At 66.1% G+C, this 55,404-nt stretch carries 55 protein-coding genes (2 of these 55 cut by a window edge); 26 read left to right on the forward strand and 29 right to left on the reverse strand.

Annotated elements, in window-relative coordinates; translation table 11 throughout:
- Together ACQR03_RS14330 and ACQR03_RS14335 are read left to right on the forward strand one after the other, a co-directional pair.
- Positions 1-6 carry the 3' portion of a heavy metal translocating P-type ATPase gene (locus tag ACQR03_RS14330; protein WP_316191522.1) on the forward strand. Its footprint begins 2,463 nt before the window's first position, so only the last 6 of its 2,469 coding nucleotides appear in the window; its start codon lies off the left edge, out of view; it ends in the stop codon at positions 4-6.
- A gap of 76 nt (positions 7-82) precedes the next feature.
- A complete protein-coding gene (locus ACQR03_RS14335; RefSeq protein ID WP_315825677.1) occupies positions 83-835 on the forward strand; it encodes a sulfate transporter family protein in 753 nt (250 codons plus the stop codon).
- Here the strand turns inward: ACQR03_RS14335 and ACQR03_RS14340 are convergent.
- The 4 genes from ACQR03_RS14340 to nth all read right to left on the reverse strand — a co-directional run bounded on the left by ACQR03_RS14340 (position 773) and on the right by nth (position 4,978).
- Complete coding sequence (locus ACQR03_RS14340) at positions 773-2,392, reverse strand: DHA2 family efflux MFS transporter permease subunit (protein ID WP_434841486.1); 1,620 nt, start codon at positions 2,390-2,392, stop codon at positions 773-775. The two genes, ACQR03_RS14335 and ACQR03_RS14340, sit on opposite strands and share 63 nt — an antisense overlap.
- Positions 2,389-2,895 (reverse strand): isoprenylcysteine carboxyl methyltransferase family protein, encoded by a 507-nt coding sequence (locus ACQR03_RS14345; protein ID WP_315716838.1) that lies wholly within the window; start codon positions 2,893-2,895, stop codon positions 2,389-2,391. The genes ACQR03_RS14340 and ACQR03_RS14345 overlap by 4 nt, the downstream gene beginning before the upstream one ends.
- A complete protein-coding gene (locus ACQR03_RS14350; RefSeq protein WP_315716837.1) occupies positions 2,892-3,944 on the reverse strand; it encodes a type III polyketide synthase in 1,053 nt (350 codons plus the stop codon). The genes ACQR03_RS14345 and ACQR03_RS14350 overlap by 4 nt, the downstream gene beginning before the upstream one ends.
- Before the next feature lie 209 nt (positions 3,945-4,153).
- Positions 4,154-4,978, reverse strand: a complete 825-nt coding sequence (nth, locus tag ACQR03_RS14355) for an endonuclease III (RefSeq protein WP_315825679.1) — start codon at positions 4,976-4,978, stop codon at positions 4,154-4,156.
- 22 nt (positions 4,979-5,000) lie between these two features.
- On the opposite strand from nth, the gene ACQR03_RS14360 reads away from it, so the two are divergent.
- Entirely contained in the window at positions 5,001-5,534 is a 534-nt protein-coding gene (locus ACQR03_RS14360; protein WP_315825680.1) for a DUF2244 domain-containing protein, read from the forward strand.
- Between the two features lie 320 nt (positions 5,535-5,854).
- Positions 5,855-6,754, forward strand: a complete 900-nt coding sequence (locus ACQR03_RS14365) for a bifunctional helix-turn-helix domain-containing protein/methylated-DNA--[protein]-cysteine S-methyltransferase (RefSeq protein WP_315750496.1) — start codon at positions 5,855-5,857, stop codon at positions 6,752-6,754.
- 603 nt (positions 6,755-7,357) lie between these two features.
- On the opposite strand, the gene ACQR03_RS14370 is transcribed toward ACQR03_RS14365, so the two are convergent.
- The 8 genes from ACQR03_RS14370 to dnaK form a co-directional block, all read right to left on the reverse strand.
- Positions 7,358-7,981 carry a 2,3-bisphosphoglycerate-dependent phosphoglycerate mutase gene (locus ACQR03_RS14370; protein WP_315716834.1) on the reverse strand — a complete coding sequence of 208 codons (624 nt, stop codon included), beginning with the start codon at positions 7,979-7,981 and terminating at the stop codon, positions 7,358-7,360.
- A 24-nt stretch (positions 7,982-8,005) separates the two neighbouring features.
- The gene (dapB, locus tag ACQR03_RS14375; protein WP_315716833.1) at positions 8,006-8,824 is read right to left on the reverse strand and encodes a 4-hydroxy-tetrahydrodipicolinate reductase; all 819 of its coding nucleotides are present in this window, start codon (positions 8,822-8,824) and stop codon (positions 8,006-8,008) included.
- Positions 8,825-8,918: 94 nt separating this feature from the next.
- A complete protein-coding gene (locus ACQR03_RS14380; RefSeq protein ID WP_315716832.1) occupies positions 8,919-9,221 on the reverse strand; it encodes a DUF1330 domain-containing protein in 303 nt (100 codons plus the stop codon).
- 33 nt (positions 9,222-9,254) lie between these two features.
- Positions 9,255-9,986, reverse strand: a complete 732-nt coding sequence (pyrF, locus tag ACQR03_RS14385; protein WP_315716831.1) for an orotidine-5'-phosphate decarboxylase — start codon at positions 9,984-9,986, stop codon at positions 9,255-9,257.
- 6 nt (positions 9,987-9,992) lie between these two features.
- Positions 9,993-10,571, reverse strand: coding sequence for an NADPH-dependent FMN reductase (locus tag ACQR03_RS14390; RefSeq protein WP_315716830.1), 579 nt, complete (start codon positions 10,569-10,571; stop codon positions 9,993-9,995).
- Positions 10,572-10,616: 45 nt separating this feature from the next.
- On the reverse strand, positions 10,617-11,219 hold the full coding sequence (locus ACQR03_RS14395) for a class I SAM-dependent methyltransferase (RefSeq protein ID WP_315716829.1): 603 nt from the start codon (positions 11,217-11,219) through the stop codon (positions 10,617-10,619).
- Between the two features lie 236 nt (positions 11,220-11,455).
- The gene (dnaJ, locus tag ACQR03_RS14400; RefSeq protein WP_315716828.1) at positions 11,456-12,586 is read right to left on the reverse strand and encodes a molecular chaperone DnaJ; all 1,131 of its coding nucleotides are present in this window, start codon (positions 12,584-12,586) and stop codon (positions 11,456-11,458) included.
- 145 nt (positions 12,587-12,731) lie between these two features.
- Positions 12,732-14,627, reverse strand: a complete 1,896-nt coding sequence (gene dnaK / locus ACQR03_RS14405) for a molecular chaperone DnaK (protein ID WP_315716827.1) — start codon at positions 14,625-14,627, stop codon at positions 12,732-12,734.
- A gap of 418 nt (positions 14,628-15,045) precedes the next feature.
- On the opposite strand from dnaK, the gene ACQR03_RS14410 reads away from it, so the two are divergent.
- Positions 15,046-16,554, forward strand: coding sequence for a hypothetical protein (locus ACQR03_RS14410; RefSeq protein WP_434841487.1), 1,509 nt, complete (start codon positions 15,046-15,048; stop codon positions 16,552-16,554).
- A 208-nt stretch (positions 16,555-16,762) separates the two neighbouring features.
- Positions 16,763-17,698 (forward strand): hypothetical protein, encoded by a 936-nt coding sequence (locus tag ACQR03_RS14415; protein WP_434841488.1) that lies wholly within the window; start codon positions 16,763-16,765, stop codon positions 17,696-17,698.
- A gap of 156 nt (positions 17,699-17,854) precedes the next feature.
- On the opposite strand, the gene grpE is transcribed toward ACQR03_RS14415, so the two are convergent.
- A complete protein-coding gene (grpE, locus tag ACQR03_RS14420) occupies positions 17,855-18,475 on the reverse strand; it encodes a nucleotide exchange factor GrpE (RefSeq protein ID WP_315716824.1) in 621 nt (206 codons plus the stop codon).
- Positions 18,476-18,607: 132 nt separating this feature from the next.
- The gene (hrcA, locus tag ACQR03_RS14425) at positions 18,608-19,696 is read right to left on the reverse strand and encodes a heat-inducible transcriptional repressor HrcA (protein ID WP_316173482.1); all 1,089 of its coding nucleotides are present in this window, start codon (positions 19,694-19,696) and stop codon (positions 18,608-18,610) included.
- A 164-nt stretch (positions 19,697-19,860) separates the two neighbouring features.
- Between hrcA and rph the strand changes: the two genes are divergently transcribed.
- The 3 genes from rph to hemW are packed head-to-tail and all read left to right on the forward strand — an operon-like array spanning position 19,861 to position 22,359.
- Positions 19,861-20,574, forward strand: a complete 714-nt coding sequence (rph, locus tag ACQR03_RS14430) for a ribonuclease PH (protein WP_315750500.1) — start codon at positions 19,861-19,863, stop codon at positions 20,572-20,574.
- On the forward strand, positions 20,571-21,215 hold the full coding sequence (gene rdgB, locus ACQR03_RS14435; RefSeq protein ID WP_434841489.1) for an RdgB/HAM1 family non-canonical purine NTP pyrophosphatase: 645 nt from the start codon (positions 20,571-20,573) through the stop codon (positions 21,213-21,215). Before rph ends, rdgB begins: the two co-directional genes overlap by 4 nt.
- Positions 21,202-22,359, forward strand: a complete 1,158-nt coding sequence (hemW, locus tag ACQR03_RS14440; protein WP_434841490.1) for a radical SAM family heme chaperone HemW — start codon at positions 21,202-21,204, stop codon at positions 22,357-22,359. The genes rdgB and hemW overlap by 14 nt, the downstream gene beginning before the upstream one ends.
- Before the next feature lie 13 nt (positions 22,360-22,372).
- Here hemW and ACQR03_RS14445 read toward each other — a convergent pair whose 3' ends face one another.
- Positions 22,373-23,581 carry a penicillin-binding protein activator gene (locus tag ACQR03_RS14445; protein WP_316193791.1) on the reverse strand — a complete coding sequence of 403 codons (1,209 nt, stop codon included), beginning with the start codon at positions 23,579-23,581 and terminating at the stop codon, positions 22,373-22,375.
- Between the two features lie 304 nt (positions 23,582-23,885).
- Here ACQR03_RS14445 and rsmI point away from each other — a divergent pair, with 304 nt between their 5' ends.
- The 4 genes from rsmI (at position 23,886) to ACQR03_RS14465 (ending at position 27,151) form a co-directional block, all read left to right on the forward strand.
- Positions 23,886-24,845 carry a 16S rRNA (cytidine(1402)-2'-O)-methyltransferase gene (gene rsmI / locus ACQR03_RS14450; RefSeq protein WP_316201875.1) on the forward strand — a complete coding sequence of 320 codons (960 nt, stop codon included), beginning with the start codon at positions 23,886-23,888 and terminating at the stop codon, positions 24,843-24,845.
- Entirely contained in the window at positions 24,832-25,242 is a 411-nt protein-coding gene (locus tag ACQR03_RS14455; protein ID WP_316201876.1) for a YraN family protein, read from the forward strand. Before rsmI ends, ACQR03_RS14455 begins: the two co-directional genes overlap by 14 nt.
- Positions 25,243-25,275: 33 nt before the next feature.
- Complete coding sequence (gene gshB / locus ACQR03_RS14460; RefSeq protein ID WP_316201877.1) at positions 25,276-26,217, forward strand: glutathione synthase; 942 nt, start codon at positions 25,276-25,278, stop codon at positions 26,215-26,217.
- Positions 26,218-26,332: 115 nt separating this feature from the next.
- Positions 26,333-27,151 carry an exodeoxyribonuclease III gene (locus tag ACQR03_RS14465; RefSeq protein ID WP_315716815.1) on the forward strand — a complete coding sequence of 273 codons (819 nt, stop codon included), beginning with the start codon at positions 26,333-26,335 and terminating at the stop codon, positions 27,149-27,151.
- Between the two features lie 22 nt (positions 27,152-27,173).
- Here ACQR03_RS14465 and ACQR03_RS14470 read toward each other — a convergent pair whose 3' ends face one another.
- Together ACQR03_RS14470 and ACQR03_RS14475 are read right to left on the reverse strand one after the other, a co-directional pair.
- Complete coding sequence (locus ACQR03_RS14470; protein WP_315716814.1) at positions 27,174-27,617, reverse strand: cyclic nucleotide-binding domain-containing protein; 444 nt, start codon at positions 27,615-27,617, stop codon at positions 27,174-27,176.
- A gap of 66 nt (positions 27,618-27,683) precedes the next feature.
- Positions 27,684-28,370, reverse strand: coding sequence for a response regulator transcription factor (locus ACQR03_RS14475; RefSeq protein WP_315716813.1), 687 nt, complete (start codon positions 28,368-28,370; stop codon positions 27,684-27,686).
- Between the two features lie 247 nt (positions 28,371-28,617).
- On the opposite strand from ACQR03_RS14475, the gene ACQR03_RS14480 reads away from it, so the two are divergent.
- Both ACQR03_RS14480 and ACQR03_RS14485 read left to right on the forward strand, forming a co-directional pair.
- Positions 28,618-29,166 carry a L,D-transpeptidase family protein gene (locus tag ACQR03_RS14480; protein WP_316173477.1) on the forward strand — a complete coding sequence of 183 codons (549 nt, stop codon included), beginning with the start codon at positions 28,618-28,620 and terminating at the stop codon, positions 29,164-29,166.
- Between the two features lie 23 nt (positions 29,167-29,189).
- Entirely contained in the window at positions 29,190-29,975 is a 786-nt protein-coding gene (locus ACQR03_RS14485) for a 2-keto-4-pentenoate hydratase (RefSeq protein WP_315750505.1), read from the forward strand.
- 26 nt (positions 29,976-30,001) lie between these two features.
- Here ACQR03_RS14485 and ACQR03_RS14490 read toward each other — a convergent pair whose 3' ends face one another.
- The gene (locus ACQR03_RS14490) at positions 30,002-30,688 is read right to left on the reverse strand and encodes a YggS family pyridoxal phosphate-dependent enzyme (protein WP_315750506.1); all 687 of its coding nucleotides are present in this window, start codon (positions 30,686-30,688) and stop codon (positions 30,002-30,004) included.
- Between the two features lie 109 nt (positions 30,689-30,797).
- Between ACQR03_RS14490 and ACQR03_RS14495 the strand changes: the two genes are divergently transcribed.
- A complete protein-coding gene (locus ACQR03_RS14495; RefSeq protein ID WP_315750507.1) occupies positions 30,798-32,495 on the forward strand; it encodes a sensor domain-containing diguanylate cyclase in 1,698 nt (565 codons plus the stop codon).
- 21 nt (positions 32,496-32,516) lie between these two features.
- Here the strand turns inward: ACQR03_RS14495 and ACQR03_RS14500 are convergent, their stop codons facing one another.
- A complete protein-coding gene (locus tag ACQR03_RS14500) occupies positions 32,517-33,503 on the reverse strand; it encodes a GGDEF domain-containing protein (RefSeq protein ID WP_315750831.1) in 987 nt (328 codons plus the stop codon).
- Between the two features lie 324 nt (positions 33,504-33,827).
- Here ACQR03_RS14500 and leuS point away from each other — a divergent pair, with 324 nt between their 5' ends.
- The 3 genes from leuS to holA are packed head-to-tail and all read left to right on the forward strand — an operon-like array spanning position 33,828 to position 38,037.
- Positions 33,828-36,452, forward strand: coding sequence for a leucine--tRNA ligase (gene leuS, locus ACQR03_RS14505; RefSeq protein WP_315750508.1), 2,625 nt, complete (start codon positions 33,828-33,830; stop codon positions 36,450-36,452).
- Entirely contained in the window at positions 36,439-36,990 is a 552-nt protein-coding gene (gene lptE / locus ACQR03_RS14510) for an LPS assembly lipoprotein LptE (RefSeq protein ID WP_315716807.1), read from the forward strand. The genes leuS and lptE overlap by 14 nt, the downstream gene beginning before the upstream one ends.
- Before the next feature lie 18 nt (positions 36,991-37,008).
- Positions 37,009-38,037, forward strand: coding sequence for a DNA polymerase III subunit delta (holA, locus tag ACQR03_RS14515; RefSeq protein ID WP_315750509.1), 1,029 nt, complete (start codon positions 37,009-37,011; stop codon positions 38,035-38,037).
- A 428-nt stretch (positions 38,038-38,465) separates the two neighbouring features.
- Here holA and ACQR03_RS14520 read toward each other — a convergent pair whose 3' ends face one another.
- The 7 genes from ACQR03_RS14520 to hemJ all read right to left on the reverse strand — a co-directional run bounded on the left by ACQR03_RS14520 (position 38,466) and on the right by hemJ (position 46,629).
- A complete protein-coding gene (locus tag ACQR03_RS14520; protein WP_315716956.1) occupies positions 38,466-39,359 on the reverse strand; it encodes a ParB/RepB/Spo0J family partition protein in 894 nt (297 codons plus the stop codon).
- Positions 39,360-39,513: 154 nt separating this feature from the next.
- Positions 39,514-40,365: a ParA family protein gene (locus ACQR03_RS14525; protein WP_315716805.1), complete on the reverse strand. Its 852-nt coding sequence runs from the start codon at positions 40,363-40,365 to the stop codon at positions 39,514-39,516.
- Between the two features lie 34 nt (positions 40,366-40,399).
- Positions 40,400-41,050, reverse strand: a complete 651-nt coding sequence (rsmG, locus tag ACQR03_RS14530; RefSeq protein WP_434841505.1) for a 16S rRNA (guanine(527)-N(7))-methyltransferase RsmG — start codon at positions 41,048-41,050, stop codon at positions 40,400-40,402.
- A gap of 28 nt (positions 41,051-41,078) precedes the next feature.
- A complete protein-coding gene (gene mnmG / locus ACQR03_RS14535; RefSeq protein ID WP_434841491.1) occupies positions 41,079-42,956 on the reverse strand; it encodes a tRNA uridine-5-carboxymethylaminomethyl(34) synthesis enzyme MnmG in 1,878 nt (625 codons plus the stop codon).
- Between the two features lie 228 nt (positions 42,957-43,184).
- A complete protein-coding gene (gene mnmE / locus ACQR03_RS14540) occupies positions 43,185-44,522 on the reverse strand; it encodes a tRNA uridine-5-carboxymethylaminomethyl(34) synthesis GTPase MnmE (RefSeq protein WP_434841492.1) in 1,338 nt (445 codons plus the stop codon).
- A gap of 179 nt (positions 44,523-44,701) precedes the next feature.
- Positions 44,702-45,967 carry a transcription termination factor Rho gene (rho, locus tag ACQR03_RS14545; protein ID WP_008965552.1) on the reverse strand — a complete coding sequence of 422 codons (1,266 nt, stop codon included), beginning with the start codon at positions 45,965-45,967 and terminating at the stop codon, positions 44,702-44,704.
- Between the two features lie 239 nt (positions 45,968-46,206).
- On the reverse strand, positions 46,207-46,629 hold the full coding sequence (gene hemJ, locus ACQR03_RS14550; RefSeq protein WP_315716802.1) for a protoporphyrinogen oxidase HemJ: 423 nt from the start codon (positions 46,627-46,629) through the stop codon (positions 46,207-46,209).
- Between the two features lie 414 nt (positions 46,630-47,043).
- On the opposite strand from hemJ, the gene ACQR03_RS14555 reads away from it, so the two are divergent.
- Genes ACQR03_RS14555 through dnaQ form a run of 4 tightly spaced genes read left to right on the forward strand, consistent with a single transcriptional unit; the run spans position 47,044 to position 49,882 of the window.
- Positions 47,044-47,883, forward strand: a complete 840-nt coding sequence (locus ACQR03_RS14555; RefSeq protein WP_315716801.1) for a pyruvate, water dikinase regulatory protein — start codon at positions 47,044-47,046, stop codon at positions 47,881-47,883.
- Between the two features lie 11 nt (positions 47,884-47,894).
- On the forward strand, positions 47,895-48,503 hold the full coding sequence (locus ACQR03_RS14560) for a Maf family protein (RefSeq protein ID WP_315750513.1): 609 nt from the start codon (positions 47,895-47,897) through the stop codon (positions 48,501-48,503).
- A 38-nt stretch (positions 48,504-48,541) separates the two neighbouring features.
- Complete coding sequence (gene coaE, locus ACQR03_RS14565) at positions 48,542-49,141, forward strand: dephospho-CoA kinase (protein ID WP_315716799.1); 600 nt, start codon at positions 48,542-48,544, stop codon at positions 49,139-49,141.
- 42 nt (positions 49,142-49,183) lie between these two features.
- Positions 49,184-49,882 (forward strand): DNA polymerase III subunit epsilon, encoded by a 699-nt coding sequence (dnaQ, locus tag ACQR03_RS14570; protein WP_315716798.1) that lies wholly within the window; start codon positions 49,184-49,186, stop codon positions 49,880-49,882.
- Between the two features lie 57 nt (positions 49,883-49,939).
- On the opposite strand, the gene secB is transcribed toward dnaQ, so the two are convergent.
- A complete protein-coding gene (gene secB / locus ACQR03_RS14575; RefSeq protein WP_315716797.1) occupies positions 49,940-50,428 on the reverse strand; it encodes a protein-export chaperone SecB in 489 nt (162 codons plus the stop codon).
- A 384-nt stretch (positions 50,429-50,812) separates the two neighbouring features.
- Here secB and ACQR03_RS14580 point away from each other — a divergent pair, with 384 nt between their 5' ends.
- From ACQR03_RS14580 to ACQR03_RS14590, 3 genes are all read left to right on the forward strand, one after another.
- Positions 50,813-51,511 carry a Tim44/TimA family putative adaptor protein gene (locus ACQR03_RS14580; protein ID WP_315750514.1) on the forward strand — a complete coding sequence of 233 codons (699 nt, stop codon included), beginning with the start codon at positions 50,813-50,815 and terminating at the stop codon, positions 51,509-51,511.
- A gap of 169 nt (positions 51,512-51,680) precedes the next feature.
- Entirely contained in the window at positions 51,681-53,261 is a 1,581-nt protein-coding gene (gene mltA / locus ACQR03_RS14585; protein ID WP_434841493.1) for a murein transglycosylase A, read from the forward strand.
- A gap of 12 nt (positions 53,262-53,273) precedes the next feature.
- Positions 53,274-53,849 carry a Smr/MutS family protein gene (locus ACQR03_RS14590; RefSeq protein ID WP_315716794.1) on the forward strand — a complete coding sequence of 192 codons (576 nt, stop codon included), beginning with the start codon at positions 53,274-53,276 and terminating at the stop codon, positions 53,847-53,849.
- Positions 53,850-53,852: 3 nt separating this feature from the next.
- Here ACQR03_RS14590 and ACQR03_RS14595 read toward each other — a convergent pair whose 3' ends face one another.
- The gene (locus ACQR03_RS14595) at positions 53,853-54,974 is read right to left on the reverse strand and encodes a hypothetical protein (protein WP_316166410.1); all 1,122 of its coding nucleotides are present in this window, start codon (positions 54,972-54,974) and stop codon (positions 53,853-53,855) included.
- A gap of 234 nt (positions 54,975-55,208) precedes the next feature.
- On the reverse strand, positions 55,209-55,404 hold the 3' portion of the coding sequence (gene hslU, locus ACQR03_RS14600; RefSeq protein WP_315716792.1) for an ATP-dependent protease ATPase subunit HslU. The gene runs 1,109 nt beyond the window's last position; the window shows 196 of its 1,305 coding nt (coding positions 1,110-1,305); the start codon falls outside the window, past its right edge; the stop codon is at positions 55,209-55,211.

A 55,404-nucleotide genomic window follows, 5' to 3' on the forward strand; every position in this document is an offset into this window, starting at 1 on the left:
CTTTGATACGATACCGGCGGACTTGCCGAAGCCCGCCGGCATGTCTACCTCTGCCGCGGGCTTTGCAGCGAGGGACCCCGCCATGATCGACGCCGCCATCAAGGCGATTTCGCAGATTCTGTCGCCGCCGATGCGCTCGATCCTGTGGCGCTCGATCGGGCTGGCGCTGGTGCTGGTCACGGTGCTCGCGATCGGGCTGCAGCGGCTCCTGACCTGGCTCGCGACTGCCGGCGAGGGCTGGGCGGAGGCCATGCTCGGGCCGAACTCGCACGGCACGCTGGAGGTGCTGACCTGGATCATCTCGATCGCCGCCGGCTTCGGCGTCGTGTTCGGCGGCATCATGCTGATGCCGGCAATCACCTCGGTGATCGCGAGCCTGTTCGTCGACGACGTCGCCGACCTCGTCGAGCGCGAGCATTATCCGGCCGAGCGCCCCGGCGCCGCCCTGCCATTCGGCGTCGCCATCATCGAGGGCCTCAAGGCCGCCGGCCTCACCATCCTGGTCTATCTGGTCGCCCTGCCCTTCGTGTTCCTCGCCGGCGCCGGCTTCGTGATCTTCTTCCTCGCCACCGCGTGGCTGCTCGGCCGCGAATATTTCGAGCTCGCCGCGATGCGCTTCCGGCCGCCGGCGGAGGCCAAGGCGATGCGGCGCGACAATGCGATCACGGTGTTCACCGCGGGGCTGATCATCGCGGCCTTCGTCACCATCCCGATCGTGAACCTGGCGACGCCGCTGTTCGGCATGGCCTTCATGGTCCACCTGCACAAGCGCCTATCCGGACCGCGGCCCGAGCTGATCGAGCCGTCGCCGGAGCGCCGGCTGCGCAGCCTCTAGCGCCATCATCCGCGGCGACAGGCTCGCCGCCTTGCTGCGGGCGAAGGGGATCAGCAGGAAGCCGAGCAGCGCGACACCGGCGAGCAGTGACCACGCCTCGTTGACGCACAGCGCCAGCGAGGCCTTCTCCACCAGCGGCCGGACATAGGCGATCGCCTGCTCCTCCGAGATGCCGCGCGGCCGGTTGCGCAGCAGCTCCGGCGCGAGCCCGATCGCCTTGGCCGCCGCGGTATCGCCGGCCAGCAGGCGGTCGCGAAACGCCTGGGCATGCATGGCGACGCGGCCATAGATGATGGTGTCGATCAGCGCGATGCCGATGGCGCCGCCGAGATTACGCATCAGGTTGAACAGCCCGCTGGCGTCGGCGACCTCGGCCTGTGGCAGGTCGCCGAGCGCGATCCGCGTCGGCGGCAGCAGGCAGAACATGATGCCGACGCCGCGCACCACCTGCGGCCAGAACATCTCCTGATAGTCGGCGGTCGGCGGCTGGAACGCGCTCGCGGCCAGACCGGAGCCGAACAGCACGAAACCGAACGCCGTCAGGAGACGCGCGTCGACCTTGCCGTCCAGCGCCGTCACCAGCGGAGCGGCGATCAGTTGCGCCACGCCGGTGACCAGCATGATCTTGCCGATCTCGAACGCATCGTGGCCGCGCACGAAGGCGAGGAACACCGGCATCAGATACACCGAGCCGAACAGCCCGATGCCCAGACAGAAGCTCGACAGGCAGCCGAGCGTGAACGACCGCCGCTGAAAGCTGCCGAGCCGCAGGATCGGCTGCGGTGAGGTCAGCAGGCGCTGGACGAGCAAGGTGAGGCACGACGCGCTCAGCACCAGGAACGCGATGCAGTTCGACAACAGCCAGCCGCCCTTCGGCGCCTCCTTCAGCCCGAGCTCGAGGCTGGCCAGGGACACTGCGAGCAGCAGCAGCGCAAATAGGTCGAGCTTGTCGAGCTCCGCGAGGTCCATGCGCTGCTTCGGCAGCAGGCCGGGCGTCGCCAGCACGGCGACGAGGCCGGGCGCGATGTTGATCAGGAACAGCCAGGGCCACGACCAGGTGTTGGTGATGAAGCCGCCGACGACCGGGCCGATGGTCGGCGCGAGCACCGCGACCACGCCGCCGATCGTCGTCGCGACCGCGTGCAGGCGCGGTGGAAACAGCAGGAACACGGCGGAGAACACCACGGGAATCAAGAGACCACCGAAGAAGCCCTGCAGCACGCGGAACGCCAGCAGCGTGTGAAAATCGCCGCTGAACGCGCAACCGAGCGAGGCGGCGGTGAAGATGCCGACGGCGCCGACGAACAGCCAGCGCAACGTGAACACCCGCGTGAGCAACCCGGTCAGCGGAATGGCGATGATCTCGGCGATCAGATACGCCGTCTGGATCCAGCTCATCGCCTCCGGCGTGATGCCGAGCGCCTCCTGGATGGTCGGCAGCGACGTCGCCACCACCTGGATGTCCAGGATCGCCATGAACATGCCGACGCACATCAGGATGAAGCCGAGCCAGGTGGCGAGGCTCGGACGATCCTGCGGCGCGGCCGATGCGCTCATGCGGTCTGGCCGCCGCCGATGCCGGTGAGTGCTTCCGATTCGGCGCGGATGCGGATGAACAGCACCGCCGCATTCAGGCCGGAGAAGATCAGGGCGATCAGCGGCAGATGCAGCGCCAGCGGCAGCAGCGCGATCTCGGCTGCGACCACCAGATAGTTCGGATGCGAGATGTAACGATAGGGACCATCGGTGACGAGGGGCGCCCCCGGCAGGATGATGATGCGCGTCGTCCAGCGCGGACCGAGCGTCGCCAGCACCCACCAGCGCAGCCCCTGCAGCAGCACGAAGCCGCTCAAGAGCCACGGGTCGACCTCCTGGTCGGCGCCGAGCAGCCACAGCGATACCAGCCAGGCCGCATGCATCGAGATCATCAGCGGATAATGATCCGCCCCGACCTCGACCGCGCCCATGGCGCGCAGGCGCTTGGTGTTGTGGCGGGCGAGCACGAGCTCGCCGAGCCGCTGCATGGTGACGAGGGCGAGGACGAAGGCGGCGAAGGTCATGCGGCGTGCCTCAATGAAACGCAGCTTGCGGTGAACCCAGGTCCGAGCGCAGTGAGCACCGAGCGCGGCGGCAAGCCCCGGGCGCGGGCGCGCTCCAGCACGAACAGCACCGTCGGCGCGGACATGTTGCCGTAGTCGGCGATGATCTCGCGCTCATGATCCAGCGTGCCCTGATCCAGCGACAGCGCGCGCTCCAGCGCCGTGATCACCTTGGCGCCGCCGGGATGGCAGACGAAGCGGTCGACGTCGGCAGGCGCGAGCTTCATCCGGTCCAGGATCTCGTTGACCGCGGGGCCCATGTTCTCGGTGACGAAGTCCGGAATGGTGCGCTGGAAGATCACGCCAAAACCTTCGGGATCGACGCTCCAGCCCATGATGTCGAGCGTATCGGGCCACAGCTTCTCGCCGGTCGCCTCGACGCGGATAGCGCCGCCATCGCCGGCGCGCAGGATCGCGGCCGCCGCGCCATCGCCGAACAGGCTCAGCGCGACGATGTTGGCCTTCGTCAACTCATCATGGCGGACAGCCAGTGTGCACAGTTCGAAGGTCACCAGCAGCACGTTGGTGCCGGGCCGGGCCTGCGCTAGGCGCGCGGCGATCGACAGGCCCGAGACCCCACCGGCGCAGCCAAGCCCGAACACCGGCACGCGCGACACGTCCGCGCGAAAACCCAGGCGGCCGGCGACGCGCGCTTCCAGGGTCGGCGTCGCGATCCCCGTCGAGCTCACGGTGACGATGGTGTCGATGTCGGCGGCGTTGAGATCGGCCTGCGCAAGCGCCTTGTTCGCCGCGTCGACGAACAGCGCCTCGGCGCCTTCGAGATAGGCTTCGGTGCGCTCCGGCCAGCCGCGCCGCTCCATGTACCATTCGATCGGCTTGACGCCGTAGCGCTGGCGGATGCCGGTGTTGGCGAACAGGCTCGCCATCGTGTCGAACTGCGGGAAGCGCGGCGCCAGCACCACGCGTGCGGCCTCCATCACTTCGTTCTGGCGAAACTGATGCGGTGGCACCGAGGTCGCGAGCGACACGAGTGCGGCAGTGTTGTCCATGCGGCTGATCCTTCAACGTCCCGGCGCAGAAAGGTCCGAGAACGCGGGAATCGTCACGCGCCACTCACATCGCCCCGGATTACGGGTGTCATCTTATGTCCAATGCGGGCGGCGATGTGGCCCGGCCATGGTGAGACGGCGTCGCGCCGTGACACAATAGTGACTGTCAAACGCGTTCTCAGGCGAAACCGTTCGTCACACACAACGTATCAGGCGGTCTTCTCCGGCCAGCGGCAGAGGTCCTTGATCAGGCACAGCTCGCAGCGCGGCTTGCGCGCCAGGCACGTGTAGCGGCCGTGCAGGATCAGCCAGTGATGGGCATGCAGCATGAACTCGGCCGGGATCGCCTTCTCCAGCCCGAGCTCGACCTCCAGCGGCGTCTTGCCGGGTGCTAAGCCGGTGCGGTTGCCGACGCGGAACACATGGGTGTCGACCGCCATCGTGTGCTCGCCGAACGCCATGTTGAGCACGACGTTCGCGGTCTTGCGGCCGGCACCGGGCAGCGACTCGAGCTCGGCGCGCGTACGCGGCACCTCGCCGCCGAACTCGCTGATCAGCTTTTGCGACAGCGCGATCACGTTCCTGGCCTTGGTGCGGTAGAGGCCGACGGTCTTGATGTAGTCGCGGAGTTTGTCCTCGCCGAGCGCGATCATCTTCTGCGGCGTGTCGGCGACGGCGAACAGCGGCCGCGTCGCCTTGTTGACGCCGGCGTCGGTCGCCTGCGCCGACAGCACCACGGCGACCAGCAGGGTGTAGGGGTTGAGGTGCTCGAGCTCGCCCTTCGGCTCCGGATTGGCCTGTGCGAAGCGGCTGAAGGCCTCGCGGATCTCGGCCGGGGTCCAGGGCCTGGCCGCCTTCGACGCTGTCTTGACCGGCCGGGCAGGGCTCTTCGGCTTGGCCGTCGGAGCCTTCTTGGCGGCCCGTTTCGAGGCGGCCTTGGGGGCTGACTTGGGCCCGGCCTTGGGAGCGGCCTTCTTCAAGGGGCTGCGAACCGGCGCCGGTTTGGCGCGTTGGGGGCGGGTGATTTTGGCCATGATCCGGGTATACTGAGGCCCCATGACGCCAGGCAATGCTTTTGCGTATCAGGAGACCGGCACCGACGCCGCTGATCCCGAGCTGTTCGCGGCCCGGCTGACGCCGCATCGCTCGCTCAACCGCACCGGCTTTCTGGTGCTGATGGTCGTGGTCTGCGCCATCAGCTTCATCGGCGGCATCGCCTCGCTCTTGATGGGCGCCTGGCCGGTGCTCGGCTTCTTCGGCCTGGATGCGCTCGCGATCTACTGGGCCTTCAAGGTCAACTTCCGCCGCGCCAACGCCTATGAGGACATCTCGATCACCCTGACCGAGCTGCGCCTGCGCCGCGTCAGCCACAAGGGCCACGTCATGGAATGGCGCTTCAACCCGCTCTGGGTGCGGCTCGACCAGGAGACCCACGAGGAGTTCGGTATCGAGCGCCTCTACCTGGTGGCGCGCGGCCAGCGCGTCGCCATCGCGAGCTTTTTGGGCCCGGAGGAGAAAGCCAGTTTTGCGAAGGCCCTCACGGCCGGGCTGCAGGCCGCGAAGCGCGGGCCGGTGTACAACCCGCTGTAGCGCCTCCAAGGGCACTGACTGCGGGCAGCTCTACCCAGGCGAAAGCGCCGCTAACACCCTCCGGCGTCGTTCCGGGGCGCGCGCAGCGCGAGCCCGGAACCCATACCCACAGGACCTTGTGTGGGGCACGCGGGTAGTGGGCATCTCGCCTCACACGTCTTCTCGTGGTTATGGATTCCGGGCTCATCGCTGCGCGATGCCCCGGAATGACGGAGCAAGCCGGGAAACTCCTGTTTCAAGCCGAAGCCGATCGCAACGCCCCTAGCCTCCCGATCGGAAATCGGGTGGAGTCCGCGCCCCGGCCGCCCTACATCCGGATCATGATGACCCTCGCCATTCACGATTCCGCCCTGGCCAAGCCGGGCCCGCAACAATCGGCCGCGCTGCGCGACTACGATGCGGTGCGCCGCGCGATCGCTTTCATCTCGGAACACTGGCGGCGGCAGCCGACCATCGAGGACATGGCCGACGCCGCCAGCCTGACGCCGGACGAGCTGCACCATCTGTTCCGGCGCTGGGCCGGGCTGACGCCGAAGGCGTTCATGCAGGCGCTGACGCTCGACCACGCCAAGGGTCTACTGAAGAGCTCGGCCAGCGTGCTCGACGCAGCGCTCGACTCGGGGCTGTCAGGCCCCGGCCGGCTACACGACCTGTTCGTCACCCATGAAGCGATGTCGCCCGGCGAATGGAAGACCGGCGGCGCCGGCACCACCTTGCGCTACGGCTTCCACCCCTGCCCGTTCGGCATCGCGCTGGTGATGGCCACCCCGCGTGGCCTCGCTGGCCTCGCCTTCGCCGACCCCGGCGAGGAGGCTGGCGCGCTCGCCGACATGAAGAGCCGCTGGCCCCGCGCCACCTATATCGAAGACGTCCCCGGCACCGCCGGCCTCGCCCAGCGCATCTTCGACAAGACCCTGTGGCGGCCCGACCAGCCCTTGCGCGTCGTCCTGATCGGCACCGACTTCGAGGTCCGCGTCTGGGAGACCCTGCTCAAGATCCCCATGGGCCGCGCCGTCTGCTACTCGGACATCGCGACCCGGCTGGAGTCGCCGAAAGCCTCGCGCGCGGTGGGCGCGGCGGTCGGCAAGAACCCGATCTCGTTCGTGGTGCCGTGTCATCGCGCGCTCGGCAAGACCGGCGCGCTGACGGGCTATCATTGGGGGCTGACCCGGAAGCAGGCGATGATCGGGTGGGAGGCCGGGCAGGTGGGGATGGGGTAGAGCGGCGAGGCCGCTGCTACTCTCGCTGTCACCGTCCGCGAACGCTGACGATCCAGTAAACACCGACGTCTCGAGTCTCGCGACCGTCACGGCGTACTGGATGCCCCGCCTTCGCGGGGCATGACGACTGAGAAACTACGCAGCTTTTCGTACGACACGAATTCCAGTCAGGCGCCACTCTCTCCGCTGTCATTCCGGGGCGTGCGCAACACGAGCCCGGAATCCATCGCATGGCAGATCGTGGCGGTTGCGCTGCGCGAACGTCGCCAACTTTCGATGATGCCGACGGCAGGCGCCGCGATCTCAGTCTCACCCTCCCCTGGAGGGGGAGGGTCGATCGCGCGCGAAGCGGGCGAGCGGGGTGGGGTGAGCCGCGGAAACCGGTGCGAGTGGAGAGATCACCCCACCCCGGCTCACATGCGCTCCGCGCATCTGAGCCGACCCTCCCCCTCCAGGGGAGGGTGACAGCGGGGCTCACCTCGGCTGCTCTCAATTCTCTGCCCTTGAGAACGGGCAGAGGGAGCGCAGCGTCGATACGGCGGGGGCTGGGCTTCGACTCATGGGGATGCGATCACCCATGAGCAGTGGAATCTTGCGACGGTCCTAGCCCGCCAGGTCCAGCTTCGACTCCACCGTCGAGTCGGCGTTCAGGCGATAGATGATCGGCACGCCAGTCGCCAGCTCGCGCTTCAGGATGCCTTCCGGCGTCAGCTTCTCCAGCACCATGATCAGGGCGCGGAGCGAGTTGCCGTGGGCGGCGACCAATGTGCGCTGGCCGCGGAGGACGCCGGGGAGGATCTCCTGGACGTAGTAGGGCAGCGCGCGGGCGAGCGTGTCCTTGAGGCTCTCGCCGCCGGGCGGCGGGACGTCGTAGGAGCGGCGCCAGATGTGGACCTGCTCCTCGCCCCATCTGGCGCGGGCGTCGTCCTTGTTGAGGCCGGAGAGGTCGCCATAGTCGCGCTCGTTGAGCGCGAGGTTCTTGGCTGTCGGCAGGCCGGTCTGGCCGAGCTCGGTCAGGATCAGGTCGAGCGTGTGCTGGGCGCGCGTCAGCACCGAGGTGAAGGCGACGTCGAAGACCAGTCCCTGCGCCTTCAGCTTGCGCCCGGCCTCCTTGGCCTCGGCCACGCCCTGCTCGGTCAGGTCCGGATCCTTCCAGCCGGTGAACAGGTTCTTCAGATTCCACTCGCTCTGGCCGTGGCGCACCAGCACCAGGAGACGTTCGCTCATCAGTTCGCTTCCATCGACGTTGAACTAGAACAGGTCCTTGAGGCCGAGCACGTCGTCCATCGTGTAGTAGCCCGGCGGCTTGCCATGGGCCCACAGCGCCGCCTTCAGCGCGCCATGGGCGAAGATCATGCGGTCCTCGGCCTGGTGGGACAGCACCAGCCGCTCCGAGGGACCGGCGAAGATGACGCTGTGATCGCCCGCCGCCGTGCCGCCGCGCAGCGAGGCGAAGCCGATGTCGCCGCTGCGGCGCTCGCCGGTGATGCCGTCGCGGCCGCGCGCGGAATGCTCGTCGAGCGCGATGCCGCGGCCTTCCGCGGCCGCGCGGCCGAGCATCAGCGCCGTGCCCGAGGGCGCGTCGACCTTGTGCTTGTGGTGCATCTCGAGGATCTCGATGTCGAAGCCGGCATCGAGCGACTTCGCCACCTGCTTGACCAGCGCCGCCAGCAGGTTGACGCCGAGGCTCATGTTGCCGGACTGCACGACGATGGCGCGCTTGGTGACGCTCCTGATGACGGCGTCGTCCGACGCGGACAGGCCGGTGGTGCCGACGACGTGGACGATGCCGCGCTGGGCGGCGATGGCGACATTGGCGATGGTCGCGGCCGGGACGGTGAAATCGAGGATGCCGTCGGCCTCGGCCGACATGCTCCAGAGGTCGCCCGACAGCTTGATGCCGTTGGCGGGCAGGCCGGCGAGGGCGCCGGAGTCCTTGCCGATCAGCTCCGAGCCGGGGGCTTCGAGCGCGCCCGCCAGCACGGCGCCGTCGGTCTCGGCGATCGCGCGCACCAGGGCGCGGCCCATGCGGCCGCCGGCTCCGGCAACGATCAAGCGCATCTTGGACATGTCAACTCCTCTGCCCCTTCAAGGGCTATAGCCGGGGCTGATAGCGGCGGCAACCGAGCGAGGCCACGTCGACGGTGGCCGGGGCGGGCGGCGATCAGGGCTGCGGGCCGTCATAGCCCTCGATGATCACCAGATCGCCTTGCGAATGCGGCGCGCGCATCGCCACCAGCCGCTGGTATTCAGGGGAATTGTAGCACGCCAGCGCGGTCGCGTAGTCCTTGAACTCGATCACGACGTTGCGCGAGCGCGAGGTGCCTTCCTTGGTCTCGTACTGGCCGCCGCGGACCAGGAATTTGGCGCCGTACTGGTGGAACACGGCGCCGTTCTGCGCGACGTAGTCCTTGTAGCCGTCCATGTTGTGCACGTCGATCCGCGCGATCCAATAGGCCTTGGGCATCCCTGTCGTCTCCTTGCTCTCTGGCGCGCTTGCTCAAGCTCGGTTGGTCTTGCCGACCAGCGCGACGGCGCTGGCGATGTCGGCGACGATGCTCTCGGCGGCCGCCGCCGGATCGGCGGCGCCGGTGACGGGACGGCCGACGACGAGGCGGTCGGCGCCGCCGGCGATCGCCAGCGCCGGGGTCATGATGCGCTTCTGGTCGCCAACGTCCGATCCCGCCGGGCGGATCCCGGGGGTCACGAGCTGCATATCAGGGCCGACCAGCGGGCGGATGAGCTGGGTCTCCTCCGGCGACAGGATCAGGCCGTGGATGCCGATCTCCTTGGCCTGCCTGGCGCGGTGCGCCACGAGTTCCTTGACACCCATGGCGTAGCCGGCGGCGGAGAGGTCAGCATCGTCGTAGGAGGTCATGACGGTGACGGCGAGCAGCTCGAGGCTGGAGCCGGCGGCGCCGGCGAGCGCCGCCTTCATGCTCTGGGAGAAGCCGTGCACGGTGAGGAAGCGCGCGCCGAGCCTGGCGATCTGCCGGGTGGCGCGCTCGACGGTGTTCGGGATGTCGTGCAGCTTGAGGTCCATGAACACGTGCTTGCCCTCGGCCGCGAGCCGTTCGGCGAGACCGAGGCCGCCGGCATAGGTCAGCTCCATGCCGATCTTGTAGAACGTCACGGCGTCGCCGAGCCGTGCGATCATGGCTTCGGCCTCCGCCACGCTCGGCAGATCGAGCGCCACGATCAGGCGGTCGCGGGGAGCAATCTCGGTCGGCATGTCACCTCACATCGTATGTTGCGCTGTTGCGATCAGCTCCCGCACCAGCGCGTCGAGCGCCGTGATGTCGGCGGGCAGTTTGAGCCGGTCCATGTCGTTGTAGGCCTTGTCTGCGAAGGCCAACGCAAGCTGGCTCGGGATCACCGTCGCGTTGCAGGCCGTCAGCATCAGCCGCAAGGCCGAGAGCGCACGCACGCCGCCAAAGCGGTTCTCGGAGGCGGCGGCGATCGCAAACGGCCTGCTGCGGAACACCGCGCCGCGGCTGCCCGGCGGCTCGTCGACGCGCGAGATCCAGGTGATGGCGTTGGTCAGCAGCGGCGGCACCGAGGCGTTGTATTCCGGCGTCACCAGCAGCACGGCATGATGGACGCCGATCATGCGCGTCAGATTCACGGCGTGAAGTGGAATGCCCGATTGCGCCTCTAGGTCGGCGTCGTAGATCGGCAGCGGAAAGTCGGCGAGCGAGATGCGGGTGATGTCGGCGCCGGCCTGCACGAACTGATAGGCGGCGGCCGCGGCGAGCTTCGCGTTGTGCGAGCCGGCCCGCGTCGAACCGGGGATGATGAGCATCTTCAGCGCGGACATCGTGAGGTCGGTCAACGACCCGCCACGAAGGATCGCGGCCGCCGGTCAGGGCTTGCGATACACCCAGACGCGCGCCGGCGGAAGATTCATCCAGATGCGCTCGGAGGCCTGCGTGGTGACGCCGGGCAGCGACTTCGGAATCGGCGGCACGACGGAATAGGTGAACTGCACGAACGGCGCATTCGGCGACATCGCCGCGAAGGCATCGCGGATCAGCTTCATGCGGGTCAGCATCGGCTTGGTCACGAGCGGCAGGCCGGAGACGACGGCCGAGGCCGGGGCGCCCAGCACGTTCCAGAGCGTGTCGCGAAGGCGATAGGCGTCGCCCTGGACCACCTTGGCCTGCGGGTAGCGGTCGCGCAGCAGGGCGCAGAAACCCGGATTGTACTCGACCAGCACCAGCCGCTTCTGATCGACGCCATGTTCGACCAGCGCATTGGTGATCGCGCCGGTGCCCGGTCCGAGCTCGATGACGGGGCCTGTCCCATGCGGATCGACGTACTGCGCCATGGTGCGGGCCAGCAGTCGGCCCGACGGCATGACGGCGCCCATATGCAGCGGCTTTTCGATCCATGAGCGGAGGAAGCGCACTTCGTCGTCCAGACGGAGAGGCTTTTTCGACGCACGCACGGACGTTTGCAGGGGCATCTCAGTACCAGACGGGACCGTCTTCACGGCGATGTCAGAAAAGAGTCACAAAGACGTATAGGGCGCGGGCGGGGCGGTCAAGCCGAACCGTAACGTACGATTAAGGCTGGCGGGTCCGCGCTCTTACAGTTGCATTCGATAATTTTTTGCATGTGCGGAGCAGCAAATTCGCTCGACATCGACATTCCGATGGCATGCAGCGAAAGCATCCGGCCCCGCGGTTCTGCACTCACGGCTCAGCTCGCCGCCTTGCCGAAGAAGTCCTTGACCTTGGTGAAGAAGCCGGCGGCCTCGGGCTGGGTTGCTCCCGAGGACAGCTTCTCGAACTCGGCCAGCAATTCCTGCTGCTTCTTGGTCAGGTTCTGCGGCGTCTCGACAACGATCTGGACATACATGTCGCCGGTCTGGCGCGAGCGCAGCACCGGCATGCCCTTGGCCGCGATCCGGAACCGGCGCCCGGACTGCGCACCGGCGGGAATCTTCACCTTGGTCTTGCCCTTGTCGATCGTGGGCACCTCGAACTCGCCGCCGAGCGCCGCGGTCACCATCGAGATCGGCACCCGGCAGTGCAGGTCGGCGCCGTCGCGCTGGAAGAACTCGTGAGCCGTCAACGACAGGAAGATGTAGAGATCGCCCGGCGGCCCGCCGCGCAGGCCCGCCTCACCCTCGCCGGCGAGACGGATGCGGGTGCCGTCCTCGACGCCCTGGGGAATGTTGACGGACAGCGTGCGGTCACGGGTGACGCGGCCGGAGCCGGAGCATGACGGACAGGGGTCCTCGATCATCTGGCCGCGGCCGTGACAGCCGGGGCAGGTCCGCTCCAGGGTGAAGAAGCCCTGCGCCTGCCGCACGCGGCCGGCGCCGCCGCACATCGCGCATGTCTTCGGCTTGGTGCCGGCCTTGGCGCCGGTGCCGGAGCAGGATTCGCAGGTCACCGAGACCGGAATTTCGATTTGTGCGGTCTTGCCCTGGAACGCCTCTTCCAAGGTGATTTCCATGTTGTAGCGCAGATCGGCGCCGCGCTCGCGTCCGGTGCCGCCACGGCGCTGCCCGGCCATGCCGAACAGGTCTTCGAAGATGTCGGAGAACGAGGAGGCGAAGCCGGCGCCGAAGCCGTGCGCCCCGCCCATGCCGCCCTGCTCGAAGGCGGCGTGGCCATAGCGGTCGTAGGCGGCGCGCTTGTCGGCGTCGCGCAGCACCTCATAGGCCTCGTTGATTTCCTTGAATTTCACTTCGCTGGAGGCATCGCCCGGATTCTTGTCCGGATGCCACTTCATGGCCAGCTTGCGGAAGGCGGCCTTGAGCTTGCTCTCGTCGGCGTCGCGCTCGACTTCCAGGGTCTCGTAGTAGCAGCGCTTGGTGGACATCAATCAAACCCGCCCGAACTTCGCCCAACAGGAACGGCTGGCGCGATCGCCGCGCGCGTTCCGGGTCAATGAAAATGACCCCCATCCAACGAGCCGCTGAAAGCGCTCTTTGGCATGGGGGTCATGGTCACTACCTCTGCCTCAGTTAAGCAGATTTCTTCTTGTCGTCGTCGACCTCGGTGAACTCCGCGTCGACCACGTCATCCTTGGCGGCGTCGCGGGCCGCATCGCTCTCGGCCTGCTGCTTGTACATGGCCTCGCCGAGCTTCATCGACGCCTGGGCCAGCGTATTGGTCTTGGCCTTGATCGCCTCGGCATCGTCGCCCTTCAGCGCTTCCTTGAGATCGCTGACGGCATCCTCGATGGCGCGGCGCTCGGTGTCGGCGACCTTCGAGCCATGCTCGGCCAGAGCCTTCTCGGTCGAGTGCACCAGCGCGTCGGCATGGTTCTTGGCGTCGACCGCCTCGCGGCGCTTCTTGTCCGCCACGGCGTTGGCCTCGGCGTCCTTGACCATCTTGTCGATATCGGCCTCCGACAGACCACCCGAAGCCTGGATGCGGATCTGCTGCTCCTTGCCGGTGGCCTTGTCCTTGGCCGACACGTTGACGATGCCGTTGGCGTCGATGTCGAACGTCACCTCGATCTGCGGCATGCCGCGCGGGGACGGCGGAATGCCCATCAGGTCGAACTGGCCGAGCATCTTGTTGTCGGCCGCCATTTCGCGCTCACCCTGGAAGACCCGGATGGTGACCGCGTTCTGATTGTCCTCGGCGGTCGAGAACACCTGGCTCTTCTTGGTGGGGATCGTGGTGTTGCGGTCGATGATGCGGGTGAACACGCCGCCCAAGGTCTCGATGCCCAGGGACAGCGGGGTCACGTCGAGCAGCAGCACGTCCTTGACGTCGCCCTGCAGCACGCCGGCCTGAATGGCCGCGCCGATCGCCACCACCTCGTCGGGGTTGACGCCCTTGTGCGGCTCCTTGCCGAAGAACTGCTTCACCATCTCCTGGATCTTCGGCATGCGGGTCATGCCGCCGACCAGCACCACTTCGCCGATCTCGCCGGCGGTCAGGCCGGCATCCTTCAGCGCCTTGCGGCACGGCTCGATGGTCTTCTCGACGAGGTCGGCCACCAGCGCCTCGAACTTGGCGCGGGTCAGCTTCATCGTCAGATGCTTCGGACCGGACTGGTCCGCGGTGATGAAGGGCAGGTTGATCTCGGTCTGGGTGGTCGACGACAGCTCGATCTTGGCCTTCTCGGCAGCTTCCTTGAGGCGCTGCAAAGCGAGCTTGTCGTTGCGCAGGTTGATGCCCTGCTCCTTCTGGAATTCGTCGGCGAGGTAGCTGACCAAACGCATGTCGAAGTCTTCACCGCCGAGGAAGGTGTCGCCGTTGGTCGACTTCACCTCGAACACGCCGTCGCCGATCTCCAGGATCGAGACGTCGAAGGTGCCGCCGCCGAGGTCGTACACGGCGATGGTGCCGGCCTTGGTCTTGTCGAGGCCGTAGGCGAGCGCGGCCGCGGTCGGCTCGTTGATGATGCGCAGAACCTCGAGGCCCGCGATCTTGCCGGCGTCCTTGGTGGCCTGACGCTGGGCGTCGTTGAAATAGGCGGGGACGGTGATGACGGCCTGGTCGACCTTCTGGCCGAGATGGGCTTCCGCGGTCTCCTTCATCTTCTGCAGGATGAAGGCGGAGACCTGCGAGGGCGAATAGGTCTTGCCGTCGGCCTCGACCCAGGCGTCGCCGTTGCCGGCCTTGACGATCTTGTAGGGGACGAGCTTCTTGTCCTTCTCGACCATCGGGTCGTCGTAGCGCCGGCCGATGAGGCGCTTGACCGCAAAGAAGGTGCGCTCGGGGTTGGTCACGGCCTGGCGCTTGGCCGGCTGACCGACCAGACGTTCGCCATCGTCACTGAAGGCGACGATCGACGGCGTGGTGCGCATGCCCTCGGCGTTCTCGATGACTTTCGACGATTTGCCGTCCATGACGGCCACGCACGAATTCGTGGTGCCGAGATCGATCCCGATGACCTTTCCCATGGTCTCATATCCTTCTTTTTGCGGCAGGTTGGGTGGGGCCCTGACGGCGCCCCCATCCAAAACCCCCTCAGATCAAATGCTCGCGATATTGCGACGATGAGCGTCATATAGGAGGGGGGGAGTGGCCCGCAAGGACCGGACCAGGGGTTCGACCCCACGAAAATCACGGCCGCCGCCGAAGGTCATCATGGAGACATCAGAGCGGCCCATCGGGCCCGGCGGCGACGCGGAACGGCGGCTCGGACCGGAGGCGACTGTGCGGGTCCAGCTCTCGGCACATCGAACGGCTGGTGCGAAACGCAGGGTGCGATCGCCGGCAAGTGCGACAGACCCGGTACCGCTGATCTGCCCCAATGACCGAAATGCGTTGTTAACCCACGGGCCCTAGCCTGCCGCACTCCTGGGACGGGAATGAGGCATGGTCATCGACACCGATTGGGGCTTTCCGCAACGCGCGCGCGAAGCCGGCCAGGCCACGTTCCCGAGACTGCTGATCTGCGCCATCGTGGTTGCAGCGGCGTGGCTGCGGTACATCCTTCCCCTCAATGTCGACGTCAGCTGGTGGCTCCTCGTCAGCGAGCGCATGCTCGATGGCCAGCGACTCTACGTCGACATCCTCGAGACGAATCCGCCGATGGCGGGATCGGTCTATCTTCTGGCGGTCGCACTGGCGCGTGCGATCCATCTCAGGCCCGAGCTGGCGACGAATATCCTGATCTTCGGGCTGACCGCGGCATCCCTGACGCTGGTGTGGCTGGTGCTACGGACATCGGCCCTGCGCCATCGGCTCGCGGACGGCCGGCTGGCGGCGTGGACGACCGCCCTGCTCCTGATCGCGCCGATGTATGATTTCGGCCAGCGGGAACATCTGGCCCTGATCACGATATTGCCGGCGATCGCGGTGTATATCCTGCGCGCCGAGGGCGAGCGGGTAGCCCCGACGGCCATCCTCATCGCCGGGCTCAGCGCCGGCCTCACGATGAGCTTCAAGCCCTATTTCGCCTTCAGCGTCGGCTTCTGCATTCTCGCCGCCGCCGCGCAGGCGCGCGACTGGCGCGTGCTGTTCGCGCTGGAGAACTGGATCGCCGCGGCCCTGGTGCTGCTCAACGCGGCGTGCATCTACCTGTTCTTTCCCGAATATTTCACGGTCATCTATCCGCTGGTCCGCGACGTCTATCTGCTTCTGAAGGCGCCCGTACCGACCATCCTCGTCACTCTGCCGATGGGCCTGTGGCTCGCCGCGGCAATCGTCGTCCTCCTCCTGCAGCGCCGGCAATACGAGCGCGACGCGGCGTCCTTCACCACGCTGGCCGGATCGCTCGGCTTCCTGGTGTCGTTCGTCGCGCAGCAGAAAGGCTGGGGCTATCACGCCTACCCCATGGTCGCGCTGGCGCTGCTTGCCGCCGGCCTTGCGGTGTCGGCGATCGACGGCAGCCGCGACGCGCGACGCTGGCCGCGTGCCGCCACCGCTCTCGCCGGCGCCGTGCTGTTCGTGCCGACCTGCTTCTGGTTCAATGGCAGCGTCGACGTCCGGCAGATCGAAGCCCAGGTGGCGCGGCTCGGTCCGCACCCGAGCATGCTGGTGCTCAGCGCGGCCGCGGTCATCGGCCACCCCATGGTGCGGACCCTTGATGGCACCTGGATCTCGCGCCAGGAGGCGTTCTGGGTTCGGGAAATCGTTCGCCGCTCGCAACAGGACGGAACCATCGATTCACAGACGGCGCAGAGGCTCGCGCCCTACGTGGAACGCGAACGCGCCGGGATCGTCGCCGACTTCCGGAAACAGCCGCCCGACGTCGTCCTGATCGACAATCAGAACAGCGACTGGGGCGATTGGGCGCGTTCCGACCCCGAACTCAGGGCTCTGCTCGAGCCCTATGTGCTGGTACAGACCGTCGACGGCGTCGAAATCCTGAAACGCAGCTAGCGCTGGACCATCCTGAATCCGGCTTTCGAGGCGAATTATCCGCGAAATGCGCCCCTGCGGGGTCCCGCCAATCGCCGCAGGCGATCAAAACCGCGCGCCCGGCCTGTTGCGGGGGGCGCAAAGCCGCTAAAAGCGTGCCCGCCGAAGACCACGCTGGCGAGGATCCCGACCGCCTCGGCACGAGGCCTCGGTCAACGAGGCAATGTTGATGATGATCGTTCGATTTTTCGCCACGGCCACCCTGCTGATGTCGCTGCTGCACCCCGCATTGGCCGCCGAAGCCATATTTCCGCCCGGCGTCCGCATCGGGCTCGTGCCCCTGGTGGGACTCGCCAAGGCCAAGACGTTCTCCGGCTTCGAAACCGAGGACCAGAGCGTCAAGGTGCTGCTGACCGAACTGCCGGCGGCCGCCTATGGCGAGGTGAAGAATGCGTTTACCGCCAATCCCGCCGGGACCGGCAGCGTCAAGCCGGAGAGCATCGAGACCGCCGCCGGCACCGCCTACTACACGGTGGAGAACGGCCGGGATGGCGCCACGCCGGTGCGGCGCTACTCGATGATCCTGCCCGGCAACGGCTTCTCCGGCTACGTGGCCGTGCAGATCCCGGAGACCGCGAGCCGGATCTATACCGACGATGCCGTGCGCCAGATGTTCGCCTCCGCCGTCGTCCGCAAGGACGTTCCGGTCGACGAGCAGCTCGCGATGATGCCGTTCAAGGTCACCGACCTCTCCGGGTTCAAGACCATCCGCACGCTCGGGCCGGGCGCCCTGATCCTGGCCGATGGCGAAGAGGACAAGGGCTTCGAGGCCGCGCCCTTCGTGGTGATCGGGCTGGTGGCCGGCGTCGCCCCGGAGGCAGGCGACCGCGCGCGCGTCGCGCAGCAGGCGGCCACCACCATTCCGGGCGTCCGCGAAGCGCGCATCACGATGTCCGAGCCGATCCGCATCGACGGCCAGCCGGCCTATGAGACCCGGATCGACGCCACCAGCGGCAAGGACAATACGCCGGTGACGGTGGTGCAGTGGCTGCGCTTCGGCGGGCCGAACACGTTGCGGATCATCGGCAGCGCGCCGCGCGACCAGTGGTCGGCGGCCTTCCCGCGCTTCCGCGCCGTCCGCGACGGCATCCAGCCGAGAGGCTGAGACCAGTCCGGCATCGGACGTCGTGATCACGTCGGCCGCTCGCCGTGAGACGAACTACAAAGTCGCGCCGACAAACAAGAAGCCACGGGCATCGTTGCCCGTGGCTTGTTCGTTCGATCGACAGGACGGCAGCAGGACGCCTGCCTAGGCTCGCCGTCAGGCGGCGCTGTTCGACTGATCGTTGCTCGCCGCCGGCGCCGCCTTCGCGCCACCCTTGGACACGCCGACCAGCGCGGGACGCAGCACGCGCTCGCCGATCATGAAGCCGGCCTGCACGACCTGCACCACGGTACCGGACGGCACCGACGGATCCGGGACCTCGTACATCGCCTGCTGGAAGTTGGGGTCGAACTTCTGTCCCGTCGGATCGAACTTCTTGACGCCGTTCTTCTCCAGCGTGTTGAGCAGCGAGCGCTCGGTGAGCTCCACGCCCTCGATCAGCGACTTCAGGCCCGCATCGGCATTGGCGCGCGTCTCGGCCGGCACGGCATCGAGCGCGCGCTGCAGATTGTCGGCGATATCGAGCACGTCACGGGCGAAGCCGGTGATGCCGTACATGCGCGCATCGGCGACTTCACGGGCCGTCCGCTTGCGCAGGTTCTCCATCTCCGCGAGCGTGCGCAGCATCTTGTCGCGCGCGTCGGCCGCCTCCTTGGCAAGCGCCTCGGCCGAGCCGGCCTCAGGATCATCGGGCATGATGTAGGGCTTGGAGACGACGGGTTCGCTGGCCTGCGCCGGGTTTTCCGGATCATTCTTATGCAGGTCGGGATCGGTCATGGACAGACTCGCAAGTTCGGCTGACGGGTTTGGGGGATATGGGGCGGGATATCGTGCTTTGAGCGTCGAAAATCAAGCGCAGCCTGACCATCGCGCCCGGAGGCGCTGTCCGCGGGTGAACCAAGTCACGCGTCAGCCGCCCAGCAGCCGGCTGACCAGACGCGCGGCATAATCGACCGTCGGAATCACCCGGGCATAGTTGAGCCGGGTCGGACCGATGACGCCGAGCACGCCGACGATGCGCCCCGTGGCGTCGGAATAGGGCGACACGATCGTCGACGAGCCCGACAGCGAGAACAGCTTGTTCTCCGAGCCGATGAAGATGCGGACACCTTCCGCGCTCTCCGCCCGTCCGAGCAGATCGACGACGCCGCGCTTGGTCTCGAGATCGTCGAACAGCCGCCGGACACGCTCGAGATCTTCGAGCGCATGCAGGTCCTCGAGCAGGTTGGCGTGGCCGCGCACGATGAGCTGCCGCTCGTCGCTGTCCCCTCCGGACCAGCTCGCGACTCCGGCGGCGATCACCTTCTGCGTCAACTGATCGAGCTCGGCACGGTCATGCGCCAGCGCGGTCTCGAGCTCGAGCCGCGCTTCCGCCAGCGTCCGTCCTCTGATGCGGGCATTGAGGAAATTGGACGCCTCGGTCAGCGCCGACGACGGCACGCCCGGCGGCAGGGTCAGGACCCGGTTCTCGACCTGTCCGTCCTCACCGACCAGAACGACGAGCGCGCGCTCGGGCTCGAGCCTGACGAACTCGATGTGCTTCAGCCGGGTGTTGGATTTCGCGGTGAGAACCACGGCAGCGGCACGGGTCAGACCCGACAGCCGGGTCAGCGCTTCATCCAGCGCCGCTTCGACCGACTGCGCCCGGCCGACGGCCGCGAGCTGGCTCTGGATCGACTGCCGCTCGGCCTCCGTCATGTCGCCGACCTGCATCAGGGCGTCGACGAAGAAGCGCAGGCCAGCCTCGGTCGGCAGCCGGCCGGCCGAGGTGTGCGGCGCGTAGATCAGACCGAGCTGCTCGAGATCGGCCATGACGTTGCGCACCGAGGCCGGCGACAGCGGAACCGCGATCAGCCGCGAAATGTTGCGCGAGCCGACCGGTTCGCCGGTCGCCAGATAGCTTTCGACGATCTGCCGGAAGATCTCGCGCGAGCGCTCGTTCAGGTGCGCCAGACCGGCCGGCGGTGTCATCAGGTTGATCGGATCGTGGTGGGCCACCAGATGCACTCCTCCCAGCTGCCTATAATGTGTCCATGCGGCGGCTCGGTGGCAAGCCGGTCGGCGCTCGCGGGCGAAGCCATGATAAACCCTTGCCGCTGCCGGTCCCGGCTCCTACAAGGCCGGTCAAAGTCGGTCTTTCGCGCGCTTTCACGGAGAGAATCATGCGGCCGAGCCGCCGTGCACCGGATGAACTGCGGGCCGTGAGCCTGGAACGCGGCGTCGTCAAATACGCCGAGGGCTCCTGCCTGGTGAAGTTCGGCGACACCCATGTCCTGGTCACCGCCACGCTGGAGGACCGGCTGCCGCCCTGGCTCAAGGGCCAGGGTCGCGGCTGGATCACCGCCGAATACGGCATGCTGCCGCGCGCCACGCTGGAACGGACCCGGCGCGAGGCCTCCGCCGGCAAGCAGACCGGCCGCACCGTCGAGATCCAGCGTCTGATCGGCCGTTCGCTGCGCACCGCGATCGACCTGGAAGCGCTCGGCGAGCGCCAGATCACGGTCGATTGCGACGTGCTGCAGGCCGATGGCGGCACGCGCACGGCGTCGATCACCGGCGCCTGGGTGGCGCTGGCCGACTGCATCAAGTGGATGAAATCGCGCAACATGATCAAGACCGAGGTGCTGCGCGCCAACGTCGCCGCAATCTCCTGCGGCATCTACAACGGCACGCCAGTGCTGGATCTCGACTACGCCGAGGACTCCGAGGCCGAGACCGACGCCAATTTCGTCATGACCGGCGACGGCCGCATCATCGAGGTGCAGGGCACGGCGGAGAAGACGCCGTTCACCGAGACCGAATTCCTGGCGCTGATGGCGCTCGCCCGCAAGGGCGTCGCGCGGCTGGTCGACCTGCAGAAGATGGCGGTCGCGTGAGCAGCCCGCACCGCAAGCTCACCGGTCGCATCATCATTGCGACCCACAATCCCGGCAAGCTTGCCGAGATGCGCGAGCTGCTCGCCCCCCATGGCGTCGAGGCGGTATCGGCCGGCGATCTCGGCCTGGGCGAGCCGGACGAGACCGGCGAGACCTTCCAGGCCAACGCCCGCATCAAGGCGGTCGCCGCGGCCAGAGCCGCGCAGCTTCCTGCCTTTGCCGACGATTCCGGCATCGTGGTTCATGCGCTCGATGGGGCGCCGGGGATCTATTCGGCGCGCTGGGCCGGACCGGACAAGGATTTCGCCGGCGCGATGACGCGCATCGAGCGCCTGCTGCAGGAGCGGGGCGCGACTGGTGCCGACAAGCGCAGCGCCCATTTCGTCTCGGCGCTGTGCGTGGCATGGCCGGACGGTCACGTCGAGGAGGTGGAGGCGCGGGTCGACGGCACCCTGGTCTGGCCGCCGCGTGGCACGGCGGGCTTCGGCTACGACCCGATGTTCCTGCCAGAGGGCCACGACCGGACCTTCGGCGAGATGACCAGCATCGAGAAACATGGTCTGCCGCCGCTCGGGCTCGGCCTGTCGCACCGGGCGCGCGCCTTCGTGAAACTCGCGGAGATCTGTCTTGAGCAGCGCTGACAGCGAAGCGTTCGGCGTCTATGTGCACTGGCCGTTCTGCCTGTCGAAATGTCCGTATTGCGACTTCAACAGCCACGTCCGGCATGCCGCCATCGATCAGGACCGCTTCGCCCGCGCCTTTGCGCAGGAGATCGCGACCACGGCCGCCCGCATTGGGCCGCGCACCGTCACGTCGATCTTTCTCGGCGGCGGCACCCCGTCACTGATGCAGCCGCAGACGGTCGGCGCCATTCTCGACGCGATCGGCCGGCACTGGCACGTCGCTGGCGATGTCGAGGTGTCGCTCGAAGCGAACCCGACCAGCGTCGAGGCGACCCGCTTTGCCGGCTATCGCGCCGCCGGCGTCAACCGGGTCTCGCTCGGCGTCCAGGCGATGGACGATGCGTCGCTCAAGATGCTCGGCCGCCTGCACACCGCTGAAGAGGCGATGAAGGCGGTGGCGATCGCGCGCCATGCATTCGAGCGCTATTCGTTCGATCTGATCTACGCGCGGCCCGACCAGACGCCGCAGATGTGGACCGAAGAGCTGACGCGGGCGATCGGCGAGGCGGCTGAGCATTTGTCGCTGTATCAACTGACCATCGAGGAAGGCACGCCGTTCTTCGGCCTGCACGCCGCAGGCAAGCTGAAGACGCCGGACGAAGGCCTGGCGCGCACCTTGTACGACGTCACGCAGGAGATCTGTGTCCGTCACGGACTGCCGGCCTATGAGATTTCCAATCACGCCCGGCCCGGCGCGGAGTGCCGGCACAACCTCGTCTACTGGCGCGGCCAGGAATATGCCGGCATCGGCCCCGGCGCCCATGGCCGCCTCGACATCGGCGGCATCAGGCACGCGACCGCGACCGACAAGCGGCCGGAAGCCTGGCTGATGCGGGTCGAATCCAACGGTCATGGTGTCATGACCGACGACGAGCTCAACCGCGAGGAGCGCGCCGACGAATTCCTGCTGATGGGGCTGCGACTGGCCGAGGGCATCGACCCGCAGCGCTACGCAAGGATCTCCGGCCGCACGCTCGATCCGCGCCGCATCGCGCTGCTGCGCGAGGAGGGCGCGATCGCGGTCGATCCGGACGGACGGCTGCGGGTGACCCAGGACGGCTTTCCGGTGCTCGACGCGGTCGTCGCCGACCTCGCCGCCTGAGAAGTGCTGCGACTCAGGTCGCGCTGAAGCTCTTCGGCGCGCCGGCGACCGCCTGCCCGCCACCCGAACCGACGCGCATCACCGCAAGCCCGCGCTCATTGGTGCCGTCGCTGCGGAACCGGAACAGCCCGTCGATGCCGGCGAAGCCGGATGCATTGGTCAGGACATCGGGCGCGAAACGCTGGTTGCCCTGGGTGCGCGCCAGCGCGGCCACGAGCGCCACCGCATCATAAGCGAGGGTCGCCGTACGCACGGGATCGCCGCCGAATCGCGTCCGGTAGCGGCCGGCGAAGGCGCGGAAACCGGAGGGATCCGGCGCGGCATAGAGGCCGCCCTGCAGGCTGGCGCTGGCATAGACGCGCGGATTGTCCCACAGCCCTGTGCCGAGCAACTGAATGTTGCGCAGATTGGCGCCGGCAGCGGTCAGCGCATCGGCCGTCGCCGCGACCGATTCGCCGTCATCGGCCAGCAGCAGTGCATCGGCGCCGCCGAGCGCCTGCGCCACCGTGCGCGCAGGCCCGGTGCGGTCGCCGGAATATTTCTCGAATGCCACGATGCGTCCGCCGCGGCGGCTGACCGCGGTCTTGAACGCCCCCTCGACGACGGTGCCGTAGGCATTGTCGGGCAGCAGCGCCGCGAACGAGCGTTTGCCGACGCTGGCGGAATATTCGACGATGCGGCTGGCATCGGACTCCGGCAGGAAGCTGAGCAGATAGACGCCGCGCCCCGCCACACTCGAATCGGTCGAGAAGGCGATGACCGAGATGTTGCGCGCGCGCGCCACCTGGGCCGTCGCCGGCACCGAGCCCGCGAACAGGGGGCCGAGGATGATCTCGGCACCTTCGTCGCAGGCCTGTTGCGCGCCCTGCTGCGCCCCTTGCGGGCTGCCGGCGTCGTCCTTGATCAGGAGCTGGATGTTGGGGTTCTGAAACTCGGCCAGCGCCATCTCGGCGGCGTTCTTCATCGATTGCGCGGCGACGCCGGCATTGCCCGATGCCGACAGCGGCAGAATCAGCCCAACCTTGACCTGGCCGTTGCCGGCGACCGCCGGCTGCTGCGGAGGTCCCGCCGGCGCGGTCGGCTGCTCGAACGGATTGAAGCCCTGCTGGACGTTGGAGCACGCCGACAGCAGCGGCGCGCCGACGATCAGGCCCAGCGCCGTTCGCCGGGCGACCCCATGGGGTCCCGGACCGAGAGAGTTGGGATGACGCGGGCCCACCATGGCATCTCTTCGTTCGGCCGAGTCCGGCCAGAAGTTCCCCAAACGCACGTCCCGCAGGTCGTGCAGATTCACTCATATTGTCGACGAATAGTTAAGCAAAACAAAAGGCTGTCAGCGCCACACAGCCGATCAATTCGACGTTTTGCACGGCCTATCCCCTGCTCGTACACACCCTCATCGAGGTGCAGCTTCGAACTTGAAGCTGCGATGAACGGCACCCCCCCCCATGCCGATCGGCACTTCAAAATCGCTGCGCGGCTGTTCCCCTGTGGCAATCCCGCGGCAGGCCCTTTAAATTACCTCGATGGGCGCGAAGGCAATCCCCAAGACGTCGCCGGACGACGGCAAATCTTCCACCACGTCGACCTATCTGGTGGCGGGGCAGATCGTTGCAGCGCCCAAGGCGCGGCCTGGATTGCATCTGGTGGCGACCCCGATCGGCAATCTCGGCGACATCACGCTGCGCGCGCTGGAAACCCTGGCCGGCGCCGACCTCATCTTGTGCGAGGACACGCGAATCACGCGACGCCTGACCGAGCGCTACGGCCTCAGCGCGGAACTCGCAGCCTATCATGAGCACAATGCCGAAGCCGTCAGACCCAGGATCCTGCAGCGCCTCGCCGAAGGCGCGGCCATCGCGCTGGTGTCGGACGCCGGCACGCCGCTGATCTCCGATCCCGGCTACAAGCTGGTGCGCGAGGCGTGTGAGGCCGGGCATGCCGTCACCGCGCTGCCGGGACCTTCCGCCGTGCTCGCGGCGCTGAGCGTGGCCGCGCTGCCGACCGACCGCTTCTTCTTCGAGGGGTTCCTGCCGGCCAGGCAGCAGGCGCGGCGTACGCGGCTGTCCGAGCTCGCGCGCATCGACGCGACGCTGGTGCTGTTCGAAGCCGGCAGCCGGGTGCAGGAGACGCTGGCCGACCTCGCCGATGCCATGGCGGGACGCCAGGCCGCGATCTGCCGCGAGCTCACCAAGCTGCACGAGGAGGTGCTGCGCGGCGCCATCGGCGATCTCGCTGCGGAGGCCGGCGATCTCGAAACGCGCGGCGAATTCGTGCTGGTGATCGGTCCGCCGCCGCGCGGCGCCGGGGTGCTGACGCCGGATGCGCTCGACGCCGTGTTGAAGGATCTGCTGCAGCGATCGAGCGTCAAGGATGCCGTGATGCATGCCGTCGAGCTGTCCGGCCGGCCGCGCCGCGAAGTCTATGCGCGCGCGCTCGAGCTGGTGAAGGACGCGCGGTCAGGGTCGGCCGATGGCGAAGACTGAGCGCGTCTCCCCTGACAAGCCGGCGAAGCCGGCGGCACCCGAACGCGTCGCCGCCTTCCGCACCGGATTATCGGCGGAAGCCCGCGCCGCAGCGCTGCTGATCGCCAAGGGCTATCGCATCCTCGCCAAACGCTTCCGCACGCCCCAAGGCGAGATCGACATCATCGCGCGCAGGCGCGGCCTGGTTGCCTTCGTCGAGGTCAAGGCGCGTGCCTCGCTCGACGATGCCGCCTATGCGGTGACGCCGCGCCAGCAGCAGCGCATCATCGATGCCGCGCAGGCCTGGTTGATGGCGCATCCCGACCATGCCGAATTGGAGCTGCGCTTCGACGCGATTCTGGTTGCGCCGCGCAGCCTGCCGCGCCATCTGGTAGCGGCGTTCGACGCCAGCACCTGACATGAACTGATTGCAGAGAGCAGGGACCTGCCCATGAAACTGAACGTCGCCGTCCAGATGGACCCCATCGCGCGCATCAACATCCGCGGCGACTCGACCTTCGCGATGATGCTCGAAGCGCAGCGGCGCGGCCATGGCCTGTGTTACTATACGCCCGACAAGCTGTCGCTGCGCGGCGGCGAGCTCTATGCGCCGGTGCAGGCGCTGACGGTGCGCGACCAGGTCGGCGACCATTTCACGCTCGGCGAACCGAAACCGACCGCGCTGACATCCTTTGATGTCGTGCTGCTGCGGCAGGATCCGCCGTTCGATCTCGCCTACATCACCTCGACGCATTTCCTCGAGCGCATCCATCCGAAGACGCTGGTGGTCAATGATCCCGCAAGCGTCCGCAACGCGCCGGAAAAGCTGTTCGTGATGAACTTCCCGCAACTGATGCCGCCGACCTTGATCTCGCGCGATCTCGACGAGATCAACGCCTTCCGCGATCAGCACGGCGCTGTCGTGATGAAGCCGCTGCATGGCCATGGTGGCGCGGCGGTGTTTCGGGTGATGCCGCAGGATATGAATTTCGGCTCGCTGTTCGACATGTTCTCGGTCACGTTCAAGGAGCCCTGGGTGATCCAGCGCTTCCTCCCCGAGGTGAAGCACGGCGACAAGCGCATCATCCTGGTCGACGGCGAGTTCGCCGGCGCCGTCAACCGCGTGCCGGCAGCAGACGATCTGCGCTCCAACATGGTGCGCGGCGGCGCCGCGCAGGCCACCGATCTCAGCGCACGCGAGCGCGAGATCTGCGACACGCTCGGTCCGGAATTGCGCGCGCGCGGCCTGCTGCTGGTCGGTATCGATGTGATCGACGGCAACCTCACCGAGATCAACGTGACGTCGCCGACCGGCATCCGCGCGATCTCCCGGCTCGGCGGACCCGACATCGCCGCCCGCGTATGGGACGTCATCGAGAGCAAACGGCGCTGATCAGTCGCCGTCCCACATGGCTGGGGATAACGCCAACCAACGCGGTCAGTCCGATGCGTCGGAGGCGAGGCGGAATCGCTGACATCGCCGCAATTCATGATATGACGCGGGTCTCATGCGTCTCGTCCTGACCACCTGGAACATCAACTCGGTGCGCCTGCGCATCGACCTCGTCGCCAAGCTCATCAAGCAGGTCAGGCCCGATGTGCTGTGCCTGCAGGAGACCAAGTGCATCGACGACGCCTTTCCGCTGAAGCGCTTCAAGCGGCTCGGCTATGAGCACGTCGCGCTGAACGGGCAGAAGGGCTATCACGGCGTCGCCGTGATCTCGAAATGGCCGTTCGAGGAGACCAACGTCCGCACCTTCTGCGACAAGGTGGATTCGCGCCACATCACGGTGGCGTTCGGCGAAAAGGCGCAGCTCGCACAGCCGCTGGTGCTGCACAATTTCTATGTGCCCGCAGGCGGCGACATTCCCGACCCCGCGCTCAATCCGAAATTCGAGCACAAGCTGCAATTCCTCGACGAAATGAAGGCGTGCGAGCCGCTGCATCCACGCGGCGACGACCGGCATATCCTGGTCGGCGATCTCAACGTCGCGCCGCATGAGCACGATGTCTGGTCGCACAAGCAGCTCCTGAAGGTGGTGTCGCACACGCCGATCGAATGTGAGAAGCTGTTGGCGGCGCAGACCCATGGCGAATGGGTCGACGTCGCCCGCGAGCGCATCCCGATGTCGGAGAAGGTCTACACCTGGTGGAGCTACCGCGCGGCCGATTGGACCGTCGGCGACCGCGGTCGAAGGCTCGACCACATCTGGGTGTCACGCGCATTGAAGGACCGGGTCAGCGACTTCAGGATTCTGCGCGACGCCCGCAGCTGGGAGCGGCCGTCGGATCACGTGCCAGTCACGGTGACGCTGGACGTGTCGTAGCAGACCCGCGCGGTCACGAAGATCACGACGTCAGCTTGGCTCCGGCCGCCATGATGTCGTTGGCGATTCGGCTGGCGCGGTGGGCGAACTCGTCGCGCAGCCGGCGCGCCGCCTTGGCGTCGCTTTCCAGCACACGCTGAAACAGGCTGCGCGAGATCCGCACCACGGTCGAATATTCCAGGGCCGTCGCGGTCGCCGGGCGCCGCATCTCGACCAGCAGCGCCAGCTCGCCGATCAGCATGGTCGGCGTGGCGACGATCTCGGCACCGACCTCGTCGCTGATGCGCAATGACCCGCGCTGGACGACATAGCCGCAATCGGCGGTGTCACCCTCGCGGAACAGGGTCTCGCCACTCTGGATGTTACGCTGCTCGGAGCCAATGGCGATCATGCGCAGCGAGTCGCTTCCCAGCAGGCGCAATGTTGGGACGCGCTCCAATAGCGCAATATCGTCTTCGATCGACATCAAGGGCCCGGGGAAGGCTGAATGGAACCAATATCATAAATGGCGAAAACGCCATCCCCGAACCTATCACGGTACCAACTTGTAGCCACCGGCCTCCGTCACCAGAATCTCCGGATTCGCGGCATCTTTCTCGATCTTCTGCCGCAGACGGTAAATGTGCGTTTCCAGCGTGTGGGTGGTGACGCCGGAATTGTAGCCCCAGACCTCCTGCAGCAGGGTCTCGCGCGACACCGGCTGCTGGCCGGCGCGGTACAGGAAGCGCAGGATCGCCGTTTCCTTCTCCGTCAGGCGGACCTTGCGGGCGTTGGCGCCGGTCAGCATCTTCGAGCCCGGCCGGAAGCTGTAGGGGCCGACCGAGAACACCGCGTCCTCGCTGGCCTCGTGCTGGCGAAGCTGGGCCCGGATGCGGGCCAGCAGCACGGCGAAGCGGAAGGGCTTGGCGACATAGTCGTTGGCGCCGGATTCGAGCCCGAGAATCGTGTCGGAATCGGTATCGTGCCCGGTCAGCATGATGATCGGCGCCTTGAAGCCGCCCTTGCGCAGGGACCGCACCACTTCGCGGCCATCGGTGTCGGGCAGGCCGACGTCCATCAGAACCAGGTCGGGTGAATTGGCCTTTGCGGCGGTGGCGCCTTTGGCGCCGGTATCGACCGCCTGGGCTTCGAACTCGTCATGCAGCGAGAGCTGCTCCATCAGGGCATCGCGCAGATCGGTGTCGTCATCCACGATCAGGATCTTGCGGGCATTGGCCATTGTACAATCCTCTAGGTGGCGCCGGCGGGATCGGATGGGTGGCGCCGTCAACGGTGGGCAAACAGGCTCATCAGCCCTGTTCCGTCTTGAAGTAGGGGGCTGTTACCGATTCACAAGCGCCCGAGACTCTACTCCAGAATTGAGCAGGGATTGAGATGATTGTCCTGTTCGACCCTCGCGGCGGACCATTTGCCGACATTAAGGCAATTACCGGGCAATCCATGGCAATGAAAAGGCACGTTGTTTCATGTCGTTAGCGAAGGTGAAGCCTGGCATACCAGCATCGCGGATCTCGATTCGCACCAAAGCCGGGTCGCGGCAGCGCGGCTGGCTCCATGTCTGGGGCCATGTCATCCCGGTGGCGCTCGGCCGCGGCGGCGTCCTGGCCAACAAGCGCGAGGGCGATGGTGGCACCCCCCGGGGGACCTTCCGGCCCCGGCGGCTGTGGTGGCGGGCCGATCGTCATTCGCGTCCGCGCACCTTTCTGCCGGTCCGGCCGATTGGCCCGGAGGATGCGTGGTGCGAGGACCCGGCCGACCGGCACTACAACCAGGCGATCCGGCTGCACGGCGACCATCCCGGAGACCGGCTGGCGCGCCAGGACCATCTGTACGATTTCATCATCGAGATCGACCACAACACGCGGCCGCGGATCGCCAGCCGCGGCAGCGCCGTGTTCCTGCATCTGGCGCGGCCGAATTTCGGCCCGACCGCAGGCTGCGTGGCCATGACCCGGCCGGCGATGCTGCGTCTGTTGCAAAGAATCGGTCCGCGCACCAGAATCGTCATCGAATGAGAAGCGAGTTGGGGGAGGACGTCATGCGCGCACCGGATCAGCCAGCCAGCGCCGCGGGCATCCTGCGCCAGCATTGGAGCGAAGGCAGCAAGCTGGCAGAGCTGCCGCCGGAGCTGCGTCCGAGAGACCGCGCCGAAGGCTATGCCATCCAGGCCGAGCTCGAGCGCCACTCGCCCAAGCCATTATTTGGCTGGAAGATTGCGGCGACCAGCGAGGCCGGCCAGCGCCATATCAATGTCGCCGGTCCGATGGCCGGGCGGATCCTGGCCGAAACGGTGCTGCCGGTCGGCGGCACCGCGTCGATGGCCGGCAACGCGATGCGGGTCGCCGAGCCGGAATTCGCGTTCCGCCTCGGACGCGATCTGCCGCCCAGACCGACACCTTATGATGTCGCGGAGGTGCTGGCCGCGGTCGACACGCTGCACCCCGCGATCGAAATTCCCGATTCGCGGTTCGCCGACTTCGTCAGCGCCGGCGAGGCGCAACTGATCGCCGACAATGCCTGCGCGCATCTGTTCGTGCTGGGCGAGGCCAGCACCGCCGACTGGCGCAGCCGCGACCTGATCGCGGAGCGGCCGCGCATCGCGCTGCGTGGCGAGACCTTCATCGGCCACGGCCGCAACGTGCTCGGTGATCCGCTGATAGCGCTGGCCTGGCTGGTCAACGAGCTCAGCGCGCTCGGCGTGCCCGCGCGGGCAGGGCAGGTGGTCACGACCGGCACCTGTCATCCGCCGCTGCCGATCGGCAGCGGGGACCACATGGAGGCCGATTTCGGCGATCTGGGGCAGGTATCGGTGCGGTTCGAGTAGGGACCGGCCGCGACCGCGCCCCTCCTTCAGCGATGCCCGAAGATCGCCGAGCCGACCCGGACATGCGTGGCGCCGAACTGGATGGCGGTGGCGAAATCGGCGCTCATGCCCATCGACAGATGCGCGAGGCCGTTGCGGGCGGCGATCTTGGCAGTCAGCGCGAAATGCGGCCCCGGTGCTTCGTCGACCGGCGGAATGCACATCAGCCCTGAAATCGCGAGCCCGTAATCCGTGCGGCAGGCGGCGATGAAGGCGTCGGCGTCGCCGGGCGCGATGCCCGCCTTCTGCGGCTCCTCGCCGGTATTGATCTGGACGAACAGCTGCGGATGCCGGCCCTGGGCGGAAATCTCCTTGGCAAGCGCCACGCACAGGCTTGGCCGGTCCACCGAATGGATGGCGTCGAACAGCGCGACCGCCTCCTTGGCCTTGTTGGATTGCAGCGGCCCGATCAGGTGCAGTGCGAGCCCCGGATGCGCGGCCATCAGCGGCGGCCACTTGGCTTTGGCTTCCTGAACGCGATTTTCACCGAACGTGCGCTGTCCGGCCGCGATCACCGGCTCGATCGCGTCGGCATCGAAGGTCTTCGACACAGCGATCAGCGTGACCGAGCCGCGATCGCGTTTGGCGTCGCGGCAGGCGCGCAGAATCTCCTGCTCGACGGCGGCGAGCGCGGACGGCGAGGACGAGGTTGAGGCGTTCGATTCATCAGGCACGATGGCGTCCGTCGGTAGATTTACGGGTTTGGCTGCAATTTTACAGAGTTCGAGAAAGGGTTCTTGAGCCCTTCTCCTTACCCTTCACGGCCGGGGGTAGGGGGAAGAAATGCCAAGCATCCGGTTCAATCGCAATAGAGTGAAGCTGAACCGGCTGATGGGGATCCGCGCCCGGCTGGCGCTGCTCGCCCTGATCCTGGTCGCGCCGCTGATGCTGGAACGCGCGCGCTCGCTGGAAAGCGCCAGGACAAGGCAGATCGCACTCGCATCGGAGGAATTCTCCGGCCTCGCCCGGCAAAGCGCCGACATGCAGCGCGAGGTCATCATGTCGGTGGAGACGGTGCTGAAGTCGACGGCCTATGTCCGGGCGTCGAGCACCGGCGTGAGCCGCAGCTGCGACATGATGCGCGCCAGCCTGCCGGCGACCCTGCCGTGGATCCGCACCCTGATGATCGCCGGCCGCGACGGCCGCATCCAGTGCTCGACCAACAACCAATATGTCGGGCTCGATTTCAGCGACCGGCCGTATTTCCGTGGCGCCCAGGAATCACGTGATTTCGTGTTCAGCGACTACCTGCTGTCGAAGCCGTCGCACGTGCCGATCGTCATGGCCGCCTATCCGGTCGGCGCGATCACCGGCGAGCCGGACGCGGTGATGCTGGCGAGCGTGAACCTGGAATGGATGTCCAAGATCATGAACAATCTTGGCGGCCGCCCCGGCATCACGGCGGTGCTGGTCGACAGCGAAGGAACCGTGCTGGCGGCGCCCGCCGACCGCAACGAGCTGATCGGCCGGCCGCTCGACAGCGTGCCGTTGTTGTCGGCCGTTGCCGAGACCGCCCTGAGTTCGGGGAAGCCGAGCGAGACGATGAGTTTCACGGCGGCGGATGGCTCCAAGCGCGCGATCACCTTCACTCGGATCGCCGACACCGGATCGCGGCTGATCGTCAGCATCGATGAGACCCGCGTCACCGCCGCCATCGACCGCGAGATCCGCAACGCCTATCTGCAGGCTGGCCTCGTCTGCCTGATCGTGCTGCTCGGCGCGCTGATCGCCGCCGAGAAGCTGATCGTGAAGCCCGTCAGCATGCTCGCGGCGACCGCCAAGCGCTTCGGCCACGGCCACTGGTCGGCGCGCGTCACCACCAAGCATCTTCCGTCGGAGTTCGTTCCGCTGGCAAAGTCCTTCAATGCGATGGCCGCCAAGCTCGGCCAGCGCGAGCGCGAGCTGGTCGCCGCCAATGACCGGCTGACGGTGATGGCGTCGATCGACATGCTCTCGGGCCTCGCCAACCGCCGCGGCTTCCAGAACCGCATCGACGTCGAATGGAGCCGCGCGCAGCAGGCCGGCACCGAGCTGTCGCTGCTGATGATCGACGTCGACCACTTCAAGCTCTACAACGACACCTATGGGCACCCTGAGGGTGACGCCTGCCTGTCACGTCTCGGCGAGACGCTGTCGCAGATCGCCGGCGCCATGACGGCTTTCGCCGGCCGCTATGGCGGTGAGGAGTTCTGCCTGTTGTTGCCGGGCATGGGTGCCAGAGAGGCGCTCGCGGTCGGCGAGCAGGTGCGCGCCACGGTGCTCGAGCTCGAGCTACCGCACGCGACGTCGGCGCATCGGTGCGTCACCGTGAGCGTCGGTGTCGCCTCGACCCGGCCGAACGAGTCGCTGATGCCCTCCGACCTGATCGAAGCCGCCGATGCCGCGCTCTATGCGGCCAAGCATCGCGGCCGCAACACGGTCATCGCACATGGCTTCGCGGATGTCGCGGATGACAGGAGCGGCGTGGCACGCGCAGGATAGGGCTGCGGCGGCGGCCTGCGATCAGCCGACCGCGAGCTTCTGGTCGAGCTCGAGCTCGCTGACCACGCGGTTGCGGCCGAGCTTCTTGGCGAGATACAGCGAGCGGTCGCAACGGTCGATCAGATCAGCCATCGATTCGCCGAACTGGAACTGGCCGACGCCGATTGACACCGTGATCTGCGGCAGCACCTCGCCGGTCGACCGCCGCGTGAACTGACAATCGGCGATGGTGCGCCGGATGCGCTCAGCGATGACGGTGCAACCTTCGAGGTCGGTCTGCGGCAGCACCGCGATCAGCTCCTCGCCGCCGTAGCGCGCCGGAAGATCCTTGTCGCGGACGCGCTCGCGCAATGCCTTGGCGACGAGGCGCAGCACCTGATCGCCGACGCCATGGCCGTAATTGTCATTGAACTTCTTGAAGTGGTCGACGTCGATCAGGAGAATGCTGAGCGGTTCGTCGCGCTCCATCGCCTCGACCTGCGCATGGCGGAAGAACTCTTCGAGCGCGCGCCGGTTCGGCAATCCTGTCAGCGTGTCGGTGCGGGCGCGCTGCTCCGACTTGTTGAGCGAGTCTCGGATGGTGTCGAGCTCGCGTGACTTCTCGGCAAAGCTCGCTTCGAGTTTCGCCGCACGCGCTGTCGCCTGGGCGAGCTCACTGACCAGGTTCTCGATCAGGATCTTCGGATCGACGCCCTGCTCGCTGCGTTCGGCGACGCCATCGATCGCCGCCATGTGCGTGCGGTTGTCGGCGATCGCGGCCGTCAGATACTGCTTGGCGGAGTCCATCACGCCATGCAACTGCTGCGAGACTTTGTGGACGACAGCCGCTTCCGTACCCTGCTGGCCGATGTACGTGTCGAACAGCGCCTGGTTGGTGGTCTTGTCGAACTTGCGCTTGTTGCTGACCAGGATGTCGACGGCGCGCTTGAGATCCGACGCCGAGCCCAGTGAGTACTTGAACCACAGATGGAAGTTGTTAGGCGTCGGTGGCACGCGCTGTTGAGCCATGGATTTCATGGCCTTTTCCGCGACCGTCGTCGCGTACTCGAAGTCAAGCTCGTCGAACGTAGCGCCGGACACGATGTGGAGTGATCCCAGATGCGGGCTGATGCCTGGATGTATGCACTCAGTCTCCCATTCAAGTCTTAACCGTGCCTCAATCGAACCTTCGACACTGCCGGCAGAGGCTGCAAAAAAACTCACGATTACCGTCGCTTAGCGGATGCCCAAAATGGTATCATCATCTGTCGCCCCATTGACCGGGCTGCCGCTTTTGTGGCCTAGTCCGCCGTCTTCAAACGACGCGAATCCTCGAAAATTACAAGCGATTCCATGACATCCGAACGCTACAACGCCCGTGAAGCCGAGCCGCGCTGGCAGCGCCAGTGGGACGAAAAGGCGATCTTCGCCACCAGGAACGACGATCCGCGTCCGAAATACTACGTGCTCGAGATGTTTCCCTATCCGTCGGGACGCATCCATATCGGCCATGTCCGTAATTATACGCTGGGCGACGTGCTGGCGCGCTTCATGCGCGCCAAGGGCTTCAACGTGCTGCACCCGATGGGTTGGGACGCGTTCGGCCTGCCGGCGGAGAACGCAGCGATCGAGCGCAAGGTGGCGCCGAAGGCGTGGACCTACGACAATATCGCGGCGATGAAGAAGCAGCTGCGCTCGATCGGCCTGTCGCTCGACTGGGCGCGCGAGTTCGCGACCTGCGATCCATCCTACTACAAGCACCAGCAGAAGATGTTCCTCGACTTCATGCAAGCGGGGCTGGTCGAGCGCGAGAAGCGCAAGGTGAACTGGGATCCGGTCGACATGACCGTGCTCGCCAATGAGCAGGTCATCGACGGTCGCGGCTGGCGCTCCGGTGCGGTGGTCGAACAGCGTGAGATGAACCAATGGGTGTTCAAGATCACGAAGTACTCGCAGGAGCTGCTGGACGCGCTCGATAGTCTCGACCGCTGGCCCGACAAGGTGCGGCTGATGCAGCGCAACTGGATCGGCCGCTCCGAAGGCCTGCTGATCCGCTTCGCGCTGGATCCCAAGACGACGCCGGCGGGCGAGACCGAATTGAAGATCTTCACGACGCGGCCGGACACGCTGTTCGGCGCCAAGTTCATGGCGATCTCGGCGGACCATCCGCTGGCGCAAGCCGCGGCCGCCAAGAACCCGGAGCTCGCCGCGTTCATCGCCGAGATCAAGCGGATCGGCACCGCGCAGGAGGCGATCGACACCGCGGAGAAGCAGGGCTTCGACACCGGCATCCGCGCCGTGCATCCGTTCGACCCGAGCTGGACCTTGCCGGTCTATGTCGCGAACTTCGTGCTGATGGAATACGGCACCGGCGCCATCTTCGGCTGCCCGGCGCATGACCAGCGCGACCTCGACTTCGTCAACAAATACGGTCTCGGCAACACGCCGGTCGTGTGCCCGGAGGGCCAGGACCCGGCGAGCTTCGTCATCACCGACACCGCCTTCGACGGTGACGGCCGCCTGATCAATTCACGCTTCCTCGACGGCATGACGATCGCGCAGGCCAAGGACGAGGTCGCCAGGCGGCTCGAGAGCGAGCAGCGCGGCGGCGCAGCTGTCGGTGAGCGCCAGGTCAATTTCCGCCTGCGCGATTGGGGCATCTCGCGCCAGCGCTATTGGGGCTGCCCGATCCCGGTGATCCACTGCCCGACCTGCGATGTCGTGCCGGTGCCGGCCAAGGACCTGCCCGTGGTGCTGCCGGACGACGTCACCTTCGACAAGCCGGGCAATGCGCTCGACCACCATCCGACCTGGAAGCACGTCACCTGCCCCGCATGCGGGGGCAAGGCGCAGCGTGAGACCGACACCATGGACACCTTCGTGGATTCGTCCTGGTACTTCGCGCGCTTCACCGATCCATGGAACGAGGCCGCGCCGACGACGCCGGCCGTGGCCAACCGGATGATGCCGGTCGACCAGTATATCGGCGGCGTCGAGCACGCGATCCTGCATCTGCTCTACAGCCGGTTCTTCACCCGCGCGATGAAGGCTACCGGCCACGTCGCGATGGACGAGCCGTTCGCCGGCATGTTCACACAGGGCATGGTGGTCCACGAGACCTATCAGAAGGCCGACGGCACCTACGTCAACCCGGCGGAGGTCAAGATCGAGATCGGCGGCAACGGCCGCCGCGCCGTGCTGGCCGCCACCGGCGAGGACATCACGATCGGCCCGATCGAGAAGATGTCGAAGTCGAAGAAGAACACCGTCGACCCCGACGACATCATCGAGAGCTACGGCGCCGACGTCGCGCGCTGGTTCATGCTGTCGGACTCGCCGCCGGACCGCGACGTGATCTGGAGCGACGAGCGGGTGCAGGGCGCGGCGCGCTTCGTCCAGCGGCTGTGGCGGCTGGTCAACGAATCGGTCGCGGCAGCGGCCGAGGCCCCCTCCTCCCGCCCGGCCGCGTTCGGCCCCGACGCGCTGGCGCTGCGCAAGGCTGCCCACGGCGCCCTGGACAAGGTGACCGGCGGCATCGAGCGGCTGCACTTCAACGTCTGCCTGGCGCATATCCGCGAGTTCGCCAATGCGCTGGCCGACGTCCTGGCGCGGCCGGCCAAGCCGGCGGCCGACCTGGCCTGGGCGATTCGTGAGGCCGCCGGGATCCTGGTGCAGCTGTTCTCGCCGATGATGCCGCATCTGGCCGAAGAATGCTGGCAGGTGCTGGGCCAGACCGGGCTGATCTCGGAGGCCTCCTGGCCGCAAATCGAACGAGATTTGCTGGTTGAGGACAGCATGACCCTGGTCGTCCAGGTCAACGGCAAGAAGCGCGGAGAAGTCACAGTCGCCAGCAACGCGCAGAATCCGGAAATTGAGGCTGCCGTTTTGGCCCTCGATGCAGTAAAACTGGCGCTGGATGGCAAACCCGTCCGCAAGGTGATCATTGTTCCCAAGAGGATCGTGAATGTCGTCGGCTAGGTTTCGGATCGCTGCTCGGCTTGTTGCCGTGGCCGCTTTGGCCGCGCTGACGGCAGGCTGCTTCCAGCCGATGTATGCAGAGCATACCGACGGCACGCCCGGCCTGCGCGAAAAGCTGATGGGCATCGAGCTGCCGCCGGTCGACAAGCCGAACGCCTCGCCCGAGGCGCGCATCGGCGTCGGCATCCGCAACGCGCTCGCCTTCAAGCTGTACGGCACCGCAACCGGCACGGCGCCGACCCACAAGCTGGTGCTGCGATTGCAGACCAGCCGGTCCTCGCTGATCGTCTCACAGACCACCGGCCTGCCGACCACCGAGAATGTCGGCCTCGACGTGCAGTACAATCTGGTCGAGTTGGCGACCAACAAATCGGTCATGACCGGAACGACCTTCGCGCGCACCTCCTATGACATCCCCGGCTCGTACCAGCGCTTCGCCCGGCAGCGGGCCTTCCGTGACGCCGAGGATCGCGCCTCCGAGGAGGTCGCCGAGAAGATCAAAACGCGGCTCGCGGCCTATTTCACCGCGGGCACCTGACGCACGGCTGACATCGCCGTGGTCGCGCTGCGCGGACGAGACATCGATGCCTTCCTGGCCAAACCGGACGCCACTCGTCCGCTGATCCTGTTGTACGGTCCGGATACCGGCCTGGTTCGCGAGCGTGCCGAGGCCCTCATCGCTTCGGCCGTCGACAACCCCGATGATCCCTTCTCCGTGGTCAGGCTCGACGGTGACGAGCTCTCCGCGGAGCCATCGCGCCTCGTCGACGAAGCCATGACCGTGCCGCTGTTTGGCGGCCGCCGGGCCATCCGGGTGCGCGCTGGCTCGCGCAATTTCGCCAGCGGCGTCGAGACGCTCAGCGAGATGAACGTACGGGACTGCCGCATCGTGATCGAGGCCGGCGACATCCGCCCCGATTCGCCACTGCGCAAGATTTGCGAGAAGGCCAGAACGGCGGTGGCGATCGGCTGCTACCCGGACACCGAGCGCGATCTCGCCAAGCTGATCGACGACGAATTGCGCTTGGCCTCGCTGCGCATCTCTCCGGAGGCCCGCGCCTATCTGATGGCGCTGCTCGGCGGCGACCGCCAGGCCTCCCGCAACGAGCTGCGCAAGCTGACCCTGTTCGCCCACGGCGAAGGCGAGGTGACGCTCGACCATGTGATGGCCGTGGTCGCCGACGCCTCGGAGATGAAGCTCGATCCGATCGTTGACGGCGCCTTCGGCGGCAAGCCGGAAATGGTCGAGACCGAGTTCGGCAAGGCGATGATCGCGGGCACCTATCCCGGCGTCATCATCTCCGCCGCGCAGCGACATGCCGCATGGCTGCATAAATCGGCGCTCGCCGTCGCTTCCGGCACGCCAGTCTCGTCCATCCTCGAAGGCGGCTTCCCCCGGCTGCACTTCTCGCGCAAGCCGAGCGCCGAGACGGCGCTGCGCAATTTCTCCCCTGCCCGCCTGCTGCCGATCATCGACCAACTGGCGACAGCCGCGCTCGACATGCGCAAGCAGCCGGGATTGGCGGCAGCGATCGCGCAGCGGACGCTGCTGTCGATCGCGGTCGCGGCACGGCGGAAGGGGTGATGGTCAGTGCGCCGGCTCCCTGAATACGGCGTCGAGAACTTCAGCCCGAGTGGACCCGAGATCGCTCTCCAACCTCAGCCGTCATTCCGGGGCGCCCGAAGGGCGAGCCAGGAATCCATCGGGCTACAGGATCTGCCTTGAGATGGATTCCGGGTTCGTGCTGCGCACGCCCCGGAATGACGGAGGAGCGTTTCGAGATCACCAGAGGCAACCGTGACCAGGAAGCACTGGTCGTACCCGTCGCCTAATTAGTAGCTCGTCGTGCCCGGGCTTGACCCGGGCAGCCATCCTCTTGGAGAGAGTACTCTTAAAAGATGGATGGCCGGGTCAAGCCCGGCCATGACGAGATGGTGAGAGCGTCATAACAAAGCTGACGGGAGTTCGTAGGAAGTATCTCGACAACGGGACAGCAATTACGACATAACAGCCTAGCCCTGCTCCAGCCGGCGCATCACCTCGTCGAGCTGCTCGAGGCTGCGGTAGGTGATCTGCACCGTGCCGCCGGGGTCGCGGTGGCTGATCGACACCGAAAGGCCGAGTGCATCGCCGACGCGCTTCTCCAGCGCGATGGTGTCGGCGTCCTTCTTCTCCGCCGGCGCGCTGCCGCTGCTGCGCGGCTTCTGCGGCTTGCGCTCCGGCACGCCCTCCTCATGCGCCAGCGCCTCGGTCTGCCGGACGTTCAGCCCTTCCGCGATGATCTTCTTCGCCGCCGACATCGGATCCGGCAGGTTGATCAGCGCTCGCGCATGGCCGGCCGAGATCTGCCCGGTCGCGATGAAGCCCTGCACCTCGGCCGGCAGCTTGGTCAGCCGCATCATGTTGGCGACGTGACTGCGGCTCTTGCCGACGATCTTGGCGATGTCTTCCTGGTTGCGTTTGAACTCGTTGGCGAGCGCGTGATAGCCCTGCGCCTCCTCCATCGGATTGAGATCCTCGCGCTGCACGTTCTCGATGATCGCGAGCTCCAGCGCATCGCTGTCGCTGACATCGACCGGAACGATCGGCACCTCGTGCAGGCCGGCGGCCTGCGAGGCGCGCCAGCGCCGCTCGCCGGCGATGATCTCATAGCGGTCGTGCTGGCCCTTCACCGGACGCACCACGATCGGCTGGATCACGCCATGCTGCTTGATCGAGGCCGAGAGCTCGGCGAGCTCGCCGTCGGAAAACGTCTTACGCGGATTGCGCGGGTTCGGCTTGAGGAATTCGATCGGCACCTTGCGCTGATTGCGCGGCCGCTCCGGCGGCGCGCCGGCCTCGCGGCCGACGTCACCGATCAGACTTGCGAGACCCCGGCCCAATCGCGATCGCGACTCGTCGGCCATCGCCTTCTCCTTTGGATTCACGTCACGCTCCGCTTGCGTCTGCTGCCGATCGGGTCCCGCCGGCACAATGAACGAGGGAGCGGATTCATTTCGGAATCCGCTGCCGTCCTCGAATGAGATCCGGGCGACGAGGTCCCCCGGAGCAGAGGCAAAGTCAGTTCGTGCGCAGGTCACGCTCGCGCTGAATGACTTCGGTCGCGAGCTTGAGATAGGCCTCGCTGCCGACGCACTTCAAGTCGTAGACCAGCACCGGCTTGCCGTAGGACGGCGCTTCCGAGATGCGCACGTTGCGCGGGATCATCGTGTTGTAGACCTTCGATCCCATGAACTGGCGGACGTCGGCGACCACCTGGTTCGACAGGTTGTTGCGCGAGTCGAACATCGTCAGCACGATGCCGTGGATCGAGAGGTTCGGGTTCAAGGTCGAGCGCACCTGCTCCACGGTCTGCAACAGCTGCGACAGACCTTCGAGCGCGAAGAACTCGCACTGCAGCGGCACCAGGATCGCGTCGGACGCGGCCATCGCATTGACCGTCAGCAGGTTCAGCGACGGCGGACAATCGACCAGCACGTAGGTGTAGTCGTTCTCCGGCGAGACGTTGTTGTTGAGGCCGGCGATCGCATCGCGCAGACGGAAGGCGCGGTTGGCGGTGGAGCCGAGCTCGAGCTCGAGCCCCGACAGGTCCATCGTCGAGGAGGCGATGTGCAGCCGCGGCACGGCCGTCGCAACGACGGCGTCGCGCAGCGAGGCCTCGCCGATCAGCACGTCATAGGTCGAGCAGTTGCGGCTGCCACGGTCGATGCCGAGGCCGGTCGAGGCGTTGCCCTGCGGATCGAGATCGACGATCAGCACCCGCTCGCCGATCGCGGCCAGCGCCGTACCGAGGTTGATCGCGGTCGTGGTCTTGCCGACCCCGCCCTTCTGATTGGCGAGCGCCAGGATGCGCGGATGCCCCTCCGGGTGAGGAGCCCTATCTTCTTGATAAATCTGATCAATTACGGCCATGCGCGATCGCCATTGGTTGTCGTCTTGACGGAATTCAGCTCTGTCGCTCGATGCAATCGATTGCGACGATCCAGCCCTGCCCGCCCGTCCGGCTGGAGTGAAGTTTCGACTCAATTTTCCAATACTTAGTAGATTCGGTCAATTCCGCTTCTACATCTTGACCCTTGAGAAACAGCGCTCTCGCGCCTTTTTTCACCAGGGGCTCCGCAAAGCCGATGAGTTGATGTAGCGGAGCGAGCGCGCGTGCGGTCACGCAATCGACTCGCCCGCTCCACTTCTCCACGATATCCCCGATCTCTGACAAATGCACGGTCCCCGGAGCGCCGGTGACGCGAATTGCTTCGCGCAGGAAGGCGGCCTTCTTGGCGTTGCGCTCGACCAGATGGACCTGGGCACCATCCCGCTCGGCCAGGGCGCAGGCGAGGACGACGCCCGGGAAGCCGCCGCCGCTGCCGAGATCAATCCAGATCCGGGCGTCGGGCGCGAGGTCCAGGAGCTGAAGCGAGTCGGCGATGTGGCGGGTCCAGAGATGCGGCAAGGTCGACGGCGCGATCAAATTGGTCTTCGCCTGCCACTCCAGCAGCAGTGCGACGTAGCGATCGAGGCGATGCTCCGTTTCACGTGAAACCGGCGTCAAGGCGAGTGCTGTCGCCTTGTCCGATTCAATCGTCTTGGACGCCGTCATCGGCGATGCCTGTTTCACGTGAAACGCCTCAGCCGGTGGTCTTGCTAAGACGCGCTTCGCGGCGGAGATAGGCCGCAAGGATCCCGAGCGCCGCCGGCGTCATGCCATCGATCCGGCCGGCCTGCCCGATCGTCCACGGCCTGGCCGCCGTCAGCTTCGCTCGCGCCTCATTGGAGAGACCTGGGACGAGCGCATAGTCGACGTCACCGAGCACCAGGCTTTCGTCGCGCCGGAAGGCGTCGACGTCCTGGCTCTGCCGGCGGACATAGACATCATATTTGGCATCGATCTCGAGATGGACGACGATGGCGGGATCGATCGCGCCGAGCTCCGGCCAGATCGCCCTCACCTCGGAGAAACCGATCTCCGGATAGGCCATCAGCTCGAAGGCCGAGCGGCGCTGGCCATCCTTATTGAGCGTGAAGCCATGCTTCGCCGCCTCATTGGGCGTGATCGTCAGCGACCTCGCCATCGCGCGGGCAGTTTCCAACGCGCCCATCTTGCTTCGATGGAAACGCGCACGATCATTGCCGACACAGCCGAGCGCGATGCCCTTGTCGGTCAGCCGCTGGTCGGCATTGTCCGCCCGCAGCGTCAGCCGATACTCGGCGCGCGAGGTGAACATCCGATACGGCTCGGTGATCCCCCGCGTGACGAGGTCGTCGATCATCACCCCCAGATAGCCATCGGCGCGATCGAATACGACCGGCCCGCCGCCGCCCGCGGCCAGCGCGGCATTGAGGCCCGCGACCAGACCTTGAGCTGCGGCCTCCTCATATCCGGTCGTGCCGTTGATCTGGCCAGCGAGGAACAGACCCTTCATCCGCTTGGTCTGCAGGGTCGGCTCGAGCTCACGCGGATCGACGTGGTCGTACTCGATGGCATAGCCCGGCCGGATCATCCGGACCCGTTCGAGACCCGGGATGGTCGGCAGTAGCGCGAGCTGGACCTCCTCCGGCAGCGAGGTCGAGATGCCGTTCGGGTAGACCGTCGTATCGTCGAGCCCTTCGGGCTCCAGGAAAATCTGGTGGCCGTCGCGATCACCGAAGCGGACGATCTTGTCCTCGACCGAGGGACAGTAGCGCGGCCCGGTCGACTTGATCTGCCCGGAATACATCGGCGAGCGATGGACGTTGGCGCGGATCACCTCGTGGGTTGCAGTCGTCGTCCGGGTGATGCCGCATTGGATCTGCGGGGTGGTGATCCTCTCCGTCAGGACGGAGAACGGCTCCGGCGGATCGTCGCCGGGCTGCATCTCGACCGCGCTCCAGTCGATCGTGGATCCGTCCAGGCGCGGCGGTGTCCCCGTCTTGAGACGGCCGAGCCGAAATCCGATGGCTTCGAGCGACTGGGACAGCCCCAGCGCCGGCGCTTCGCCGACCCGGCCGGCCGGCCAGGTCCTCTCACCCAGGTGGATCAGACCACGCAGGAACGTGCCGGTCGTGATGACGACGGCGCCGCAGATGAAGGTCCGGCCGTCAGCCAACCGCACCCCTGCCGCCCGTCCGCCGGTAACGATCAGTTCGTCCGCCTCGCCTTCAATGACGGTGAGGTTTGGGGTCTCCCGGATCCCCGACTGCATCGCTGCGGCGTAGAGCTTGCGGTCGGCCTGGGCGCGTGGACCTCGAACGGCCGGTCCTTTCCGGCGATTCAGAACGCGAAACTGGATGCCGCCGGCGTCGGCGACGCGACCCATCAAGCCGTCGAGAGCGTCGACCTCGCGAACCAGATGTCCTTTTCCCAGTCCTCCGATGGCCGGATTGCAGGACATGGCCCCGATCGTCGCGAACTGATGGGTGATCAGCGCGGTTAGGGCGCCCATGCGCGCCGCGCCCGCCGCGGCTTCACAGCCGGCGTGGCCGCCACCGATGACGACGACGTCGTAGGATGTCAGATGCTGGATCATGGGGCTTATCTAACGCCTGCAGACAATGCTCGGAAGACGTTTCACGTGAAACATTCGCCGACGTCGAATCCTCGTTGTTTCACGTGAAACACGACCAGCGGTCCCATCGTGTTTCACGTGAAACATCCTGACGGCGTCCGCACATCCTGTTTCACGTGAAACAATTGACGATCGATTAACCAAGCAACGCTTCATTAAGTATATTCGACCCGGTTCGTGGGGCCGCGGCTACTTACCGATGCAGAACTCGCGAAAGATCACGTCGAGCAGGTCTTCGACATCCACTCGTCCCAAAAGACGCCCGAGCGCAAGCGAGGCGATCCGCAGCTCCTCCGCAGCAAGCTCCTCGCCCAGGTCGATCGCCGAGATGCTACGCTGAAGCGCAGCGGCGGTGTCGGCGAGCAGAGTCCGCTGCCGCTGCCGTGTGATCAGGCCGCTCTCAGTTGATCCAAAATAGTCCCGGGCAAAGCCAACCAGCGCATCCAGCAGCTCGACCAGCCCTGCCCCGCTTCGCGCGGAGATTTGAAAGACCGGGTTATCTCCGCTGGACGATGGACGACCCCCCTCCCGACCTCTGCTCAGATCGATCTTGTTACGAACGAGCCAGACGGGAGCCTCGCTTTGGCGCTCAACCTCGGCCTGCTCATCCTCCGACAGCCACAGCACCAGATCCGCCTGCGCCGCTCGGTCTCGCGCGCGCCGAACACCCTCCTGCTCGACCGGATCGTCCGTCTCGCGAATGCCCGCGGTGTCGATCACCGTCACTGGATAGCCGTCGAGATCGAGCTGAACCTCGATGAGATCGCGCGTGGTGCCGGCCTGCGGAGAGACGATCGCGACCTCGCGACGCGCAAGCTGGTTCATCAAGGTCGACTTGCCCGCGTTCGGCGGTCCGGCAATGACGACCGTCAGGCCGTCGCGCAGACGTTCGGCCCGGCCCTCGGCCGACAGCACCGACTCGATCTCGGTCAACAGCTGGCCGATCCGGGCGAGCGCCGGCGCCATCAGCTCGGTTGGCACGTCGCCTTCATCGGCAAAGTCGATCCCGGCCTCGATCAGCGCCGCCGCCTCGATGATCTGCTCACGCCAGCTCCGCGCCTTGTCGCCCAACAGGCCCTTCAGCTGCCGCAACGCCTGGCGCCGCTGGCGGTCCGTGTCGGCGTGGATGAGGTCGTCGAGACCTTCGGCCTCGGTCAGATCGATCTTGCCATTCTCGAACGCGCGCCGCGTAAACTCGCCCGGCTCAGCAGGGCGCATCTGCGGCATCGTCGACAGCACCGAGAACATTGTCGCCAGGACGGCTCGACTGCCGTGCACATGCAGCTCGGCAACATCTTCGCCGGTGGCGCTTGCGGGTCCGGGAAACCACAGCACGACGGCATCGTCGATCGGCTCGCCATTACCATCCCGCAGCAAGGCGCGCGTCGCCATCCTCGGCAGCGGCAGTTTCCCCGCAAGCATCTGAAGGGCGATGCCGGCGTGAGGCCCGGAGAGTCTGACGATCGCAATCGCACTCGGCAGGCGTCCGGAGGACAGCGCGAAGATGGTCTGGTCGTGAGGATGCATGATCCTCAGTTGGGCTCACCGGCAGCGAAAGACAATCGGTTTGCAGCGGCATGCTTTACGCCGGCGAACCATGGCGGGCGGATAAGCATCGAGGTCTTCACGCGGGGCGCAGCGACAAACACGTCAAACAAAAAGGGCGCTCCGGAGAGCGCCCTTTGCAGATTGAAGCAGTGCCTCGATCAGGTGTTCATCGACTCGAAGAACTCGGCATTGCTCTTGGTGCTGCGGAGCTTGTCGAGCAGGAAGTCGATCGCGTCCATGGTGCCCATCGGATTGAGGATGCGGCGGAGCACGTACATCTTCTTGAGGTTCTGCGGCTCGGTGATGAGCTCTTCCTTGCGGGTGCCGGAGCGGGCGATGTCGATCGCCGGGAAGGTCCGCTTGTCCGCGACCTTGCGGTCGAGGATGAGCTCGGAGTTGCCGGTGCCCTTGAACTCCTCGAAGATGACCTCGTCCATGCGGCTGCCGGTGTCGACCAGCGCGGTCGCGATGATCGTGAGCGAGCCGCCTTCCTCGATGTTGCGGGCGGCGCCGAAGAAGCGTTTCGGACGCTGCAGCGCGTTGGCGTCGACACCGCCGGTCAGCACCTTGCCGGAGGACGGCACGACGGTGTTGTAGGCGCGGCCAAGGCGGGTGATCGAGTCCAGGAGAATGACGACGTCGCGGCCGTGCTCGACGAGGCGCTTGGCCTTCTCGATCACCATCTCCGCGACCTGGACGTGACGGGCGGCCGGCTCGTCGAAGGTCGAGGACACGACCTCGCCCTTCACCGAGCGCTGCATGTCCGTGACTTCCTCGGGGCGCTCGTCGATCAGCAGCACGATCAGATAGCACTCGGGATGATTGGCGGTGATCGAGTGCGCGATGTTCTGCATCAGCACCGTCTTGCCGGTGCGCGGCGGCGCGACGATCAGCGCACGCTGGCCCTTGCCGATCGGCGCGACGATGTCGATGACGCGTGGCGACAGATCCTTGCGGGTCGGATCCTCGAGCTCGAGCCGGAAGCGCTCGTCCGGAAACAGTGGCGTAAGGTTGTCGAAATTGACCTTGTGCTTGGACTTCTCGGGATCCTCGAAGTTCAGTGTGTTGACCTTGAGCAGCGCGAAATAGCGTTCGCCTTCTTTCGGGCTGCGGATATGCCCTTCGATCGTGTCACCGGTGCGCAGGCCGAAGCGTCGGATCTGCGACGGCGAGACATAGATGTCGTCGGGACCGGGCAGGTAGTTCGCATCCGGCGAGCGCAGGAAGCCGAAGCCGTCGGAGAGCACCTCGACGACGCCCTCACCGATGATGTCGGTTTCCTGGATCGCGAGCTGCTTGAGGATGGCGAACATCAGCTCCTGCTTGCGCATCGTGCTGGCGTTCTCGACCCCGTTTTCCTCCGCGAAGGAGACGAGCTCGGCCGGCGTCTTTGACTTGAGGTCCTGTAGTTTGATTTCCCGCATTGGGGTGGTCCTGTGGAAGCGACTTGGGAGGGATGCGAGGTGGCTGTGGGAAGGCGGACGAAATGAGGTCCGCAGGTCTGAGCAAGGTTGGCGCCGATGAGGCACCAGACCTGATGCGGCGGCCGGTCAAGCCGGAACGCAACCACATCCGCCTGCGTGGGGTGGGATATCCATAATATAGAAAATCGCGCCGTCGTCTGCAAGGCATCTGCAGCGGAGCGGTATTCCCTGGGAAGCGGTCAGAACGGCTTGACGATGACGAGAATCACGATGCCGATCATCAGCACCGTTGGTACCTCATTGATATACCGGTAGAATTTCTGGCTTCGGGTGTTCTTGTCGGCGCCGAATTCTCTGACCCAGCGGGTGAACAGTCCATGGACCCCGGACATGATCAGGACCAGCAGAAATTTCGCATGAAACCAACCGCTGGTATACCAGTGACCGGCCCAGGCCAGATAGAGTCCGGCAAGCCACGTCACGGTGATCGCCGGATTGATGATCGCCTTGAGCAGGCGCCGTTCCATGACCTTGAACGTCTCGGATTGCTTCGAACCGATCTCGGCGTCGCAATGATAGACGAACAGCCGCGGCAGATACAGCATGCCGGCCATCCACGCGATGACAGCGATGACGTGAAGGGCCTTGATCCACTCATACATCGGAAACGCGTGATCCTCTCGGCTGGCGATCAGCTTGCGTGTCGAGACATATCCGCTCGCTCAGTCCCCTCCAAACCAAATAATTTTAGAATCTTAAGGTTTGAGTCTAGGTAGCGGTGGATTGGACTCATGCAATGTCATCCGCAGTCTGCCCGCAGCTTGTTCACATCCCTCAACATGCGAGCTGCGCACGCCGGATCGCCCCAGAGTCTGATGTGATTCAGACGCTTGTCGAAATCCTTCGACAGCTTATCCAGAGACAAATGGGCCTCGTCCCGATATCATCGCGCTGCTGCCTGACGTTGTCCCGGACGGCGACCATGTGCAGAACAATCGGGGTTATACAAAGGGAGCGGTCCGAGGCGACTTTTTGGCCCCATCCTTCACAGGGATTCACAGATCGTTAAGGATTTGATGCCCACCACCGGCAACTACTTTCACCTCCATCTGGTTTCCGATTCGACGGGCGAAACCCTGATCACGGTCGCGCGTGCGGTCGCCGCGCAATACACCAACGTGACCCCGGTCGAGCACGTGTACCCGCTGGTGCGGAGCCAGAAGCAGCTCGACCGCGTGCTCGACGAGATCGAGGAAGCGCCGGGCATCGTGCTGTTCACGCTGCTCGAGAAGGATCTGGTCAGCCGGCTCGAAGCCAAGTGCCAGCAGATCAACATCCCGAGCCTGTCGATCATCGGTCCGGTGATGCAGCTGTTCGAGGCCTATCTCGGCGCATCGACCGCCGGCCGCGTCGGTGCGCAGCACGTGCTCAATGCCGAATATTTCGCCCGCATCGATGCGCTGAACTACACGATGCTCCACGATGACGGGCAGATGGTCGACGGCCTCGAAGACGCCGAAGTGGTGCTGGTCGGCGTCAGCCGGACGTCGAAGACTCCGACCTCGATCTATCTCGCCAACCGCGGCGTGCGCACCGCCAACGTGCCGCTGGTCCCGGGCATTCCGATCCCGCATCAGCTCGAGACATTGAAGAAGCCGCTGGTGGTCAGCCTGCATGCGACCCCGGAGCGGCTGATCCAGGTGCGGCAGAATCGCCTGCTCAGCATGGGTGCGGAATCCGGCAATGAGAACTATGTCGACAAGCAGTCGGTGACGGACGAGGTCGCCTATGCACGCAAGCTGAGTGCGAAGTTCAACTGGGTCATGCTCGACGTGACGCGGCGCTCGATCGAGGAGACGGCCGCCGCGATCCTGAAACTCTATACCGACCGGCAGCGGCAGCGGCTTCCGGACTAGTGAGCGGATCAATGTCCATCTGGTGCAGTGACGAGCCTCTCATTCTGGCATCGCAGAGCCGCGCGCGGCGGATGCTGCTCGCGAACGCAGGACTCGCGTGCGAGGCGCTTCCCGCCGATATCGACGAACGCGCGGTGCAGGCCGAAGCCGGCCTGGTCGCGCCCTACGAGATTGCGTTGCACCTTGCCAACGCGAAGGCCGCAGCGGTCTCGGCAAACAGGCCCAATTCATATGTGGTGGGCGCGGATCAGACGCTGGCATTGGGTGAGCGCATGTTCAACAAGCCGGCCGACCGCCAGCATGCCATGCAGCAACTGTTGGCGCTGGGCGGACGCACCCATGCGCTGCACTCGGCCATCGCCGTGGTCCGCAATGGCGAGGTGCTGTTCTCGCACGTCGCCGTCGCCTGGATGACGATGCGTGCCCTCGCCGAAACCGAGATCGCAGCCTATCTCGATGCCGCCGGCGAAACCGTTACATCCAGCGTCGGCGCCTACCAGCTGGAAGGGCTCGGCGTGCACCTGTTCGACCGCATCGACGGCGATCACTTCACCATCCTCGGCCTGCCGCTGTTGCCGCTGCTCGCCTATTTTCGCGAAGCGAAGCTGCTCAGGATCTGAGGCCGACCGCAGCCACGCGCAAGGGGGAGTGACCGCGGATGAGAGTGCTGGGTCTGACCGGCTCGATGGGCATGGGCAAGTCGACGACCGCAAAGCTGTTCGCCGAAGCCGGCGTCCCGGTCTATGACGCCGACGCGACCGTTCATAAGGTCTATGAGGGCGAAGCCGCGCCGGCGATCGAAGCCGAATTTCCTGGGACCACGGTGGACGGCAAGGTGGATCGGGCCAGGCTCTCCGCCAAGGTCGTCGGCGATCCCGACGCGATCCGCAGGCTCGAAGCGATCGTGCACCCGATGCTGCGCTCCTATCATCAGAAGTTTCTCGACGACGCCGAGCAGTCCGGCGTGCCCGTTGCCGTCGTCGATGTCCCCTTGCTGTTCGAGACCGGCGGCGACAAGCGCGTCGATGCCGTGGTGGTGGTGTCGACCGCGCCCGAGATCCAGCGTCAGCGCATTCTGGCGCGCGGCACGATGACGGAAGAAGCGCTCGATGCGCTGCTCGCACGGCAGATGCCGGATGCCGAGAAGCGCAAGCGCGCCGATTTCGTCGTGGATACCTCGCACGGGCTCGATCCGGTGCGGGCACGCATCCGCGACATCCTGGCGGAGGTCGTTAGAATGCCGCAGCGCCGGGGCTGATTCGCGAACGCCGGCCGCGCGGAATTCGACGGATCAAATCAGATGCGTGAGATCGTTCTCGACACCGAAACCACCGGCCTCGACGCCCTGCGCGGCGACCGCCTGGTCGAGATCGGCTGCGTCGAGATCATCAACCGCATGCCCACCGGCCAAGTCTACCACCGCTACATCAATCCCGAACGTGACATGCCGGCGGAGGCGTTCGCGGTTCACGGACTGTCGAGCGAGTTCCTCGCGGACAAGCCGCTGTTTCACGAGATCGTGGAGGAGTTCCTGGAATTCATCGGCGATGCCCCGCTGGTGATCCACAACGCCTCGTTCGACATCGGCTTCATCAATGCCGAGCTCGACCGGGTCAAGCGCGCGGCCATTCCGAGGGACCGTCTGGTCGACACTCTGCTGCTGGCACGTCGCAAGCATCCCGGCGTGTCGAACCGCCTCGACGACCTGTGCTCGCGCTATGCGATCGACAACTCACGCCGCACCAAGCACGGCGCGTTGCTCGACGCCGAGCTGCTGGCGGAGGTCTATGTCGATCTGGTCGGGGCGCGGCAGTCGCAGCTGATCCTGACCCAGGACAGCCAGGAGATCCGCATCGGATCTGCCGGCGAGACGCCGCGCCGTCAGCGCGAGCAGCCGCTGTTGCCGCGGGTCACGGATGCGGAGCGAGAGGCGCATCGCGCCTTCATCGCCACGCTCGGCGACAAGCCGATCTGGACGGAGTTTCTCGCCGGCACGTGATCCGCCTGATCGGCAGCGGATCACGCCCGGCAAACATCAATCGTAAGCAGAACCGGATCAGCTCGACAGCACCTGGCCGCCCTGGGCCGCCGCCTGGCGCTCCATGTTCTGGCGGTACAGGCCGACGAAATCGACCGGGTCCAGCATCAGCGGCGGGAAGCCGCCGTCGCGCACCGAATTGGCGACGATCTCGCGGGCGAACGGGAACAGCAGGCGCGGGCATTCGATCAGCAGCATCGGCGACAGGTTCTCGCGCGGAATGTTGACCAGCCGGAACACGCCGCCATAGACCAGCTCGAAGCTGAACATCACCTGGCTGCCGCTCTCGGCCTTGCCCTCGATCGTCAGCGTCACCTCGTATTCGGTGTCATTCAGAGCATTGGCGCCGACATTGATCTGGATGTTGATCTGCGGCGGCTGGCCCTGCGGCGCCAGGGACTGCGGAGCGTTCGGATTCTCGAACGAGAGATCCTTGATGTATTGCGCTAGCACGTTCAGTTGAGGAGGAGGAGCCGCCTCGGGAGTGGCGCCGTTACCGTTGGTCATCGCAGTGTTCTCCAGGCAAAAAGGGCGGGTCGTTGCGGCGCGTGGCTACCATAGGGCCGGCTTGTTCCACAAGGACGAGGCACGGACGCCGCAAAAGGCCGAGGCAGAGGGTTGATCCGGCCGGCATGCCTCTATTTGTCGCATCGCCCCGGGGGCGGAACCAGCGACCGTCTACTCTGTTCCAATCCAAGGTCGATCGGATTTCCCCTTGAGAGGGAAAAGGGTTAGGATCACCGGGCCACAATGTGCCATTGGCCGGGCCCAATTCGATGACTACATCCGGGTCGACCGAGGGATTCACGGGTCTTTACCCGGATCCTGTAGAACGGGTGCCCGGTGGCCGGGCTCCGCGTTCGGCTCGACAAGTCAGAAAGCGAACACGAAGTGGACATTTATACCATCATCTTCCTGGCGCTGGCGGTCTTCATCTTCATCCGCCTGCGCGCCGTGCTCGGGCAGCGCACCGGGAGCGAGCGGCCGTTCGATCACGCCGCCCGAAACGCGGTCCAGGGCGCGCCGGACAACCACGTCATGCCGGTTCCCAACAAGCCCATCGATCCCTCGGCTGCGGTCCCCGGCGGCGAGATGCCGGCGCCGGGCGATCGCTGGCGTGGCCTGGCCGAGCCGGGCACACCGCTCGCCCGTGGCCTCGACGCGATCGTCGCCGACGACTCGTCGTTCGATCCGCGCCATTTCCTGACCGGCGCGCGCAGTGCCTACGAGATGATCGTGCTGGCGTTCGCCAATGGCGATCGCCGCGCATTGCGCGACCTGTTGTCGTCCGAGGTCTATGAGAGTTTCGACGCCGTCATCAAGGAGCGCGAGAAGCAGGAGCAGAAGACCGAAACCCGCTTCGTCTCCATCGATACCGCCGAACTGGTCGGTGCCGAGCTGCGCGACCGCACCGCGCAGGTGACGGTGCGCTTCGTCTCGCAAATGATCTCGGTGACACGCGACAAGGGGGGCAACATCGTCGACGGCAATCCGGACAAGGTGGCCGACATCACCGACATCTGGACTTTCGCCCGCGATACCGGCTCGCGCGATCCCAATTGGAAGCTGGTCGGCACCGGCAGCCATTGATGGAATAGGTTGCCGCCGCCGGCGTTACATCGGGAGATCGCCCGCTCTCGATGTCGACCCAGTTCTGCAAGGAGGACGACGAGCTCCATCCTCGGCTTTTTGACCCGGATCTTTTCAGCATCCCGTTTTCTCTGAATTTCGCGTTGAGTGGTACTTTGATGGTGCAAGCATGGTTCGCGAAATTTGGAAGCGGGGTTTCACCGCTCATCGCCTGAAATACTGGACGCCGGCGCTCGCCCTGAGCGTCGCCGCCGTGGCGCTCGCCCCTTATGCGGCCGAGGCGGTGCGCTCGCGCCACCGGGCGGCGGCGCCCCCGGTGCGCCACCTGCCCTACCCGCAACTCGACTGGCCGCTCGAGATCAGCAACAGCCAGTACCTGCCATTGGCCTGGAACGACGTGCCCGGCTGGAACGACGACGACCAGCTTGCGGCCTATCGGACGTTCCGCGCCAGCTGCAAGCCGATCGCCGCAAAGACGGATGCAGCGCCGGATGCCAAGGCGGATGGCAAGCCGCTGGGTGATTCCCTGCGCGACCCCTGTCGCGACGCTCGGGCCACCGATCTCGCCGACAATGCTGCGGCAAGGGCTTTCTTCGAACGGCACTTCGAGCCGCTGAAGATCTCCAAGCTCGGCGATGTCGATGGCTTCGTCACCGGCTACTACGAACCCGTCATCGAGGGCTCGCGGACCCAGAACGAGGTCTACAACGTTCCGGTCTATCGTCGCCCCTCCAATCTGTTCGTCCGTGGCTTCAAGCAGGACGCGACGAGTCTGCCCAACAAGGGTCCCGTCTATCGGAAGATCGGACGGCGCAAGCTGGTCCCCTATTACGACCGCGCGGAGATCGAGGACGGCGCCATCGAGGGCCGCGGCCTGGAGATCGCGTGGCTCAGGAATCAGACTGACCTGCTGTTTGCCCAGATCCAGGGATCGGCGCGCATCAGTCTCGACGACGGCTCGACCATCCGCATCAACTACGATGCCTATAATGGCCTTCCCTACACACCGGTCGGCCGCATCCTGATCGAGCGCGGCATCATTCCGCGCGAGCAGATGTCGATGCAGCGTATCCGCGACTGGATGGAGCAGAATCCGGAAGGTGCCAACGAGCTGCGGCGGATGAACCGCTCCTACATCTTCTTCCGCGAGGTGCAGCTGTCGGAGAAGGACGAGGCGGTCGGCGCGCAGGGCATCCCGCTGACGCCCGGCCGTTCGATCGCGGTCGACAAGTCGCTGCACGTCTATGGCACGCCGTTCTTCATCACCGGCGAGCTGCCGATCGAATCCGAGAAGTCGAAGACCGCGTTCCACCGGCTGATGATTGCGCAGGATACAGGCTCGGCGATCGTCGGACCTGCGCGCGCCGATCTCTATTTCGGCGCCGGCCAGGACGCCGGCAAGGTCTCCGGCCGTCTCAAGCACAGCATCCAGTTCGTGATGCTGGTGCCGAAGAGCCTCGATCCGGTCGCGCGTGGCCGCAAGATGCCGCTGCCGGATGCACGCCCGTCGGAGAAGATCGCAAAACTGTTTCCGCAGGTGCTGCCGAAGGAGGCCGCCAAAGCCGCCGCCTCCTCGGTCAACGATGCGAAGGCCCCTGCTTCCGCCGCGAGCGCAATCCCGGCGACCACGGTGGCGCAGAACGTTGTGGCGCCGCAGCCCGTGCCCCTGCCCGAGGCCCGCCCCCGTATCGAAAGTGATCGCAATATCCGCCGATTGCGTTATGGCAGGCGCCATCGCAACCGCCGATGACAAGCCGTCTCCATGTCTGAAGATCCCGAGCCGCCGCGCGGCCGTCGCAAGCGTGGCCTCTCCGAGGACGAGCGCACCCTGTGGGAGACGGTGGCGCGCCAGGTCAAGCCGCTGCGCAAGACGCACCGTCCGGTGCGGCCGCATCCGCCGATGGTGACGGCCGAGCCGCAGCCGGACAAGCCGATGATGACACCGCGGCCGGTCGCGCCGGTGGTCGTGCCCAAGCCGGCCCGGCCGGCGATCCCGCCGCTGGTCTCGCTCGGCCGCAAGGAGCGGTCGAAGCTGTCGCGCGGCCGCAGCGAGATCGATGCGCGGCTCGATCTGCACGGCATGACCCAGAGTCGGGCGCATCAGGCGCTGCATCATTTCCTGCATCGCGCCCAGCATGACGGTCTCACCTTCGTGCTGGTCATCACCGGCAAGGGCACCATCGGGGCGGATCCCGAACGCGGCGTGCTCCGGCGGCAGGTGCCGCATTGGCTTAGCCTGCCGGAATTCCGCTCGCTCATCGTCGGCTTCGAGGAGGCTCATGTCGGCCATGGCGGCGCCGGCGCGCTCTATGTCCGGATCAGGCGCGCCCGCGGCTGAGCGTCAGAACGGGCGGATGATCCCGATCCGCGGTACGGCGGTGACGATCCAGCCCAGGATCGTCGTCATGCGGTCGTCGGCGTCGATCGGAGTGATCGGCTTGGTCGCAGGAAGCGTCTTCAGCGCGTGCAGCATCAGTACCATGCAGACCACCCAGCTCGAGATCCAGCGCGAATAGTCGAACACCATGGCGAACATGACGAGGTAAGCGGAGCTGATGACGATCAGCGCGGCGATGACGATCTGGCGATGGCGCTTGTCAGCCAAGGCGCCGATGAGATCCTTGAGATTCCGCCACAGCGGCGCGTGCAGCCACAGCAGCAGCGCATAGATGGGCAGACCCAGCAGGTTCGACGGCAGCCGCGCCCAGGTCTCCTGCACCTCCTTGGCGAGCGGCTGATACCAGACATAGGCGAACTGCAAGAGCTCGGTGCGCGACGGATCGACCATGCGCGAGCGCAAGTAGGACGCGAAGTCGGCCTCGGGCAGCGGCATGGTGCCGAGGAATTGCGCCGCGAGGAACAGCGCGCCGAGGCCGAGCAGCGCGCTAGCGCCGACTGCAATATCCAGGCGAGTGAGGGGACGTGTCAGGTAGTAGCGCAGCACGACGATCGCGGTGATGGTCGGCACGTACATCAGCAGATGGATGTGATGAATCAGCACGAGCAGGGCCGAGATCAATGCCGCAAGCAGCACGTAGGCCAGCGTGCGCGCCGGCACCAGCAGCAGGACGATCGCGCCGAGACAGCCATAGATGTCGAAATGGCCGAGCGTGAACAGGAAGTTCTTGAACACGAACGGCGAGCAGGCGGTGAAGATGAACAACGGCAGCCGTGCGCGATCGAAGCCGAACGTGCGGCGGAAGAGCTGCGCGAACAGTGCGAAGGTGATGAGCCAGACGCAACCGGCCAGCGCGAACACCAGCCAGACCGGCACCTTCGCGGCGAACAGGCCGACCATGGCACCGATCAGCGCGCGCTTGATGAAGCCGAAGTGATAGTCGACCAGCAGATGGATGTACGGAATATAGGGCGGCAGCGTGAGCTTGTGCAGGAAGACGCCGAGCATCACGGCGGCGTTGACGGCGAGCATCAGGCGCCAGTGTTTGCTGGAGGCGGCGGTCATGCGGCGTCCGAGCGGTGATAGATGGCGACGAGGTCGTCGCCCCGTCCACCACTGTCGTCCCGGCCTTGAGCCGGGACCCATAGCCGCCGCCGTTCGTGGTGAGGCAAGGCTGGAGCCGCCATCGTGAGTCACAATCAGCTTTGGTGGTTATGGGTCCCCGCGTTCGCGGGGACGGCAGCGGATTTTAACGCCGCGCCGGAGCGAAGAAGCTCAGCGCTTGCTAGGCGCAGCCGACTACAAAATGAACCGGCTGAGATCCGCGTTCTTGGCGAGGTCGCCGATGTGTTGCTGCACATACGCAGCGTCGACGCGCATGGTTTCGCCGTTACGATCGGACGCCGTGAAGGAGATCTCGTCGAGCACGCGCTCCATCACCGTCTGCAGCCGGCGCGCGCCGATGTTTTCGACCGTCGAATTCACGGCGACTGCG

Origin of the sequence: Bradyrhizobium sp. HKCCYLS3070, from assembly GCF_051167575.1 — a bacterium.
In the GTDB taxonomy this organism is placed as follows: domain Bacteria; phylum Pseudomonadota; class Alphaproteobacteria; order Rhizobiales; family Xanthobacteraceae; genus Bradyrhizobium.

Bases quoted from the DNA above. Each gene is read 5' to 3' on its own strand.
- ACQR03_RS14335 (WP_315825677.1), top strand. From the start codon at position 83: ATGATCGACGCCGCCATCAAGGCGATTTCGCAGATTCTGTCGCCGCCG.
- ACQR03_RS14340 (WP_434841486.1), bottom strand. From the start codon at position 2,392: ATGAGCGCATCGGCCGCGCCGCAGGATCGTCCGAGCCTCGCCACCTGG.
- ACQR03_RS14345 (WP_315716838.1), bottom strand. From the start codon at position 2,895: ATGACCTTCGCCGCCTTCGTCCTCGCCCTCGTCACCATGCAGCGGCTC.
- ACQR03_RS14350 (WP_315716837.1), bottom strand. From the start codon at position 3,944: ATGGACAACACTGCCGCACTCGTGTCGCTCGCGACCTCGGTGCCACCG.
- nth (WP_315825679.1), bottom strand. From the start codon at position 4,978: ATGGCCAAAATCACCCGCCCCCAACGCGCCAAACCGGCGCCGGTTCGC.
- ACQR03_RS14360 (WP_315825680.1), top strand. From the start codon at position 5,001: ATGACGCCAGGCAATGCTTTTGCGTATCAGGAGACCGGCACCGACGCC.
- ACQR03_RS14365 (WP_315750496.1), top strand. From the start codon at position 5,855: ATGATGACCCTCGCCATTCACGATTCCGCCCTGGCCAAGCCGGGCCCG.
- ACQR03_RS14370 (WP_315716834.1), bottom strand. From the start codon at position 7,981: ATGAGCGAACGTCTCCTGGTGCTGGTGCGCCACGGCCAGAGCGAGTGG.
- dapB (WP_315716833.1), bottom strand. From the start codon at position 8,824: ATGTCCAAGATGCGCTTGATCGTTGCCGGAGCCGGCGGCCGCATGGGC.
- ACQR03_RS14380 (WP_315716832.1), bottom strand. From the start codon at position 9,221: ATGCCCAAGGCCTATTGGATCGCGCGGATCGACGTGCACAACATGGAC.
- pyrF (WP_315716831.1), bottom strand. From the start codon at position 9,986: ATGCCGACCGAGATTGCTCCCCGCGACCGCCTGATCGTGGCGCTCGAT.
- ACQR03_RS14390 (WP_315716830.1), bottom strand. From the start codon at position 10,571: ATGTCCGCGCTGAAGATGCTCATCATCCCCGGTTCGACGCGGGCCGGC.
- ACQR03_RS14395 (WP_315716829.1), bottom strand. From the start codon at position 11,219: ATGCCCCTGCAAACGTCCGTGCGTGCGTCGAAAAAGCCTCTCCGTCTG.
- dnaJ (WP_315716828.1), bottom strand. From the start codon at position 12,586: ATGTCCACCAAGCGCTGCTACTACGAGACCCTGGAAGTCGAGCGCGAC.
- dnaK (WP_315716827.1), bottom strand. From the start codon at position 14,627: ATGGGAAAGGTCATCGGGATCGATCTCGGCACCACGAATTCGTGCGTG.
- ACQR03_RS14410 (WP_434841487.1), top strand. From the start codon at position 15,046: ATGGTCATCGACACCGATTGGGGCTTTCCGCAACGCGCGCGCGAAGCC.
- ACQR03_RS14415 (WP_434841488.1), top strand. From the start codon at position 16,763: ATGATGATCGTTCGATTTTTCGCCACGGCCACCCTGCTGATGTCGCTG.
- grpE (WP_315716824.1), bottom strand. From the start codon at position 18,475: ATGACCGATCCCGACCTGCATAAGAATGATCCGGAAAACCCGGCGCAG.
- rph (WP_315750500.1), top strand. From the start codon at position 19,861: ATGCGGCCGAGCCGCCGTGCACCGGATGAACTGCGGGCCGTGAGCCTG.
- ACQR03_RS14445 (WP_316193791.1), bottom strand. From the start codon at position 23,581: ATGGTGGGCCCGCGTCATCCCAACTCTCTCGGTCCGGGACCCCATGGG.
- rsmI (WP_316201875.1), top strand. From the start codon at position 23,886: ATGGGCGCGAAGGCAATCCCCAAGACGTCGCCGGACGACGGCAAATCT.
- ACQR03_RS14455 (WP_316201876.1), top strand. From the start codon at position 24,832: ATGGCGAAGACTGAGCGCGTCTCCCCTGACAAGCCGGCGAAGCCGGCG.
- gshB (WP_316201877.1), top strand. From the start codon at position 25,276: ATGAAACTGAACGTCGCCGTCCAGATGGACCCCATCGCGCGCATCAAC.
- ACQR03_RS14465 (WP_315716815.1), top strand. From the start codon at position 26,333: ATGCGTCTCGTCCTGACCACCTGGAACATCAACTCGGTGCGCCTGCGC.
- ACQR03_RS14470 (WP_315716814.1), bottom strand. From the start codon at position 27,617: ATGTCGATCGAAGACGATATTGCGCTATTGGAGCGCGTCCCAACATTG.
- ACQR03_RS14475 (WP_315716813.1), bottom strand. From the start codon at position 28,370: ATGGCCAATGCCCGCAAGATCCTGATCGTGGATGACGACACCGATCTG.
- ACQR03_RS14480 (WP_316173477.1), top strand. From the start codon at position 28,618: ATGTCGTTAGCGAAGGTGAAGCCTGGCATACCAGCATCGCGGATCTCG.
- ACQR03_RS14485 (WP_315750505.1), top strand. From the start codon at position 29,190: ATGCGCGCACCGGATCAGCCAGCCAGCGCCGCGGGCATCCTGCGCCAG.
- ACQR03_RS14495 (WP_315750507.1), top strand. From the start codon at position 30,798: ATGCCAAGCATCCGGTTCAATCGCAATAGAGTGAAGCTGAACCGGCTG.
- ACQR03_RS14500 (WP_315750831.1), bottom strand. From the start codon at position 33,503: ATGGCTCAACAGCGCGTGCCACCGACGCCTAACAACTTCCATCTGTGG.
- leuS (WP_315750508.1), top strand. From the start codon at position 33,828: ATGACATCCGAACGCTACAACGCCCGTGAAGCCGAGCCGCGCTGGCAG.
- lptE (WP_315716807.1), top strand. From the start codon at position 36,439: ATGTCGTCGGCTAGGTTTCGGATCGCTGCTCGGCTTGTTGCCGTGGCC.
- ACQR03_RS14520 (WP_315716956.1), bottom strand. From the start codon at position 39,359: ATGGCCGACGAGTCGCGATCGCGATTGGGCCGGGGTCTCGCAAGTCTG.
- ACQR03_RS14525 (WP_315716805.1), bottom strand. From the start codon at position 40,365: ATGGCCGTAATTGATCAGATTTATCAAGAAGATAGGGCTCCTCACCCG.
- rsmG (WP_434841505.1), bottom strand. From the start codon at position 41,050: ATGACGGCGTCCAAGACGATTGAATCGGACAAGGCGACAGCACTCGCC.
- mnmG (WP_434841491.1), bottom strand. From the start codon at position 42,956: ATGATCCAGCATCTGACATCCTACGACGTCGTCGTCATCGGTGGCGGC.
- mnmE (WP_434841492.1), bottom strand. From the start codon at position 44,522: ATGCATCCTCACGACCAGACCATCTTCGCGCTGTCCTCCGGACGCCTG.
- rho (WP_008965552.1), bottom strand. From the start codon at position 45,967: ATGCGGGAAATCAAACTACAGGACCTCAAGTCAAAGACGCCGGCCGAG.
- hemJ (WP_315716802.1), bottom strand. From the start codon at position 46,629: ATGTATGAGTGGATCAAGGCCCTTCACGTCATCGCTGTCATCGCGTGG.
- ACQR03_RS14555 (WP_315716801.1), top strand. From the start codon at position 47,044: ATGCCCACCACCGGCAACTACTTTCACCTCCATCTGGTTTCCGATTCG.
- ACQR03_RS14560 (WP_315750513.1), top strand. From the start codon at position 47,895: ATGTCCATCTGGTGCAGTGACGAGCCTCTCATTCTGGCATCGCAGAGC.
- coaE (WP_315716799.1), top strand. From the start codon at position 48,542: ATGAGAGTGCTGGGTCTGACCGGCTCGATGGGCATGGGCAAGTCGACG.
- dnaQ (WP_315716798.1), top strand. From the start codon at position 49,184: ATGCGTGAGATCGTTCTCGACACCGAAACCACCGGCCTCGACGCCCTG.
- secB (WP_315716797.1), bottom strand. From the start codon at position 50,428: ATGACCAACGGTAACGGCGCCACTCCCGAGGCGGCTCCTCCTCCTCAA.
- mltA (WP_434841493.1), top strand. From the start codon at position 51,681: ATGGTTCGCGAAATTTGGAAGCGGGGTTTCACCGCTCATCGCCTGAAA.
- ACQR03_RS14590 (WP_315716794.1), top strand. From the start codon at position 53,274: ATGTCTGAAGATCCCGAGCCGCCGCGCGGCCGTCGCAAGCGTGGCCTC.
- ACQR03_RS14595 (WP_316166410.1), bottom strand. From the start codon at position 54,974: ATGACCGCCGCCTCCAGCAAACACTGGCGCCTGATGCTCGCCGTCAAC.